This is a genomic window from Streptomyces sp. CBMA29, from assembly GCF_014596445.1.
Taxonomy (GTDB): domain Bacteria; phylum Actinomycetota; class Actinomycetes; order Streptomycetales; family Streptomycetaceae; genus Actinacidiphila.
Map to the genome: position 1 here is coordinate 1 of NZ_MECL01000224.1, position 57,671 is coordinate 57,671.

At 71.9% G+C, this 57,671-nt stretch carries 45 protein-coding genes and 1 pseudogene; 21 read left to right on the forward strand and 25 right to left on the reverse strand.

Annotated elements, in window-relative coordinates:
- Positions 1-1,048, reverse strand: a pseudogene (locus BGM09_RS30705) (lipopolysaccharide biosynthesis protein); the annotation flags it as partial.
- Complete coding sequence (locus BGM09_RS30710; protein WP_317452962.1) at positions 1,045-2,361, reverse strand: glycosyltransferase; 1,317 nt, start codon at positions 2,359-2,361, stop codon at positions 1,045-1,047. The gene BGM09_RS30710 and the pseudogene BGM09_RS30705, both read right to left, overlap by 4 nt.
- A gap of 218 nt (positions 2,362-2,579) precedes the next feature.
- Between BGM09_RS30710 and BGM09_RS30715 the strand changes: the two genes are divergently transcribed.
- Entirely contained in the window at positions 2,580-3,038 is a 459-nt protein-coding gene (locus BGM09_RS30715) for an adenylyltransferase/cytidyltransferase family protein (RefSeq protein ID WP_188284996.1), read from the forward strand.
- Here the strand turns inward: BGM09_RS30715 and BGM09_RS30720 are convergent.
- Complete coding sequence (locus BGM09_RS30720; RefSeq protein ID WP_188285136.1) at positions 3,016-3,699, reverse strand: CDP-alcohol phosphatidyltransferase family protein; 684 nt, start codon at positions 3,697-3,699, stop codon at positions 3,016-3,018. The two genes, BGM09_RS30715 and BGM09_RS30720, sit on opposite strands and share 23 nt — an antisense overlap.
- A 421-nt stretch (positions 3,700-4,120) precedes the next feature.
- Between BGM09_RS30720 and BGM09_RS30725 the strand changes: the two genes are divergently transcribed.
- Both BGM09_RS30725 and BGM09_RS30730 read left to right on the forward strand, forming a co-directional pair.
- On the forward strand, positions 4,121-4,927 hold the full coding sequence (locus BGM09_RS30725) for a polysaccharide deacetylase family protein (protein ID WP_188284997.1): 807 nt from the start codon (positions 4,121-4,123) through the stop codon (positions 4,925-4,927).
- Complete coding sequence (locus tag BGM09_RS30730; RefSeq protein ID WP_188284998.1) at positions 4,927-6,204, forward strand: hypothetical protein; 1,278 nt, start codon at positions 4,927-4,929, stop codon at positions 6,202-6,204. The genes BGM09_RS30725 and BGM09_RS30730 overlap by 1 nt, the downstream gene beginning before the upstream one ends.
- 87 nt (positions 6,205-6,291) lie before the next feature.
- On the opposite strand, the gene BGM09_RS30735 is transcribed toward BGM09_RS30730, so the two are convergent.
- The 3 genes from BGM09_RS30735 to BGM09_RS30745 are packed head-to-tail and all read right to left on the reverse strand — an operon-like array spanning position 6,292 to position 8,975.
- Positions 6,292-7,392, reverse strand: a complete 1,101-nt coding sequence (locus tag BGM09_RS30735; protein WP_188284999.1) for a serine hydrolase domain-containing protein — start codon at positions 7,390-7,392, stop codon at positions 6,292-6,294.
- Positions 7,358-7,627 (reverse strand): hypothetical protein, encoded by a 270-nt coding sequence (locus BGM09_RS30740; RefSeq protein ID WP_188285156.1) that lies wholly within the window; start codon positions 7,625-7,627, stop codon positions 7,358-7,360. Before BGM09_RS30740 ends, BGM09_RS30735 begins: the two co-directional genes overlap by 35 nt.
- Before the next feature lie 43 nt (positions 7,628-7,670).
- Positions 7,671-8,975 carry a multidrug effflux MFS transporter gene (locus tag BGM09_RS30745; protein ID WP_411158383.1) on the reverse strand — a complete coding sequence of 435 codons (1,305 nt, stop codon included), beginning with the start codon at positions 8,973-8,975 and terminating at the stop codon, positions 7,671-7,673.
- 115 nt (positions 8,976-9,090) lie between these two features.
- Between BGM09_RS30745 and BGM09_RS30750 the strand changes: the two genes are divergently transcribed.
- A complete protein-coding gene (locus BGM09_RS30750) occupies positions 9,091-10,107 on the forward strand; it encodes a Gfo/Idh/MocA family protein (RefSeq protein WP_188285000.1) in 1,017 nt (338 codons plus the stop codon).
- A 99-nt stretch (positions 10,108-10,206) separates the two neighbouring features.
- On the opposite strand, the gene BGM09_RS30755 is transcribed toward BGM09_RS30750, so the two are convergent.
- Entirely contained in the window at positions 10,207-10,530 is a 324-nt protein-coding gene (locus BGM09_RS30755; protein WP_188285001.1) for a 4a-hydroxytetrahydrobiopterin dehydratase, read from the reverse strand.
- A gap of 74 nt (positions 10,531-10,604) precedes the next feature.
- Between BGM09_RS30755 and BGM09_RS30760 the strand changes: the two genes are divergently transcribed.
- Together BGM09_RS30760 and BGM09_RS30765 are read left to right on the forward strand one after the other, a co-directional pair.
- The gene (locus BGM09_RS30760; protein ID WP_188285002.1) at positions 10,605-11,360 is read left to right on the forward strand and encodes an SDR family oxidoreductase; all 756 of its coding nucleotides are present in this window, start codon (positions 10,605-10,607) and stop codon (positions 11,358-11,360) included.
- A gap of 82 nt (positions 11,361-11,442) precedes the next feature.
- Positions 11,443-12,303, forward strand: a complete 861-nt coding sequence (locus BGM09_RS30765; protein ID WP_188285003.1) for a PhzF family phenazine biosynthesis isomerase — start codon at positions 11,443-11,445, stop codon at positions 12,301-12,303.
- Positions 12,304-12,321: 18 nt separating this feature from the next.
- On the opposite strand, the gene BGM09_RS30770 is transcribed toward BGM09_RS30765, so the two are convergent.
- A complete protein-coding gene (locus tag BGM09_RS30770; protein ID WP_188285004.1) occupies positions 12,322-13,152 on the reverse strand; it encodes a methyltransferase domain-containing protein in 831 nt (276 codons plus the stop codon).
- Between the two features lie 160 nt (positions 13,153-13,312).
- On the opposite strand from BGM09_RS30770, the gene BGM09_RS30775 reads away from it, so the two are divergent.
- The 7 genes from BGM09_RS30775 to BGM09_RS30805 all read left to right on the forward strand — a co-directional run bounded on the left by BGM09_RS30775 (position 13,313) and on the right by BGM09_RS30805 (position 22,151).
- Complete coding sequence (locus tag BGM09_RS30775) at positions 13,313-14,152, forward strand: polysaccharide deacetylase family protein (protein ID WP_188285005.1); 840 nt, start codon at positions 13,313-13,315, stop codon at positions 14,150-14,152.
- A 53-nt stretch (positions 14,153-14,205) separates the two neighbouring features.
- Positions 14,206-15,201, forward strand: coding sequence for an acetylxylan esterase (locus BGM09_RS30780; protein WP_188285006.1), 996 nt, complete (start codon positions 14,206-14,208; stop codon positions 15,199-15,201).
- 440 nt (positions 15,202-15,641) lie between these two features.
- Positions 15,642-16,565, forward strand: a complete 924-nt coding sequence (locus tag BGM09_RS30785; RefSeq protein WP_188285007.1) for a carbohydrate ABC transporter permease — start codon at positions 15,642-15,644, stop codon at positions 16,563-16,565.
- Positions 16,566-16,567: 2 nt separating this feature from the next.
- Positions 16,568-17,533, forward strand: a complete 966-nt coding sequence (locus BGM09_RS30790) for a carbohydrate ABC transporter permease (RefSeq protein ID WP_223187840.1) — start codon at positions 16,568-16,570, stop codon at positions 17,531-17,533.
- A 43-nt stretch (positions 17,534-17,576) separates the two neighbouring features.
- Entirely contained in the window at positions 17,577-18,941 is a 1,365-nt protein-coding gene (locus BGM09_RS30795; protein WP_188285008.1) for an ABC transporter substrate-binding protein, read from the forward strand.
- Positions 18,942-19,228: 287 nt separating this feature from the next.
- A complete protein-coding gene (locus BGM09_RS30800; RefSeq protein ID WP_188285139.1) occupies positions 19,229-20,221 on the forward strand; it encodes a LacI family DNA-binding transcriptional regulator in 993 nt (330 codons plus the stop codon).
- Between the two features lie 166 nt (positions 20,222-20,387).
- Entirely contained in the window at positions 20,388-22,151 is a 1,764-nt protein-coding gene (locus BGM09_RS30805; RefSeq protein ID WP_188285009.1) for a glycoside hydrolase family 35 protein, read from the forward strand.
- A 91-nt stretch (positions 22,152-22,242) separates the two neighbouring features.
- Here the strand turns inward: BGM09_RS30805 and BGM09_RS30810 are convergent, their stop codons facing one another.
- The 8 genes from BGM09_RS30810 to BGM09_RS30845 all read right to left on the reverse strand — a co-directional run bounded on the left by BGM09_RS30810 (position 22,243) and on the right by BGM09_RS30845 (position 36,525).
- Complete coding sequence (locus tag BGM09_RS30810) at positions 22,243-26,388, reverse strand: beta-galactosidase (protein ID WP_223187841.1); 4,146 nt, start codon at positions 26,386-26,388, stop codon at positions 22,243-22,245.
- Between the two features lie 330 nt (positions 26,389-26,718).
- Positions 26,719-27,735, reverse strand: a complete 1,017-nt coding sequence (locus BGM09_RS30815; protein WP_188285010.1) for an ABC transporter permease — start codon at positions 27,733-27,735, stop codon at positions 26,719-26,721.
- A gap of 61 nt (positions 27,736-27,796) precedes the next feature.
- A complete protein-coding gene (locus BGM09_RS30820; protein WP_188285011.1) occupies positions 27,797-29,524 on the reverse strand; it encodes a sugar ABC transporter ATP-binding protein in 1,728 nt (575 codons plus the stop codon).
- A complete protein-coding gene (locus BGM09_RS30825; protein WP_188285012.1) occupies positions 29,524-30,675 on the reverse strand; it encodes a substrate-binding domain-containing protein in 1,152 nt (383 codons plus the stop codon). Before BGM09_RS30825 ends, BGM09_RS30820 begins: the two co-directional genes overlap by 1 nt.
- Positions 30,676-31,134: 459 nt before the next feature.
- Positions 31,135-32,640 (reverse strand): L-arabinose isomerase, encoded by a 1,506-nt coding sequence (gene araA, locus BGM09_RS30830; protein WP_188285013.1) that lies wholly within the window; start codon positions 32,638-32,640, stop codon positions 31,135-31,137.
- Positions 32,637-33,476, reverse strand: coding sequence for an L-ribulose-5-phosphate 4-epimerase (locus tag BGM09_RS30835; protein WP_188285014.1), 840 nt, complete (start codon positions 33,474-33,476; stop codon positions 32,637-32,639). Before BGM09_RS30835 ends, araA begins: the two co-directional genes overlap by 4 nt.
- Before the next feature lie 76 nt (positions 33,477-33,552).
- Complete coding sequence (gene araB / locus BGM09_RS30840) at positions 33,553-35,229, reverse strand: ribulokinase (RefSeq protein WP_188285015.1); 1,677 nt, start codon at positions 35,227-35,229, stop codon at positions 33,553-33,555.
- Between the two features lie 237 nt (positions 35,230-35,466).
- Positions 35,467-36,525 (reverse strand): LacI family DNA-binding transcriptional regulator, encoded by a 1,059-nt coding sequence (locus tag BGM09_RS30845; protein WP_188285016.1) that lies wholly within the window; start codon positions 36,523-36,525, stop codon positions 35,467-35,469.
- A 677-nt stretch (positions 36,526-37,202) separates the two neighbouring features.
- Between BGM09_RS30845 and BGM09_RS30850 the strand changes: the two genes are divergently transcribed.
- Positions 37,203-38,096 carry an aminoglycoside phosphotransferase family protein gene (locus BGM09_RS30850; protein ID WP_188285141.1) on the forward strand — a complete coding sequence of 298 codons (894 nt, stop codon included), beginning with the start codon at positions 37,203-37,205 and terminating at the stop codon, positions 38,094-38,096.
- 158 nt (positions 38,097-38,254) lie between these two features.
- On the opposite strand, the gene BGM09_RS30855 is transcribed toward BGM09_RS30850, so the two are convergent.
- The 5 genes from BGM09_RS30855 to eno form a co-directional block, all read right to left on the reverse strand.
- Positions 38,255-39,844 carry a hypothetical protein gene (locus BGM09_RS30855; protein ID WP_188285017.1) on the reverse strand — a complete coding sequence of 530 codons (1,590 nt, stop codon included), beginning with the start codon at positions 39,842-39,844 and terminating at the stop codon, positions 38,255-38,257.
- Positions 39,845-40,068: 224 nt separating this feature from the next.
- Positions 40,069-41,283 (reverse strand): GDSL-type esterase/lipase family protein, encoded by a 1,215-nt coding sequence (locus BGM09_RS30860; protein ID WP_188285018.1) that lies wholly within the window; start codon positions 41,281-41,283, stop codon positions 40,069-40,071.
- A gap of 6 nt (positions 41,284-41,289) precedes the next feature.
- Positions 41,290-41,868, reverse strand: coding sequence for a TetR/AcrR family transcriptional regulator (locus tag BGM09_RS30865; protein ID WP_188285019.1), 579 nt, complete (start codon positions 41,866-41,868; stop codon positions 41,290-41,292).
- A 209-nt stretch (positions 41,869-42,077) separates the two neighbouring features.
- Positions 42,078-42,524, reverse strand: coding sequence for a GNAT family N-acetyltransferase (locus BGM09_RS30870; RefSeq protein ID WP_188285020.1), 447 nt, complete (start codon positions 42,522-42,524; stop codon positions 42,078-42,080).
- A 492-nt stretch (positions 42,525-43,016) separates the two neighbouring features.
- Positions 43,017-44,309, reverse strand: a complete 1,293-nt coding sequence (gene eno / locus BGM09_RS30875) for a phosphopyruvate hydratase (RefSeq protein ID WP_188285021.1) — start codon at positions 44,307-44,309, stop codon at positions 43,017-43,019.
- Positions 44,310-44,416: 107 nt separating this feature from the next.
- Between eno and BGM09_RS30880 the strand changes: the two genes are divergently transcribed.
- Entirely contained in the window at positions 44,417-45,313 is an 897-nt protein-coding gene (locus tag BGM09_RS30880; protein ID WP_188285022.1) for a winged helix-turn-helix transcriptional regulator, read from the forward strand.
- Between the two features lie 15 nt (positions 45,314-45,328).
- Here the strand turns inward: BGM09_RS30880 and BGM09_RS30885 are convergent, their stop codons facing one another.
- The gene (locus BGM09_RS30885; RefSeq protein ID WP_188285023.1) at positions 45,329-46,084 is read right to left on the reverse strand and encodes a helix-turn-helix transcriptional regulator; all 756 of its coding nucleotides are present in this window, start codon (positions 46,082-46,084) and stop codon (positions 45,329-45,331) included.
- Positions 46,085-46,138: 54 nt separating this feature from the next.
- Here BGM09_RS30885 and BGM09_RS30890 point away from each other — a divergent pair, with 54 nt between their 5' ends.
- Both BGM09_RS30890 and BGM09_RS30895 read left to right on the forward strand, forming a co-directional pair.
- A complete protein-coding gene (locus BGM09_RS30890; protein WP_317452963.1) occupies positions 46,139-47,506 on the forward strand; it encodes an MFS transporter in 1,368 nt (455 codons plus the stop codon).
- A complete protein-coding gene (locus tag BGM09_RS30895; protein ID WP_188285024.1) occupies positions 47,503-48,669 on the forward strand; it encodes a type III polyketide synthase in 1,167 nt (388 codons plus the stop codon). Before BGM09_RS30890 ends, BGM09_RS30895 begins: the two co-directional genes overlap by 4 nt.
- Before the next feature lie 37 nt (positions 48,670-48,706).
- Here the strand turns inward: BGM09_RS30895 and BGM09_RS30900 are convergent, their stop codons facing one another.
- Complete coding sequence (locus BGM09_RS30900; RefSeq protein WP_188285025.1) at positions 48,707-50,863, reverse strand: ATP-binding SpoIIE family protein phosphatase; 2,157 nt, start codon at positions 50,861-50,863, stop codon at positions 48,707-48,709.
- A 274-nt stretch (positions 50,864-51,137) separates the two neighbouring features.
- On the opposite strand from BGM09_RS30900, the gene BGM09_RS30905 reads away from it, so the two are divergent.
- From BGM09_RS30905 to BGM09_RS30920, 4 genes are all read left to right on the forward strand, one after another.
- Entirely contained in the window at positions 51,138-51,656 is a 519-nt protein-coding gene (locus BGM09_RS30905; protein WP_188285026.1) for a TetR/AcrR family transcriptional regulator, read from the forward strand.
- A gap of 13 nt (positions 51,657-51,669) precedes the next feature.
- Positions 51,670-52,029 carry a hypothetical protein gene (locus tag BGM09_RS30910; protein WP_188285027.1) on the forward strand — a complete coding sequence of 120 codons (360 nt, stop codon included), beginning with the start codon at positions 51,670-51,672 and terminating at the stop codon, positions 52,027-52,029.
- A 4-nt stretch (positions 52,030-52,033) separates the two neighbouring features.
- Positions 52,034-53,086: an alpha/beta hydrolase family protein gene (locus BGM09_RS30915; protein WP_188285028.1), complete on the forward strand. Its 1,053-nt coding sequence runs from the start codon at positions 52,034-52,036 to the stop codon at positions 53,084-53,086.
- A 241-nt stretch (positions 53,087-53,327) separates the two neighbouring features.
- On the forward strand, positions 53,328-55,007 hold the full coding sequence (locus tag BGM09_RS30920; RefSeq protein ID WP_317452964.1) for a hypothetical protein: 1,680 nt from the start codon (positions 53,328-53,330) through the stop codon (positions 55,005-55,007).
- Between the two features lie 15 nt (positions 55,008-55,022).
- Here BGM09_RS30920 and BGM09_RS30925 read toward each other — a convergent pair whose 3' ends face one another.
- Both BGM09_RS30925 and BGM09_RS30930 read right to left on the reverse strand, forming a co-directional pair.
- A complete protein-coding gene (locus BGM09_RS30925) occupies positions 55,023-57,206 on the reverse strand; it encodes a tetratricopeptide repeat protein (protein ID WP_317452965.1) in 2,184 nt (727 codons plus the stop codon).
- Positions 57,203-57,625, reverse strand: a complete 423-nt coding sequence (locus tag BGM09_RS30930) for a hypothetical protein (protein WP_223187843.1) — start codon at positions 57,623-57,625, stop codon at positions 57,203-57,205. The genes BGM09_RS30925 and BGM09_RS30930 overlap by 4 nt, the downstream gene beginning before the upstream one ends.
- Between the last annotated feature and the right edge of the window lie 46 nt (positions 57,626-57,671).

Genomic DNA, 57,671 nt, shown 5'->3' on the forward strand with positions numbered 1-57,671 from the left:
CGCCCGCCGCGGTGTCGCTGCTGCCGCGCGGCGCGACGACCAGCAGCCGCCGCCGGTCGGCGAAGCGCTTGTCGTGGGCGAGCCGGAAGCCGACCGCGCGGTACTCCTCGGCGAGCCGTCCGCCGCTCTGCCCCTCGGCGAGCAGCGACGCGGGGCCGCTGCCGCGCTGGCGGCGGCCACGCGGCAGAGTGCCGAGCACCGGGGCGCCGAGCGTGCGCGTCACCTCGCCCTCGGAACGGACGGTCGGGTCGAAGACCAGCCTGACCCAGGCGCCCAGCAGGCCGAGCGCGATACCGACACCGCCGCCGAGGCCGAGCATCATCGGCAGTCCAGGACCCGCGGGGGCCTTGGGCGCCACACCGGGCCTGATGATCGAGCCGGGCGTGGTGTCCAGGGCGCGCAGGCCGCTGATGTTGCCGTTGAGTTCGAGGATGCGCGAGAGCAGGTTGGTCTGCTGTGTGGTCAGGGCGCTGATCACCTGGGCGTTGACGGTGTTGTCGATCTGCTTGAGCAGGTCGTCGCGCTGCTTGTTCAGCGGGTCGAGCTGGGCCTTGTAGCCATTGACCATCGTGTTGATGGTGGACTTGGTCTGCGCCTGCCGGTTCTCCAGATACGCCTTGGTGAAGGCGTTGACCCACAGCGCGGACTTGGCCGCGTTCCCGGTGCTGCACGTGAAGCGCAGCACGAGGGTGTTGGGCGGGTTGGTGACCTGGAGGCAGTGCTCCATGGCGTCGGACGGCGCCTTGACGATCTTCGCCGCCGCGTCGGAGACGGTGCTGCTGACCGCGGTCTGCCGCTCGGAGCCGATGTCGATGCCCTTGTCGGCGGAGGCGCCGGTGGCGAACGGGTCGACGGTGGCAGCCCTGATCCGTACCTCGCTGGTGGCCGCGTAGGAGTCGGCGCCGGTCAGCGCGAGCCAGGCGCCGCCGAACAGGCCGACCAGCACACCGGCCACGATCAGCGCCCGGTAGCGGATGAGCTGGCGGAACTGGTCGCGGAGCAGATCCGGTTCGTCCTGCGCCTCGGTGGCGCGCGTCGTGTCGCTCACTTGCCCACTGCCCCCTCGATCTCCCCGGTTCCCCCGGCCGTCCCGGGCTCCCGGGCCTCCCCGTCCTCAGGAGGCGTCTCGCGGGGCGCCCCCAGCGCCTCCGCGAGCAGTGCGTCGATCCGCGCGAGACCCGCCTCGCGGCTGAGATGCGCGTCCACGTACTCGGGCCCGCGCGCCCCCAGCGCGTCGGCCCTACCAGGATCATCGGCCAGAGCGCGTACTACGTCCAGCAGTGCACGCGGATCCTCCGGCGGTACGACGATTCCCGCCTCCGAGCGTTCCACTTCCTGGGCGGTGCCGCCCTCGGCCGCGACGGAGGCGACGACCGGCCGCCCGGCGGCGAAGTAAGAGGTGAGCTTGGAGGGGATGCTCATGTCGAGCACGGAGGCGCGCTGGGTGACCGCGAGCGCGTCGGCGGCGGCCAGCACGTCGGGGAAGTCGTCGTCATCGGCGGGCGGCGCGAATTCCAGGTTGGGCAGGCCGCCGGCCAGCGAGCGCAGGTGCTCGCGCTGGTTGCCGTCGCCCATCAGCACCACGCGCAGCGCCGGGTCGAGGCGTGCGGCCTCGACGAGCACTTCGAGGCCCTGCTTGAGGCCCATGTTCCCGGAGTGCAGCAGCACCGTCTGGCCCGGACGCCAGCCCAGCCTGGCGCGCATCTCCTCGCGCGGCCTGCTCGGGCGCTTGACGTGCGACCAGTTGGGCACCAGCCGTATTCGCTCCTCGGGCACGCCCATCGCGGCGACCTTGGCGACGAAGCTCTCGTGGATGACGCCGACCAGCGTGGCGCGCTTGAGCGCGTACGCCTCCACCGCGCCGGCCGCGGAGGCCGCCCTGCCGCCGCCGCGTATGCCGCTCTGCGCCGCCGCCGCGCCCATCAGGTCCTGTACGACGGGGATGTACGGGACGCCGTGCCGCCGGGCGATCCGGGCGCCGACCAGGCCGCCGCCGAGGCTGGGCATCTGGGCGATCACCGCGTCGGGGCGGTCCATCGCGGGCGGTGCGAGCAGGCCGTGGCCGAGCACGGTGGCCTCGAACAGGGCGCGGGTGACGGCGCTCTGGCGCGGCGGCACGAGGTGCTTGCGGCGGTGCACGCTGACCCCGGCGCGCTCTTCCTCGGTGCGCCACACCCGGGCGTACTCCGGGTCGAGCCGCCATGCCGGGTAGTGCGGCATACCGGCCAGGACGTGCACCTCGTCGCCGTTCGCCGCCCAGTGCTCGGCGATCTGTGTCGCGTACGGACCGATCCCGGCGTGCTCGGGCGCGTAATTCGTGGAGACCAGCAGCAGACGGCGGCGCGCGCCGGACTCAGCCACGGAGTGTTCCCTTCCCCCGGCGTCCCCAGACCCCCCAGAGACCGCCAATGACGAACAAGTGCCCACCCTAGCTGTTCACCAGGAGAGCACACGCCCGCTTACCATCGGTTGTACTTTCGCTAATCGCAGCTTGACCGCAACACGGCACGGCTATCGTCTGAGACTCCGCGACGCTGGGGAGCGTCGCACAGTTCACCGTACGACCGGGGGGTCGTTTTATGTCACATCGGGTCGGTTACGCGCCTGGGGTCTACGACCTCTTCCACGTGGGGCATCTCAACATCCTGCGGCACGCCCGCAGCCAGTGCGACTACCTGGTCGCGGGCGTCGTCTCGGACGAGATGGCGCAGCTCGCCAAGGGCCGCAGTCCCGTGGTGCCGCTGGTGGAGCGGCTGGAGATCGTCCGCAGCGTGCGCTTCGTGGACGCGGCCTTCGTCGAGACGGTGCCGGACAAGCTGGAGACCTGGCAGCAGGTCCGTTTCGACGTGCTGTTCAAGGGCGACGACTGGCGCGGTACGGACAAGGGCCGCCGTCTGGAGCGGGACTTCGCCACGGTGGGCGTGGAGATCGTCTACTTCCCGTACACCGTGCACACGTCGAGCACCCAGCTCCGCAAGGCGCTCGACGTGCTGACCGAGCCGGTTCAGCCCTCGGTCAGACCCTCCGAAGCTCTCTGAACCACTTGGTGAGGAAGGCCGCGAGGAAGAGCGCGTGCACGGCGAAGAGGACCAGGTATCCGGTCCTGAAGGCGCTCTGGCTGCCGAGCAGCAGGAAGACCAGGCAGAAGACGCCGTAGTCGACGGGCAGCAGGGCGACCGCGCGCAGCCGTGAGGGCGGCGCGGTCGCCGCCCCCTGACTCTTCGGTTCCTTCGGCTTGAGCTTGTCGGTGAGCAGGCCGCCGAAGAAGATCAGGACGGCGGCGAACTGGAAGCCCAGCGGCAGCAGCAGCCAGCCGTCGCCCGGCAGGTCGAAGTGCCGGTAGAAGGTGATCAGTACGGCCGCGTGCACGGCGGTGATCTTCGCGCAGTCCACGACGTGGTCGAGCCACTCCCCCGCCGGGCTGCCCGCCCCGAGCAGCCGGGCGAGCTGCCCGTCGGCGGAGTCGAAGGCGAAGCCGACCACCAGGCCCGCCCACACGGCGAGGGCCAGCGGCCACGAGGGGCGGCCGAGCGCGAGCGCGGCGACGGCCGCGCCGCTGAACACGGCGCTGACCAGGGTCACCTGATTGGGCGTCAGTCCGATCCGGTACGCCCCGGCGGCCAGCACCCGGCCGACCGGCCGGTTCACGTAACGGGAGTAGAGCGACACGCCCTTGGCGGTCTTCTGCGCGGCGCGCAGCCGCCGTACGGCGGTCAGGAATCCGGCGTCGCGGACGGGCGCGGTAAGCGTGCCGCGCGCTGTCCCGGCGGCCGTAGCGGAACCCGTACCGGGCGCCGTATCCACCGCCGCGCCGTCGTCCGCACCCGGCGTCGTCCCGCCGCCGACACCGCTGCCCGCACCGCTGCCCGCACCGCTGCCCGCACCAATACCGGCACCGTCGTCCGTCCCGGCGGTCGTCCCCGCCGTTGTCTCGGCCACGCAGCCCCCCACGCACCTCTTCGCGGTCACCCGCGGTCCACCCCCCGGTCACCGCGGCGCGGTGCCTTCGTCGGCCCATAATGGCAGGCGGCCCAGCGGACTGACTCATCCGTGCGACTCCGCGCGACGCGGGCCCGGTGACATGAGCCGAATACGGCGTTACGTCATAAAGTAATGCCCGATGTCCATCTCCCGCCGAAATCTGCTGCAAGTGACCGCGTCCGGGGCGCTGCTGGCCGGGTGCTCCGAAGGCCGTCCGTCCGGCGCCGCACCCGCCCCCGCGCCCGGCGCCGCGTCCTCGCCGTCCGCCGCCTACCGCTCTCCCTCTCCCTCTCCCGCCGAGCCGTCCCCGTCGGGCGCCACGTCCGCGCCGCCGCTGCCGTCCGGGCTGCCCGACCAGATCGAGCACGGCCCGCGCGACCGCGAGCGGCTCGCCCTCACCTTCCACGGCCAGGGCGAACCGGCGCTGGCCACCGCGCTGCTGGCCGAGGCGGAGAAGGCCGGGGCGCGGGTCACCGTGCTCGCGGTCGGCGCCTGGCTCGACACGTATCCGCGGCTCGCCCGCCGGATTCTGGACGGCGGCCACGAACTGGGCAACCACACCCAGACGCACGGCGACATCGGCGCGATGGACGCCGCCGCGGCCACGGCGGAGATCGAGGGCTGCGCCCGGCGGCTGACCGAGCTCACGGGCTCGCGGGGCCGCTGGTTCCGTCCGTCCCAGGCGCGGATGGCGACCCCGCTGGTGGTGGGCCTCGCCCGCAAGGCGGGTTACCCGCACGTGCTGTCGTACGACGTCGACCCGCTCGACTACACCGACCCGGGGGCCGACCGGGTGCGCGCAGCGGTGGCCGCCCAGGCCCGCGCGGGCTCGGTGGTCTCCCTGCACTTCGGGCACCCCGGCACGGTCGCCGCGCTGCCCGGGATCCTCGACGACCTGCACCGCCGGGGCCTCCGCGCGGTCACGACCTCGGAGCTGCTGACCTGATGCGCCGCATCCCGTTCCGTTCCCCGCACCCGGCCCCCGGCCACTCCCGCCCGTCCACGGTCTCCGCCCGCACGCTCCTCGTGGCGGGCGCCGCCACCGTCGCCGTACTCGCGGGCAGTGTGCTCACCGCGGGCTGCGGTACGACGACCGCGGGCGGGCACGCGCACGCGACCGCCTCCGCCAGGGCCGCCGAAGCCGCGGCCGGGGCGACACCGCGGTCCGCGCCGCGCGTCCCGGCCGCCGCGCAGGGCCTGCCGGGCATGCCGCCGCTGCTCGACCCGAAGGACGTCTACGCCGCCGACCGGCCGAACGCCCTGTCCCCCGTGGTGCGGAACTTCCCTTCGCGGGTCTATGTGCCGAACAGCGACTCCAACACGGTCTCGGTCATCGACCCGAAGACGTACAAGGTCATCAAGACCATCCCGGTCGGCGAGCAGCCGCAGCACGTGGTGCCGTCGTGGGACCTGAAGACGCTGTGGGTCAACAACGACGTCGGCAACACCCTCACCCCGCTCGACCCGGCCACCGGCAAGGCGGGCCCGACGGTCGACGTGCACGACCCGTACAACCTGTACTTCACGCCGGACGGCAAGTACGCGGTGGTGATGGCGTCGCTCGACCGCGAGCTGGTCTTCCGTGACGCGCACACCATGGCGGTCAAGAAGACCGTGCCGGTGAGCTGTTACGGCGTGAACCACGCGGACTTCTCACCCGATGGCCGGTACTTCATCGTCTCCTGCGAGTTCTCCGGCGAGCTGCTGAAGGTCGACACGGAGCAGATGAAGATCGTCGGCCAGCAGCGGCTGCCGTTCGAGGGCGCGATGCCGCAGGACGTGAAGATCTCGCCGGACGGCAAGACCTGGTACATCGCCGACATGATGGCCGACGGCGTGTGGGTGATGAACGGCGACACCTTCTCCAAGCCGACGCTGCTGCGCACCGGCAAGGGCGCGCACGGCCTGTACGTCTCGCGCGACTCGAAGGTGATGTACATCTCCAACCGCGGCGAGGGCTCGGTCTCGCTGCTCGACTTCGCCACCGGCAAGCTGGTCCGCAAGTGGCACATCGAGGGCGGCGGCAGCCCCGACATGGGCGGGGTGTCCGCGGACGGCAAGGTGCTGTGGCTGTCCGGGCGGTACGACGGCGAGGTGTACGCGATCGACACCGCCGACGGGCGCACCCTGGCGAAGATCCCGGTCGGCTCGGGACCGCACGGCCTGGCCGTCTACCCGCAGCCGGGCCGCTACTCGCTCGGCCACACCGGCATCTTCCGCTGAACGGCCTTACGTGCGTCGTCCGTTGAACACCCGCACGGGCGACCTGCGGTGAACGGCCGGACGGGCGGCCTGCGGTGAACGGGCCCGCTAAACGGGCCCCGCTGCTTCGGCCTTGAGGATCGCCCTGGCCAGTCCGGTCGCGGCGGCGGCGCGCGGCGCGCTGCCGTCGCGCCAGGTCCTGGTCGGGTGCACGGAGTTGGCGAGCAGCACGAGGAAGCTGTCGCTCTCCGGGTCGACCACGAGGCTCGTGCCGGTGAAACCGGTGTGCCCGTACGCGCCGCGCCCGGCCAACTCGCCCATGAACCACGCCTGGTCGGTCTCGAAGCCGCCCCAGGGCCCGCCCCGGTCGAGCAGCGCCCGGCAGAACAGCGCCAGGTCCCAGGCCGTCGAGAACAGCCCGGCGTGCCCGCTGACCCCGCCCATCGCGTACGCGTTCTCGTCGTGCACGCTCCCGCGCACCATGCCGCGGTCGAGCCTGCCCCACGGCCGCCGCTGGTCCTCGGTGGCCGCGATCCGCGACAGCGCGGCGGACGGCGGGTTGAAGCCGGTGTCGAGCATGCCGAGGGGGCCGGTGACCTCCTCGCTGATCAGCACCGCGAGCGGGCGTCCCGTGGCGGCCTCCAGCGCGTACTGGACCGCGACGAGGTTCAGGTCGGAGTAGACCCGCAGGGTGCCCGGCGGGTGCACCGGCTCCTCGTCCCACAGCATCCGCGCCCGGCCCCGCGCCGTCGGCCGGTCGTAGAAGGGCAGTTCGGGGCGGAGGCCCGAGGTGTGGTCGAGGAGCTGCCGTACGGTGATCGCGCCCTTGCCCGCAGCGCCGAACTCCGGCACGTACGCGGCGACCTCGCGGTCCTGGTCGAGGTGGGCAGCGGCGACGGTGGCCGTGAAGAGCTTGGTGAGCGAGGCCAGGTCGAAGACGGTGTCCTCGCGCATCGGCACCCACCGCTCGCGCGGCAGCTCGACGCCGACGTCCGCGCTCTCGTCGTACGCGCCGTAGCGCACCGCCCAGCCGACCGCCTCGTGCAACGCGACGGTCCTGCCCCGGCCGGCCAGCACGACGGCGCCCGCGCACCAGGGGTGCGCGGGCGCCGGGCGCGTGTACGCGGCCAGCGCGGGGACGATACGGCTCAGTTCTGCGGCGTCGAGACCCGCCTCAGGGCAGGTACCTCTCGACAGCGGCGGCGCCATGTTCCTCCAGTGCTCTGCGGGCCTTCTCGATCCGTTCCGGCGTGGGCTCACGGCCGGAGAGCAGTACCAGGTCCTCCGGGCTCACCGAGCCGTCGGCCGCCCCCTCCGCGCCCGTGTGCAGGGAGCTGTCGGCGCTCTTGAACGCCCATGTGCGCGCGTCGTCGCCAGGCTCGGCGAGCCGGTCGGTACGCGCGCCCACGCTCTGGCCGGGGCTCTCGTCCGCGGTATCGGACATCGCATCCTCCTGATGGCCCGCGCCGTGATCCGCCGGACAGGCCCTAGGGTCCCTCCACGGTACGACGCCCGCGCACGCACAGCCCGACGAAGCAGGCGACGGCCACGAGTGCGCAGGTCAACTGCACGAGGGCCATCGGCACCGCGGTGCCGTCACCGGCCACCGCGGCCAGCGGCGACGCGAGGGCGCCGATCAGGAAGGACGAGGTGCCCACCAGTGCGGACGCCGAGCCCACGTCCCGCCTGACGCGCAGCAGCGCCAGCGTGTTCGCGGTGGGCAGGGTCAGGCCCATCGACGCCATCAGCACGAAGAGCGCGGCGGAGACGGCGGGCAGTCCCGCCCGGCCGAAGACGCCGGTGGTCAGCAGCACCAGCGCCACCGAGGCGGCGGTGACCAGCGCGAGCCCGATCGTGAGGATCTTCTCCATCGCGACCCGGCCGACCAGCACCTTGCCGTTGAGCTGGCCCACGCCGACGATGCCGATCGAGTTCAGCCCGAACAGCAGGCTGAAGGTCTGCGGCGAGGCGCCGTAGATGTCCTGGATGACGAAGGCGGACGCGGACACGTAGGTGAACAGCGCCGCGAAGGCGAAGCTGCCCGAGAGCACGTAACCGGTGAAGATCCGGTCGCCGAGCAGCCGCTTGACCGCGCCGAAGGTGCCCAGCAGCCCGCCGGAGTGCCGGCGCTCGGGCGGCAGCGTCTCGTGCAGCCAGCGCCACACCACCAGGGTGAGCAGGACGCCGATCACGGTGAGGACGGCGAAGACGCCGCGCCAGTCCGTGATCCGCAGGATCTGGCCGCCGATCACCGGGGCGACGATCGGGGCGACGCCGGAGATCAGCATCAGGGTGGAGAAGAAACGGGCCATCTCCACGCCGTCGTAGAGGTCGCGGACGACCGCGCGGGCGATGACGATGCCCGCCGCGCCCGCCAGGCCCTGGATCAGCCGGAAGGTGATCAGCAGGCCGGCCGAGGGCGCGAAGGCGCAGACGGCGGTGGCGAGGATGTAGATGACCATGCCGGTCAGCAGGGGACGGCGGCGTCCCCAGCGGTCGCTGAGCGGCCCGACCACGAGCTGGCCGAGCGCCATGCCCGCGAGGCAGGCGGTGAGGGTGAGCTGCGCCGTCGCCGCGGTGCTGTGCAGGGCGTCGGTGACCTGGGGCAGCGCGGGCAGATACATGTCCATCGACAACGGCGGCACCGCGGTGAGGCCGCCGAGAACGAGTGTGACGAGCAGGCCGGTACGGCGCTGCGTGCCGATGGTCGGGGTAGGGGTGGTGGTGTGGGTGGTGGTGACATCGGTGATGTCAGCGGTGTGCGCGGGTATGGGCGGCCCGGCGTCCTGCACGGCACTCTCCGTAGGTGGTAGTTGAACCGTTCTCTATCCTTCCAGTGATCGCGCACGACCGAGACCACGTTCGAGACCACGTTTTGACCCTGACCGACGAGTGGGAGACCGACCGATGAGCGACGACGGCGTACGGACCATCCGCTGGGGCATCCTGGCGACCGGCGGGATCGCCGCCACCTTCACCGAGGCGTTGCTGACGCTGCCGGACGCGGAGGTCGTCGCCGTGGGCTCGCGCACCCTCGAAGGCGCGAAGGCGTTCGCCGAGCGGTACGGGATCGCGCGCGCGTACGGCTCCTGGGCGGAGCTGGCCGCGGACGACGGGGTCGACGTGGTGTACGTCGCCACGCCGCACTCCGCGCACCGCGAGGCGACCGGGATCTGCCTGGAGGCCGGGCGGGCCGTGCTGTGCGAGAAGGCGTTCACCATCAACGCCCGTGAGGCGCACGAGCTGGTGGACCTCGCCCGCGACCGCGGCCTGTTCCTCATGGAGGCCATGTGGATGTACTGCAACCCGCTGATCCGGCACATGCTCGCGCTCATCGCCGAGGGCCTGATCGGTGAGGTGCGGGACGTCTCGGCCGCCTTCGGTTTCTCCGGGGACTTCCCCGCCACCCACCGGCTGCGCGACCCCGACCAGGGCGGCGGCGCCCTGCTCGACCTCGGTGTCTACCCGGTCTCCTTCGCCCAGCTCCTGCTCGGCGAACCCGACGAGATCCAGGCGTGGTCGCACCTCACGCCCGAGCGCGTGGACGACAACACCGGCATCGTCCTGGGCTGGAACGACGGCGCTGTCGCCACGTTGACCTGCTCCATCACCGCCGACACCGGCGCCCGCGCCGTCGTCACCGGCAGCGCCGGGCGGATCGAACTCCCCGAGGGCTTCTTCAACCCCGAGCGTTTCGTCGTCCACCGTCAGGGCGAGGAGCCCCGCACCGTCCTGTTCTCCGACGTCGTCGCCGACGGCCTCACCCGCGGCACGATGGCCTACGAGGCCGCCGAAGTCATGCGCTGCCTGCGCGCCGACGAACTCGAGTCCCCCCTCGTCCCCCTCGCCGGCTCCCTCTCCATCATGCGAACCCTCGACACCATCCGCGAACACACCGGCGTCACCTACCCCGGCGTCGACTAGCCGGGTGTCTCCGGTCGCTCGCCCTGCGCAGGGCCCCTCAAAGGATCGGCGCGGCGCCCTGCGCCAACGCGACGCCTCGGCAGGCCGCCTGAGTGCGACTCAGGCGGCGGAGTGGGCCGGGGCGACGGCCTCGATGCGGGAGGCGAGGTCGAAGTCCTTGGCGGTGAGGCGCCCGCCGGCGGCATGGGTGGTGAGGGCCACCGTCACGGTGTCGTAACCGAGCGTCAGGTCCGAGTGATGGTCCAGCTCCGCTTGGATCCCCGCGATGTGCAGCGCGAAGATCGCGGCGGGAAGGTGCGGCAGCCGGTAGACCCGCCGGAGCGTGGCAGCGGCGCCGTCACCGCCGGGCAGCACCTCCCAGCCGGGAAGCCCGGCGAGCCGCGCGGCCACCTGGTCGGACGAGAGCGGTTCGGCGTAGGGCATCCGGGGTCCTCCTCGGAAAAGGGGCGGGCGGGCGAATTCATGCTCGCACCGCCCAGCGCATAATCTGCGGTGCCATGAGCGAGAACGAGCGAGTCGCGGTCGTCACGGGTGCGGGTTCGGGCATCGGCCGGTCCGTCGCGGTGGAACTGGCGGCGGCGGGCTGGACGGTACTGCTGGCGGGCCGCCGCGAGAAGGCGCTGGCGGAGACCGCGGAGCTGGCGGCAGCAGGACCCGGACGGACACTGACCGTACCGACCGACGTCACCCGCCCGGAGGACGTGGAGCGGCTGTTCGCGCGGGACACCGCCCCCGGCCGCCTGGACCTGCTGTTCAACAACGCCGGAATGTTCGGCCCGCCGGTCCCGGTCGAGGACCTGTCGTACGACGAGTGGCGCGCCGTCGTGGACGTGAATCTGCACGGCGCGTTCCTGTGCGCGCAGGCCGCGTTCCGGCGGATGAAGGACCAGGACCCGTCCGGCGGCCGGATCATCAACAACGGCTCAATCTCGGCCCACGTCCCGCGCCCGCACAGCATCGCGTACACCGCGACCAAGCACGCCATGACGGGGCTGACCAAGTCGCTGTCGCTGGACGGCCGTCCGTACCGCATCGCCTGCGGCCAGATCGACATCGGCAACGCGGCGACCGAGATGACGGCCCGGATGCGGACCGGGATTCTCCAGGCGAACGGCACCACGGCCGTCGAGCCGGTGATGGACGTCGCCGACGTGGCCCGTACGGTGCGGCACATGGCCGAACTGCCGCTGGAGGCGAACGTGCAGTTCGCGACGGTGACGGCGACGACGATGCCGTTCATCGGACGCGGCTGAGGACACGGCTGCGGGCGCGCCGCGCCCGGCGGCGGCGACGGCCACGGGAATAGGCGCGGGACGGCGCCGGGTTGGAGCGGTCATGACGACACCGACGGGGCCCGGCATCCTGCGCTACACGGCCTTCTCCGACGACCCCGCGGGCGGCAACCCCGCCGGGGTCGTACTCGACGCCTCGGCGCTCGACGCCCCCGGCATGCTGGCCGTCGCCGCCAGCGTCGGCTACTCGGAGACCGCCTTCGTCACGGCCACGGACGGCCGCACGCTGACCGTGCGGTACTTCAGCCCGAAGGCCGAGGTCTCCTTCTGCGGCCACGCCACCCTCGCCACCGCCGTGGCGGTGGCGGAACGCGTCGGCGCGGGCGACCTGCTGTTCCGCACCCCGGCGGGCGACGTGCCGGTCACCGTCTCGACCGGCCCTGACGGTACGCCGCTGGCGACGATGACCAGCGTCGAACCGTACGTCGAGGACATCGCGCCCGACGCGCTCGCCGAGGCGCTGGCCGCCCTCGACTGGCCCGCCGCCGACCTCGACCCGGCCTTCCCGCCCCGGGTCGCGTACGCGGGCGCCCGCCACCTGGTGCTGGCCGCCGCCACCCGCGAGCGGCTGGCCGACCTCGACTACGACTTCGACCGGCTCGCCGCCCTGATGACCGCCGTGGACCTGACCACCGTCCAACTCCTTTGGCGCGAGAGCCCGTCGGTCTTCTATGTCCGCGACCCGTTCCCGGTCGGCGGTGTGGTCGAGGACCCGGCGACCGGCGCCGCCGCGCTGGCCCTGGGCGCGTATCTGCGCGACCTCGGCCTGGTCGCCCCGCCGGCCACCCTCACCCTCCACCAGGGCCACGATCTCGGCCGCCCGGCCACCCTCACGGTCACCGTCCCGCCGCCCGCGACCCCGTACATCCAGGTCACGGGCACAGCCGTCCCGATCCCGGCGTAAGGCCCCCGTCCGGGCGGGTCAGGCCGCTTCCTTCTCCCATACCGAGACGTGCCGGGCGCTGTCCTGCGTGAACGGCTCGCGCGACCAGTCCGCCCAGCGCTCCCGCAGCCGCATGCCCGCCAGTCGGGCCATCAGGTCCAGCTCGGCGGGCCAGACGTAGCGGAACGGCGTCGAGGTGACCTGTCCCCTGCCGTCCTCGGTGACCGTCACGTAGTGGCAGGTCGCGTCCTGCGTGACCGTGTCGTAGACGGTGTACGAGCAGCCGTCGGGGCCGGTGTGGAACGGCACGACGTTCTGTCCGTGCGGGATCTTCCGCAGCTCGGGGACCATGACCTCCACGACGAACCGCCCGCCGGGGCGCAGGTGCGCCGCAGCGTTGCGGAAGCAGGCGACCTGTGACTCCTGCGTGGCGAGGTTCATGACGGTGTTGAACACCAGGTAGGCCAGCGCGTATCCGCCGCCGTCACCTTCGCCGTTCGCGTTCCCGTTCCCGTCCGTGTTCCCCTTCGCCGCCGCGTTCGCGTCCGCCGTCGTCGTCGCGATGTCCCCGATCGTGACGGGGATGTCCCGTCCGCCGGGCTTGGCCCGCAGCCGGGCCACCATCGCGCGCGACATGTCGATGCCCGCCACCGGCACACCGCGCTCGGCGAGCGGCACCGCGATCCGCCCGGTCCCGATGGCCAGTTCCAGCGCCCGCCCGCCGCCGGCCTGGTCCGCGAGAAAGTCCACGGTCCGCCGCACCACGCCCGGATCGAACTCGTCACCCTCACTCGCGTCGTACCGCCCGGCCACGTCTTCGCCGAAGTACCCGTCGTCATGTGCGCCGTCATGTCCGTCGTCAGTGCTCACGTGCCGGACGCTAACCCGATCCCCGGGACGGCCGCGCCCGGTTATTCCCGGCCACCCGCGCTGTTCCGGCCGGGGGCCGTGAGGTGGGCGGACACGGCGTGGATAGAGTGCTCGACGGTCCGCGCGAGCGGGCGTCCGTCACGACGAGGGGAACTCGCGCATGCGCGGCACGACCGGGGCACGCAGGGCCGGAACCGGGGCCAGGGCCGGGCGGCGGGTGCGGCTCGGGGCCGCGGTCGTGGTCACGGCGGCGCTGGGGCTCGGGCTGGCCGGGTGTAACGGGTACCAGAGCACGTCGCCGTCAGCCGCGCGCGAGCATACGGCGGCGGACGGCAGGACGGCCGCCTTCGCGCAGGCGGCGGACGGGCCCGTGGACTGCCGGAAGGCGAAGTGCGTGGCGCTGACCTTCGACGCGGGGCCGAGCGTGCGCGCGCCGCAGATCATGAGCATCCTGCGGAAGTACCACGTGCACGCGACCTTCTTCACGCTCGGCAAAAACCACGTGATGAAGCACCCGCAGATGGTGCGGGACATGGTGGCGCAGGGCGACGAGGTGGAGACGCTGACCTGGTCCCACCAGATCCTCACCAAGATCAGCTCGTCCGAGATCCGCAAGGAGATCACCGAGGGGCGGGACGCGGTGCAGAAGGTCACCGGTGTCCGGCCGATGCTGCTGCGCCCGCCGCAGGGCCGTACGAGCAGCAAGGTGACGGCCATCGCGCGGGACCTGGGCATGGCGGAGGTGGAGTGGAGCGCCAACGGCCAGGACTACCGGACCACCGACTCCGCGCTGATCGCCAAGCGCATCCTCAAGCAGACCAAGCCGGACGGCATCATCCTGCTGCACGATCTGGTCGACCCGACGGACAAGGGCTACAACGGCACGGTCGCCTCGGTCGCGCCGATCATCTCCACGCTCCAGGCCCGCGGCTACACCTTCGTCACCGTCTCCCAACTCCTCGCGCCGGGCACACCGCAGCCCGGCAAGGTCTACAAGTAGCCACGCCCCGAACGACGTTCACAGCAAAGCCCTGACTGCCGAAGGCGGACCCGATGGCCCTGTTCGACCTGCCCCTCGACGAACTCCGCGCGTACCGCAGCCGGTCCGCGGAGCCCGCCGACTTCGACGCCTTCTGGTCGCAGACCCTGGAGGAGGCCCGCGCGCACCCGCTCGACGCGCGGTTCGAGCCGGTACGGACCGGGCTCTCGACGGTCGACGTGTACGACGTCACCTTCGCGGGCTTCGGCGGCCAGCCGGTCAAGGGCTGGTTCGTGGCGCCCGCCCACGCGGCCGAACCCCTGCCGCTGCTGGTCGAGTTCGTCGGCTACGGCGGTGGCCGCGGCCTGCCGCACACCCATCTGCTGTGGGCCTCGGCCGGTTTCGCGCACCTGGTGATGGACACCCGTGGCCAGGGCAGCGGTTGGTCGACCGGTGACACCCCGGACGAGGCGGGCAGCGGGCCCGCCGTCCCCGGTTTCATGACCCGTGGCATCGAGGACCCGCGATCCTTCTACTACCGCCGGGTGTTCACCGACGCGGTACGCGCCGTCGAGGCGGGCCGCGCGCACCCGCTGACCGACGCCGCGCGTACGGTCGCGCTCGGCACCAGCCAGGGCGGCGGGATCACGCTGGCCGTCGCGGGACTCGTACCGGACCTGGCGGCCGTCGCCCCCGACGTCCCCTTCCTGTGCGACTTCCCGCGCGCCATCCGGCTCACCGACCGCGACCCGTACCGCGAGGTGGGCCGCTACCTCAACACCCACCGCGCGAGCGTCGACCGGGTCACCCGGACCCTGTCCTACTTCGACGGCGTCCACTTCGCGGCTCGCGCCAACGCCCCCGCCCTCTTCTCCACCGCGCTCGAAGACCAGACGTGCCCGCCGTCCACCGTCTTCGCCGCCTTCAACGCGTACGCGCACGCCGACAAGCAGATCGAGATCTACGACTTCAACGGTCACGAGGGCGGCGGCCCCCACCAAGAGGCCACCCGCCTCGACTGGCTCCCCAACCACCTCACCCCGCGCCACCCGACCCCCTCCGAGGACTAGACCCTCACCTCCGCGCATGAGGACGCGCCCGTCAGAGGGCGGGCCCCGCCTCAGCCTTGCGCACGAGGACGCGCCCCGTCAGGGGCGCGGGGAACTGCGCGGCCCGCCCCCACCGGCCCGGTGGTCGGGACACGACGCGTCTGCCCCCTTGGAGCCGGTTCTCAAGCCGCGCCGCCGCGACGGCTGATCGCGCAGTTCCTCGCGCCCCTGACGGGGCACCCTCGTGCGCAAGACCCGCGCAAGAGCCGCGCAAGGCCCGCGCAAGGCCCGCGAGGGCCACGCGAAGGCGCACCACCCCACACGCAACCCCAACCCGGAGGGTTGACGGCAGAGACCTCCGATGTCAGCATCGCGTCCATCAATGTTTGCGCAAACGTGGAGAGCGATCGACCCCCCGATGTTTGCGCAACCTTCTCGCTGGACGACGTGAAGGACAGGTCATGGCTGTGTTGTCACCCCCCTCGGCCGGGGGGCGGGCCCGGCGGCGCGGGCGGAGTCCCCGGAGCCGCCGCTGGGTCGGGTGGGGCTTCGTCGGACCGTTCCTGATCGTGTTCGCGCTGGTCTTCCTCGCGCCGATCGCGTACTCGATCTACCTGAGCCTGTTCCGGGACCGGCTGATCGGCGGCAACTCCTTCGTCGGCCTCGACAACTACCAACAGGCCCTGCACGACCACGAGTTCTGGTCGGGTCTCGGCCGGGTCGCGCTCTTCCTCGCGGTCCAGGTGCCGATCATGCTCGGCATCGCGCTGCTGGTCGCCCTCGCGCTGGACAGCGGGCGCCTCTACGGGCGGGACTTCTTCCGGATCTCGATCTTCCTGCCGTACGCGGTCCCCACCGTCGTCGCCACCTTGATGTGGGGCTTCATGTACGGCAACCGCTTCGGCCTCGTCGCCAGCCTCAACAAGCACCTGCACCTGGGGCTGCCCGACCCGCTCTCGCCCGGCTGGGTGCTCGCCAGCATCGGCAACATCAACACCTGGGAGTTCACCGGCTACAACATGCTGATCTTCTACTCCGCGCTGCACGTGATCCCCCGCGCCCTCTACGAGGCCGCCGAGATCGACGGCGCGGGGCAGCTCCGGGTGATCACCTCGATCAAACTCCCGGCGATCCGGGGCGCGTTGGTGATCGCGACGATCTTCTCGGTGATCGGCAGCTTCCAGCTCTTCAACGAGCCCAGCATCCTCAAGAACCTGGCGCCGAACGCGATCACGACGTACTTCACGCCGAATCTCTACACGTACTCGCTGTCCTTCTCCGGCCAGCAGCACAACTACGCCGCGACCATCGCCATCGTCATGGGTCTCGTCACGATGGCCGTCGCCTACGCCGTGCAGTTGCGCGGTATGCGGAAGGAGGCGTGACGATGGCCTCCCGCACCAGCACCGCGCCGCGTATGCGCACCCGGCCCGACCCCGCCCGCGCCCGCCTCCGCGCGGACCGCGCCGGCCGTACGGAGCGCCCCGCGCGCCGCCGCCACTCCCCCGACAAGCCGCGCCGCAGCGTGCTGTTGACGGTGCTGACGTCGCTGATGGTGATCTACACCCTGGTCCCGCTGGCCTGGCTGTTCATCAACTCCACCAAGACACAGCCCAAGTTGCTCGACTCCTTCGGCCTGTGGTTCAGCGGGCGCTTCGCGCTCTGGGACAACGTCCGCGACACGTTCACGTACCACGACCACATCTTCGTGCGGTGGCTGCTCAACACCCTGCTGTACGTGGTGCTGGGCGCGGGCGGCGCCACCGCGCTGGCGGTGGTGGGCGGTTACGGCCTGGCGAAGTTCCGCTTCCCCGGCAAGCGCGGGGTGTTCGCCGTGGTGATCGGCGCGGTCGCCGTGCCCGGTGCGGCGCTCGCGGTGCCGACCTTCCTGATGTTCAGCAAGATGGGCCTGACCAACACCCCCTGGGCGGTGATCATTCCGTCCCTGGTCTCGCCGTTCGGCCTCTATCTGATGTGGGTGTTCGCCTCCGAGGCCATCCCGGACGAACTGCTGGAGGCGGCCCGCGTCGACGGCTCGGGCGAGATCCGCACGTTCTTCAGGATCAGCCTGCCGCTGCTGGCCCCCGGCATCGTCACCGTGCTGCTCTTCACCGTGGTCGCGACCTGGAACAACTACTTCCTGCCGCTGATCATGATCAAGGACCCGAACTGGTACCCGCTCACCATCGGCCTCAACTCGTGGAACGCGCAGGCCGCCACCGTCGGCGGACAGCCCGTCTTCAACCTGGTCATCACCGGATCGCTGATCACCATCGTGCCGCTCATCGCGGCCTTCCTGCTCCTCCAGCGCTACTGGCAGTCGGGACTGGCCGCCGGAAGCGTCAAGGAATGACCACCGCGGATCGACCACCACCCTCACAACGGAGTGACCTGTCATGAAGAGAACCGCACGACACCACTGGGCGCCGGGCATCGCGCTGCTCGCCGTCACCGCGCTGGCGCTGACCGCCTGCGGCTCGTCCGACTCCGGGTCCGGGTCCGACACCGGATCGGGCTCCGGCTCGGGCAAGACCTCGGCCTCCGACGTGCAGGCCGCGCTCGACAAGGGCGGGTCGATCACCGTCTGGGCGTGGGAGCCGACGCTGAAGCAGGTGGTCACCGACTTCGAGGCCAAGTACCCCAAGGTGAAGGTGAAGCTGGTCAACGCCGGTACCGGCAACGACCAGTACACCGCGCTCCAGAACGCCGTGCAGGCGGGCAAGGGCGGCCCGGACGTCGCGCAGATCGAGTACTTCGCGCTGAGCCAGTTCGCCCTCGGCAAGTCCGTCGCCGACCTGACGCCGTTCGGCGCGAAGGACCTGGAGAAGACGTACTCGCCGGGACCGTGGAACTCGGTGAGCGTGGACGGCGGGATCTACGGGCTGCCGATGGACTCGGGGCCGATGGCGCTGTTCTACAACAAGAAGGTCTTCGACCAGTACAAGATCGCGGTGCCGACGACCTGGGACGAGTATCTGGACGCCGCGCGCAAGCTGCACCAGGCCGACCCCAAGGCGTACATCACGAGCGACACCGGCGACGCGGGCATGACCACGAGCCTGATCTGGCAGGCCGGCGGCCACCCGTACAAGGTGGACGGCACCAAGGTGACGGTGAACTTCGCCAGTGACCCGGGCACCGCCGAATTCACCGCCGTGTGGCAGAAGTTGATCTCCGAGCACCTGCTGTCCCCGGTCACTCCGTGGAGCGACCAGTGGTACAAGGGCCTGTCGGACGGGACGATCGCGACGCTGGCCACCGGCGCCTGGATGCCCGCCAACTTCACCTCCGGTGTCCCCGCCGCCTCGGGCAACTGGCGCGCCGCGCCGCTGCCGCAGTGGCAGAAGGGCCAGAACACCAGCGCGGAGAACGGCGGCAGTTCGCTGGCCGTCATGAAGGACGGCTCCCACAAGGAACTCGCCTACGCCTTCCTCCAGTACGCCGACCAGGGCGCCGGCGTGCAGACCCGGATCAAGGGCGGCGCCTTCCCCGCGACGACCGCGGACCTCGACTCCTCGGCCTTCCTGGACACCGCCTTCCCGTACTTCGGCGGCCAGCAGGCCAACAAGATCTTCTCCGCCTCCGCGAAGGCCGTGGTGCCCGGCTGGTCCTACCTGCCCTACCAGGTCTACGCCAACTCCGTCTTCAACGACACCGTCGGCAAGGCGTACGTCTCCGGCACCCCGCTGGCAGGCGCCCTGAAGACCTGGCAGGACTCCTCCGTCAAGTACGGCGAGGACCAGGGCTTCAGCGTCGGCTGACCCGCGTCCCGGAAGGATCGTCATGACCCCGCTCAGCCCCGCCCACGCCGGGAAACCGCCGGTCGGCGGGGCGACGCGGCCGGACCTAGACTTCGGGTGTCCGACCGCCGTGAACGATGCGATGAGGTACAACACTCACAGTGGAAGACATCAACGAGACCGGGCGGCCGGGCGGCGAGAGCGCGTTCGGCGCGCGGACCACGGGCGGCACGAGCGGCACGGGCGGCACGCGGGCCGCGGGCACCGGACGGGCCGCGGGCGGGGCGCGGCGTCGGCGCGGGGCCTCGATGGCGGATGTCGCCAAGTTGGCGGGCGTCTCCGCGCAGACCGTCTCACGGGTGTCGAACGGCTTCCCCGGCGTCGTGGAGTCGACGCGGGATCACGTCCTCGCGGCGATGAAGGAGTTGGGCTACCGGCCCAACAGCGCCGCCCGCGCGCTCAAGCGCGGCGAGTTCCGTACCCTCGGCGTGATCATGTTCAACCTCTCCACCACCGGCAACATGCGGACGCTGGAGGCGGTCGCGGTCTCGGCCGCGCACGAGGGGTACGCGACGACGCTGCTGCCGGTGACCGTGCCGACTCAGGACGGGGTGCGCGGCGCCTTCACCCGCCTCGGCGAACTGGCTGTGGACGGCATCGTGATCGTCATGGAGGTCCATCTGCTGGATTCCGCGACGGTGTCGCTGCCGCCGCACGCGCAGGTGGTGGTGGTCGACTCCAACGCCGGGGACCGCTACTGCGTGGTCGACACCGACCAGGCGGGCGGCGCGCGGGCGGCCGTACAGCACCTGCTCGGCCTGGGGCACGAGACGGTCTGGCACCTGGCAGGGCCCGAGGAGTCCTTCGCGGCGGAGCGGCGGGTGGACTCCTGGCGCGCGGTGCTCGGCGAGGCCGGGCGGCCGGTGCCGCCGCTGCTGCGCGGCGACTGGTCGGCGGAGTCCGGCTACCGTGCCGGGCTGCGGATCGCGGCCGACCCGTCGTGCACGGCGGTCTTCGTCGCCAACGACCAGATGGTGCTTGGCCTGCTCCGGGCCCTGCGGGAGCGGGGCCGGGACGTGCCGGGCGACATCAGTGTGGTCGGCTTCGACGACATCCCGGACGCGGCGTCCTTCGTCCCTCCGCTGACCACCGTTCACCAGGACTTCGGCGAGGTCGGGCGGCGCTGTGTGGACAGCGTGCTGCGCCAGATCCGCAACAACGAGCCGGAGCGCGGCACCACCCTGGTGCCCACCCGCCTCATCGTCCGGCAGAGCACCGCGCCACCGCCCGCCCGTTCCTGAGGCCGGGTCCGCGCCTCCTTTCCTTCCTGTTTCCTCACTGCCCCTACGACGCCGGGCCCGCTCCCGGCCCCCTGTCGGCGATGGCAACGCAACCATTCCCCGCGTGGGCTCACGCCCCCTCAACTCCCTCTGCACCGAACCAACTCCATTGGAGGAGCCGGAACTCATGCCCGAACTCCGTGTCGACCGGGAGGGGTTCCGCCTGGACGGCGAGCCGTTCCGCATCATCTCCGGCGGCCTGCACTACTTCCGGGTCCACCCCGGACAGTGGCGGGACCGGCTGCGCAAGGCCCGGCTGCTGGGCCTGAACACCGTGGACACGTACGTGCCGTGGAATCTGCACCAGCCGACGCGGGACCGCTTCGTGATGGACGGCGGCCTCGACCTGCCCGCGTTCCTCGAACTCGCCGCCGAGGAAGGGCTGCACGTCCTGCTGCGGCCGGGCCCGTACATCTGCGCCGAGTGGGAGGGCGGCGGCCTGCCGTCCTGGCTGCTCGCGGAGCCCGACATCCGCATGCGCACGGGTGACCCCCGTTATCTGGCGGCGGTCGACGCCTTCTTCGGCCACCTGCTGCCGCGCATGGTCCCGTTCCTGGCCACGCGCGGCGGCCCGGTGATCGCCGTCCAGGTCGAGAACGAGTACGGCGCGTACGGCGCGGACGGAGCGGACCCCTCGCACCTGGGCCACCTCGTCGACGCCCTGCGCCACCACGGCGTGGACGTACCGCTGTTCACCTGTGACCAGCCCGGCGACCTGGCCCGCGGCAGCGTCCCCGGCATCCTCAGCACCGTCAACTTCGGCAGCCGGGCCGCCGAGGGCCTGGCCGCGCTGCGCGCGCACCAGCCCGAAGGCCCTTTGATGTGCACGGAGTTCTGGAACGGCTGGTTCGACCGCTGGGGCGGCCTCCATGTCGTCCGCGACGCCGCCACGGCCGCCGCCGAACTCGACACCCTGCTGACGGCGGGCGCCAGCGTCAACCTCTACATGTTCCACGGCGGCACCAACTTCGGCTTCACCAACGGCGCCAACGACAAGCACACCTACCGGCCGACCGTCACCTCCTACGACTACGACGCGCCGCTGGACGAGGCGGGCGACCCCACGCCGAAGTACGCGGCCTTCCGCGAGGTGATCGCCCGTCATGCCCCGGTGCCCGACGAGCCGGTCCCCGCGCCGTCGAAGAAGCTCAATCTGCTGGGCGTCCCTCTCCCCTCCAGCGCGCCGCTGCTGACGTCCCGGTCCGGCGCTTCGTCCGGCGGTCCGGTGCGGGCCGAACGGCCGCTGACCATGGAGGAGTTGGGCCAGGACTTCGGCTTCGTCCTGTACCAGACGCCGCTGGCGAAGGCGGGCCCGGTGCTGCTGCACACCGAGTCGGTACGCGACCGCGCGCAGGTCTTCCTCGACGGGCGGCCGGTCGGCGTGCTGGAGCGGGAGAGCCATGAGCGGGCGCTGGCCTTCACCGTCCCCGAGGGCGGCGCGACGCTGTCCCTGCTGGTCGAGAACCAGGGCCGGGTCAACTACGGCCAGGGCATCCACGACCGCAAGGGCCTCACCGGTCCTGTCACCCTCGACGGCGCGGAACCGGCCGTCTGGATCCACCACCGGCTCCCGCTGGACGACCTCGGCGGCCTGCTGTTCGCGCCCACCACCGAGCCCGCCGTCGGCCCGGCCTTCCACCGCGGGACCTTCGACGTCGAGGAGCCCGCCGACACCTATCTCGACCTGACCGGCTGGACCAAGGGCAACGCCTGGATCAACGGCTTCGCGCTCGGCCGGTACTGGTCGCGCGGCCCGCAGAAGCGCCTGTACGTGCCGGGGCCGGTCCTGCGCGCGGGCTCCAACGAGATCGTGGTCCTGGAACTCCACGCCACCGCCCGGCCCGTCGTGGATCTGCGCGACACCCCGGACCTCGGCCCGCTGGAGGAGTAGCCGGTCGGCCGGAAGCTCCCCAACGACGAGCCCGCGCACCGCGGTTCACGGTGGCGCGGGCTCGCCGTATCTCAGGTGGCGGTCAGCGGGTTCAGCCCGCCGTACAGGTCAGGGTCGGATTGGCCCAGTCCCCGTGGTCGTTGCCGTTGCCGTCGCCTCCGTCGCCGACGCCCAGGTCGATGACCTGGCCGCCGGTGACCGGCACGTCGATCGTGACCGGGGCCGAACTGCCCCTGAGGACCGGTGTGGTGGTGAGCACCTTGCCGTCGAGGGTCACGGAGAAGGTGACCGAGCCCGGATCGCCGTTGTCGACACCGACCAGGGCGGTGAACCTGGTGCACCGGCCGTCGAGGTAGATCTGCACGTCGCTGGGCGAGTTGGTGCCCAGGCCCTTGGCGTAGGTGACGCCGCCCAGCTTCAGCGGGGTGCCGTCGTTCGGCGCGGTGCCACCGACGCTCTGGTCGCGTTCCACCGGTCCCCAGCCGTTGGTCGCGGACAGGAACTCCAGATCGCTGACCTGGTTGTCCCCGGCCGGCGGCGGCGCGGGCACCGACCCGACGATCCGCACGTCACGCGCGGTCGTGATGGACCAGCCCTGCGTCAGACGGGCCTTGACCGTCAGGGAGTTGACCTTGGCGGGGCTCTGCGGCGCGGTGACCTTCCAGGTGAAGGCGGCCGAGGAGCCCCCGCGTATCCGGTCGACGGCGGCGGGCGCCGACCGCGGGCTCACGGTCCACCCCGACGGTACGTCGAGTGCCGCCGTGACCTTGGTGGCGGTCGGCCTGCCCTTGGGCACACTGACCGTCGCGGTCGCGGTGAACGTCGCGCCGCCGCCCACCGAGCCGGGGACCTGGAGGGAGACCGCGGAGGCGGGGGCGGCGGGCATGGCGTAACGCGCCTTGTTGTAGCGGAAGCTCTGGTTCTGGGCGACGGTCAGCGAGGAGGCGTAGCTGCCGTAGTTCGTCAGCGCGACCTTGCCGAGTCCGCCGGTCGTGCCGTCGAGATTCCACACGGCGAGGCTGACGGTGTTCCTGCCGTGCGGGTCGATGACGCCGTTGGGTATCGGGAAACTGTGCTGCGGGCCCACGTAGTTGACGTAGTTGCCCATGTTCCAGCCGTTGACGTAGATCTCGACGCGGTACTTGCGGGACGGGTCGTCGGTGAAGGTGAGGCCGAGCGAGGTGTCTTGGCCCTTGGGGAGGTTGAGGTTGACGTCGGTGCTGTACCAGGAGACGCCCGGCGTGGTGTCGGTGGTCGGCAGGGTGACCGGCGTCCAGCCGTCGGTGCTGTGGCCGGGCAGCGGGTATCCGGCGCGCTCGCCGTACAGGCCACCGGAGTTGAGCGGGCCGCGCACGGTGTCGACGGGGGTCTCGCCGCCGCGTACGCCCTGGAGCCGCCAGGTGATCGTGTCCAGCGGCGCGCCGGCCAGTGAGGCGCCGGTCAGGCCGCGGGCGGCCTTGCTGCCGTTGGGCGGGTTGTAGTCCTCCTCGTGGCCCATGTTGACGGTGAGCACCGAGACGACGTTGTCGCCGGTCGTCTTGAGCAGTCCGGCCGGGAAGGCGTACGTCTTCTGGCCGTCGGCGGTCGCGCTGCCGAGGAAGGTGCCGTTGAGCCAGACCGAGGAGGCCGCCGCGCCGCCGCCGCTCTGCGCGGACAGCGTGATGCCGGTCTCCTTGCCCGTGGCGGTGAACCGGCCCCGGTACCAGGTGCTTCCGGTGTGGAAGCCGTAGTCGTCGGCGAACAGCACCGGCAGGGTGCCGGGCGTGGTGCGGCTGTTCGAGGTGGTCTTGTCGGCCACCTTCCAGGTCGAGTCGTCGAAGCCGGGGGCCGACTCGGGCGACTCCTGGACGTGCTTCCAGCCGGTCAGCGCGGGCAGGCTGACGGCCGCCGCGGTCGGTACGGTGCCGGTGCGGCTGCCGGTGGCCGTGGTGGCGGTACGGACGCTCTTGCCGTTCCACGTCACGGAGTTGGCGGTGCTGAAGACCTCGATCGCGCCGTCGGTGGCGACGTCGCCGGTCAGGGCGAGCGTCGAGCCGTTCGAGACCGCGCCGCGCAGCAGGTGGGTGCCGCGCACCAGCACGGGTCCTGCGGCGGTGTCCTGCCGCCAGAAGGTCTTGGCGGTGTCGGTGTCGGCGAGGAGCAGGAGCAGCGGGTGCGCGCCGCCGGTGATCTGCACGCGGGTCAGGCCGGTGTGGGCGTAGTTGAGCCGCAGGTCGCCGGTGGCCGGGTCCCAGGTGGAGGTGACGGCGCCGCCGGTGGCGGTGACCTTGGGCTGCGTCGCGTAGTGCAGGACGGTCTCGCCGTCGGAGCCGTGGTCGCCGTAGAGCACCGCGACATCACGGCCGCCGATGGTGGCGTTCGTCATGATCTCCGAAGTGCTGTACTGGAGTTGGTTCCCGCCGAGGCTGTAGTCCGCGACGATGATCTTGCTCTGGCGGCCGTTGAGGGTGAGCGCCGTGCCGGGCTGCTGCGGGACGGTGTAGACGGGGGCGGTGGAGCCCTGGCCGTTGTCGACGTCGATCGCGTCGATGGTGACGAACTGCCCCGTAGAGGCGGTGTTCTTGGTGCCGGTGGTCACGATCTTCAGGGTGTGCGCCCCGGCGGCGAGCCCGGTCGCCCGGTAGGCCACGTACTGGTTCTGCTTGGTCGCGGCGTAGAGGTCGACGGTCTTGACCTTGGCGCCGTCGAGGTAGACGTCCGCGATGCCGTGGTTGCCGTCGAGGTTGCTGATCCACTTCACGCCGGTGCCGGTGAAACCGACCGAGACGCTGTCGCCCGCGGTGTCGGAGAACGACTCGGTGTGCTGGTAGTCGCCGCCGGTGTAGTTCTGTTCCGCGCCGACGTGCGACCAGGCGCCGGTGTACTTCAGCGCCGGGTCGACGTCGTCGTACGTGTAGCCGGGGTGCGCGCCGAGGTCGATCGTCACGTGTCCGCTGTCGGTGGTCGTCGCGGTGGAGTCGGAGTGCCGCAGCACATGGAACTGGGTGCCGGTGTCGGGGTTGCGGCGCGCGGTGTCGACGATCTTCGCGTTGTCGGTGGGCACGGCGGGCAGCGCGTCGGTCTTGGTGAGCGGCGCGAGGGCCTGGGTGAAGTAGCCGATCAGCTTGTCCTGGTCGTACTTCGGGTCGAGCTGCCGGTTCTCGCGGATCGCGGCGCCGTAGTCGTACGACGTGTAGTTCTGCGGCTCGCCCAGCCAGCCCCAGTTGGTGCCGCCGTAGAGCATGTAGAAGCTCTGCGAGGTGGCGCCGACGGCGATGTTCTGCTTGTAGAACACGTCCGCGAACTGGTCGTTGATGAGCTGCGCGCACTTGTCGTAGCCGGGGCCGCCCCACGGGTCGAAGGCGCCGCCCTGGAACTCGGCGGTGGCCAGCGGCTTGCCCGGGACGTGGTCGTAGCTGATGTCGGGGACGCCGTTCCACCGGGTGGGGTTGGAGCAGTTGAAGCCCTGCGGGTAGGAGTCGGCCGCGTCGACGGCGAGTTCGGCGTCACCGGAGTTGAAGGTGCCGTTGTTGTTGCCGACCAGCGGCACCTTGATGCCGTCCGCGGTGGCCTTGTCCTCCAGGTGCTTCATGTAGGTGCGGCCCGCCGCGCTGCCGTTGTAGTACTCGTTCTCGACCTGGTACTCGATCACCGAGCCCTTGCCGTCGGTGAGTTGGTGCCGGGCGATGATCCGGTCGATCTGCGTCTGCCACTCGTCGCTGTACTTCAGATACGCCGGGTCGCTGGTGCGGGTGTCCCCCGCCTTGGCGGAGAGCCAGCCGGGGAAACCGCCGCCGTCCACCTCGGCGTTGATGTACGGGCCGGGGCGGGCGATCACGTAGATGCCGAGGTCGTCGGCCATGTCGAGGAGCTTGTCCACGTCGCGGACGCCGGTGAAGTCGTAGACGCCGGGCGCGGGCGAGTGGTAGCCCCAGTCGAAGTAGAGGGAGACGGCGTTGAATCCGGCCGCCTTCATCTTCTGGAGCACGTCCAGCCACAGGTCCTGGCTCGGCAGCCGGTAGTAGTGGAACTCGCCGCCCCACAGGTAGGTGCGCTTTCCGTCGATCATGAACGAATAGCCGTCGTAGGTGACCGAGTGGGTGGCGTGCGGGGCGCCCGCGGGCGCCGTGTCCGGCGCCCGCCCCGGCGGTTCGGCCGCGGCCCCCACGCCGACGCCGAGACCGACCATGAGCGCGGCGGTGACCCCCAGGGCCAGACAGCGCCGCAGCACCCATCGGTACGTGCGATGAACAGCCATTCCTACCTCCACGTCACGTGCGGGAGTGGTCGCGAGCTTCAGCGGTCGCTCATGAACAGCCAGGAAAGAGCAAATTCCCTGTTGATATATGTGCGAACGAGTCGCATAGCGACGGGAAGTGTCGCAGTCTCCGGTGGGTAACGCAACCATTCGAGCCGAAACGATTCAGCCGGATCCGAAGGAGACCGGGCGCCACGCGGCGCGGCCCCCGGACGGGCGCGCGTCCGGGGGCGGAACAGTCCTTGATCGGCGGGGCTGACAGCGGCCGGTCAACCGGTCGGTCAGCGGTCGGTCGGTCAGCAGTCGTTCAGCGGCCGGGCGACCGCAGGGTCAGCCGCGGCGGGCCACGCTTCTCGCGCGCAGCCGGTCGGCGGTGATGGCCAGCCCGAGCACACAACCCAGCACGATATTGGTGTAGTTGGAGTTGATCTGAAGCGTCGTCAGGCCGTTGTTGATCAGTTCGAGCAGGATCGTGCCCGCCACGATGCCGACGATCCGGCCCTGTCCGCCGACCAGGCTCACCCCGCCGATGACGGCCGCGGCGATCGCCGACAGCTCCCACCCGACCCCGACGCCGCTGGCCGAGCCCACGCCCATCCGGCCGAGCACGAAGATCCCGGCGAAGCCGGACAGCAGCGAACTGGTCACGTACATCGACACGATCCGCCGGCTGCCGCGGATGCCCGCCAGCCGGGCCGCCTCGGGATTGCCGCCGACCGCGTACACCTGGCGGCCGGTGTAGGTGCGTTCCAGGAAGAACCACGCCGCCACGGCCACGACCGCGAAGACGATCAGCGGGAGGGGGATCTGCGCCACGTACGTCTGTCCCAGGTCGCCGAAGGCGCCGTCGATGCCGGTGATGGAGGTGCCGGAGGTGATGGCCAGCGTGACGCCCTGCGCGACCGTGTAGGTGACCAGGGTGACGACGAAGGGCGGCATCTTCAGCCGGGTGACGGCGAGTCCGTGGACGAGGCCGACCGTGCCGGTGATCGCCAGCGTGAGCAGGATCGCGAGCGGCGCGGGCAGTCCCGCGCGGACGTTGAACCAGGACATCAGGATGACGCTGGTGCCCAGCAGCGCGCCCACCGACAGGTCGATGCCGCCGGTCAGGATGACCAGGGACTCACCGATCGCGATCAGCCCGTACTGGGACAGGTCGAAGCCCATGCCCTGGAGGTTGACGGCGCTGGCGAACGTCGACTTGTCCAGCGCGAGCGCGACGAAGACCACGACGCAGGCCGCGATCACGCCGACCTCGGGCGTCTCGGCCAGGCGGCGGACCAGCGACGGACGGCTGCCGCTCGCGGCGTCCCCGGTGGCCTCGATCGGTGCGGTGCTGGTGGTCATGGCCTCGCCTTCCCGTGAGTGCCGACGCCGACGGCGGTCATCGGCAGGGGCCTGTTGTCGTTCATGCGCGTGCCTTCCCCTGGCGGTCGGCGACGGCGCCGGGCCGCGGCCCGAGCGTCCCGGACTGCTTTCCGGCCTCGCCCCGCGTACCGGGCGCCCCGTCACGCGTACCGGGCGCCCCGTCACGCGTACCGGGCGCCCCGTCACGCGCGCCGGGCGCGCCGTTCCGCGTACCGGCCGCGGCGGTCATGATCGCCTCCTTGCCGAACCGGTCGCGGGGGAGGTCGGCGACCACCCGGCCGTGCGCCATCACCACGATCCGGTGGCAGATCCACAGCAGTTCCTCCAGCTCGGAGGAGGCCACCAGCACCGCGAGGCCGTCCTGCGCCGCGGTGTCGATGAGGTTGTAGATCTCGGCCTTGGCCCCGACGTCCACGCCGCGGGTCGGCTCGTCCAGGAGCAGCAGCCGGGGCTCGGTCGCCAGCCACCGCCCGAACACCGCCTTCTGCTGGTTGCCGCCCGACAGGTCCGAGATGAGCTGTTCCTGGCTGCGCAGCCGTACCCCGAGATCCTTGACGATCCGGGCCGCGTGCGCCTTGTCCGCCTTCGGCCGCAGGACACCGCGCGCGCTGATCCGGCGCAGCGTGGCCAGCGTGACGTTCCAGCGCACCGAGTGCGTCGGGAGCAGCGACTGGACCTTGCGGTCCTCGGGCACCAGCCCGATCCCCGCCTCCACCGCGTCGGCGGGGTGGCGGGGACGGAAGTCGGCGCCGTCGAAGACGACCGTGCCGCCGGTACGCGGCTGCGCGCCCATCAGCGTGTGCAGCAGGCGGCTGCGCCCCGAGCCCATGAGCCCGGCCACGCCGACGATCTCCCCCGCCTTCACGTCCAGGTCGACGGGTCCGAGGCCGTCCGCGGTCAGCCCGCGTACCGACAGGGTCGTCGTGCGCTCGACGGAGGACGGCGGGGCCAGGTCGGCGCGGGCCAGCTCACTGCCGACCATCTCCCGGATCATCCGCTCCTCGCTCGCCTCCGCCGGGGCCAGATCGGCCACCATCCGGCCGCTGCGCAGCACGATCACCCGGTCCGCGACGGCCTGGACCTCGTCCAGGCGGTGGCCGATGAACAGCACCGCCCCGCCGGCCGCCGCGTGCGTACGGGCCAGGCCGAGGACGCGCTCGGCCTCGACCGGGCCGAGCGAGGAGGTGGGTTCGTCCAGGATCAGCACCAGCGGATGGTGGCCCCACGCCTTCGCGATCTCGATCATCTGCCGTACGGGGACCGGGAATCGCTCCACCGGCCGGTCCACGTCCACACCGCTGACGCCGACTTCGGCGAGCAGTGCGCGCGCCTCCGCCCTCGTACCGGCGCGGTCGTAGACGACCCGGCCCAGCGGGCGGGACGCCGCCCGCGCGGGACGGCGGCCCAGCAGCAGATTCTCCGCCACGCTCAACTGCCCGACGAGCGGGAACTCCTGGGCCACCAGGGCGACGCCCAACTCCCTGGAGTGGTCGGGCCGTCCGGCGTGGAGCGGCGTACCGGCGATCTCGATGCTGCCGGTGGTGGGGGTGACGGTGCCGGACAGCACGCCCATCAAGGTGGACTTGCCGGCGCCGTTCTCCCCCACCACCGCGACGATCTGTCCACGGGCCAGGTCCAGGCTCGGGATGTCGAGCACCTTCACCGGCCCGTACGACTTGCTCACCGACCGCAGCCGGACGGCGACATCGGGGGCCGGGGCCGGGGCCGAGGACCGCGAAGCCTCGTACGGGGCCGGACCCGAAGCCATCAGCCGATGCCCAGGTCGGTCAGCTTGGTCTGGTACGCGGCCAGGTTCGCCTGGGTGACCAGGCCGACGCCCGAACTGAGCGTGGTGCCGTCCGACTCCAGATACGGCTTGACGATCTGGAGGGTGGCGTCCTTGCCGAGCACCTTGAACGCGGCCAGCAGATAGGCGCCGGTGTAGCCCTGCTGGTAGGGCTGTTGGAGGACGGTGGCCTGGATGACACCGGACTTGATGAACTTCAGCGTCTGCGGGTCGCTGTCGTCCGAGATGATCTTGACCCGGCCCGACTTCCCAGCGGCCTGCACCGCCTGCCCTGCTGACGGCCCGTCATAGGAGTAGACGCCGTACAGACCGTTGATGTTGGGGTTGGTCTGGATCGCGGTCTGCGCGTTGGTGAGCGCCTTCGCCGCGTCCATGCCGTCGCTGAGCTTCTGCGCGACCTTGATGTCGGAGCCCTTGAGCGCGTCCTCGAAGCCCTGGATCCGCTCCACCGCGTTCGACGTCGTCAGCGAGCCGACGAGGACGACGACCTGGCCCTTGCCGCCGAGCGCCTGCTTCATGGCCTCACCGGCCTTCTGGCCCGCCTGGTAGTTGGGCGTGCCCAGATACAGGTCGGCGCCGTCCTCCGGCGGCAGCGGGGAGTCGATCGCCAGCACCGGAATCCCGGCGCTCTTCGCGGACGCGATCGGCGCCTTGATCGCCGTCGGGTCGATCGCCGACACGCTCAAGCCGGTGATGCCCTGGCCGCGCAGGGTCTGGATGAGGGAGAGCTGCTGGTCCAGACGGCCGTTGGCGGGCGCCTGGTAGACGCCCTTCACACCGAGGTCGGCCAGGCCCTTGGTGAAGCCCGACTTGCCCGCGTTCCAGTAGTCGACCGCCACGTTGACCACCATGGCCTCGTGCAGTTTCGACAGGTCCTTCCCGGCCAGCGCGGCCTTCAGCGCCGCGTCCAGCTTCGCGAGATTCGCGTCGTTGAACGCGATGTCGCCCTTGATCGTCACCGCCGCGGGGCTCCCACTGCTCGACGCGTCCGCCGCGGACGAGTCACCGGCACCGCTCTTACTGCACGCCGTCGCGGACAGGGCCACCACCAGCGTCACCGCTGCGGCTCCCCATCGTCCGTGCCGGGCAAGGGCCTTTCGGGCGTCGCGCATGGCTGCATCCTGTTCGGGCAGTGGCCTCTCAGCCAGTTTTTGTGAGCGCTAACAGACGATGAGGAACAGAATCACGCAGAGCGGGACATCTGCTCTCTCCTCGCGGTAACTCGCCAATCTCCAACGGCGCCAACGGGTGTTCCGGCTGCTGAACGAGCCGCTGAACAGGCCGGACCCACTGACCCGATCGCCAGACGCGCCGTCAGCTGTCGCCTATGAGTGTTAGCGCTCACTGATCAGTCGTCAAGACGTTGCACAGAGAAAAACCCGCCTCCGGCGCGGTGGTCGTCGCGGTGGTCGTCGCGGTTGCCGTCGCGGTGCGGCTCCCACCGCGCCGGGGCGCGCGGACAGGGCCGCACCCGCGTACACGGTCGGCCGTACGGCGCGGGGCGGGTGCGTTGCGGGTGCGGGTGCGGTTGCGGTTGCGGCTCGCTGTCGCGGGCAGGGCCCGACGGTGCGTCAGAGGCCGCCCGCCAGGCGGTAGTACGCCTGGTTCCAGCGGATCTCCTGGGTGAAGCGGCGCAGTTGGGTGTCGTGGTCGATGAGAAGGAGTTCGGTACGGAGCATGTCGGCCAGGTCGGCCAGCTCCTCGCCGCCGACGGCGCTGGAGAGCACGGTGTGGTGCGGGCCGCCCGCGGTCAGCCAGGCTTCGGTGGAGGTCCGCAGATCGGGCGCGGGCCGCCACACCGCGCGGGCCACCGGCAGTCTGGGCAGCGGTTCCATGGGCGCGACGACCTCGATCTCGTTGGCGACCAGCCGGAAGCGGTCGCCCATGTCGGCCAGGCCCACGACGACCGCGGGCCCCGGCCGGGCGTCGAAGACGAGCCGTACCGGGTCCTCCCGGCCGCCGATCCCCAGCGGGTGGATCTCGCACGAGGGCCGGTCCGCCGCGATCGTCGGGCAGACCTCCAGCATGTGGGCGCCCAGGATCAGTTCACTGCCCGGCGTCAGGTTGTAGGTGTAGTCCTCCATGAAGGAGGTGCCGCCCGGCAGGCCGGCCCCCATGACCTTCACCGTGTGCAGCAGCATCGACGTCTTCCAGTCGCCCTCGCCGCCGAAGCCGTACCCGTCGCCCATCAGCCGCTGCACCGCGAGACCCGGCAGCTGCCGAAGGCCGCCCAGATCCTCGAAGTTGGTCGTGAAGGCGGAGAAGCCGCCGTCGGTGAGGAAGGCGCGCAAGCCCAGTTCGATCCGGGCGGCGTACCGCAGCGCGTCGTGGCGCTCGCCGCCCACCGCCAGCTCGCCCGCCAGCCGGTAGGCGCTCGCGTACTCCTTGACCAACTCCGAGACGGCCGCGTCGTCCACCTCGTCCACGACGGCCACCAGGTCGTTGACGCCGTAGGTGTTCACCGAGACGCCGAACCGCAACTGCGCCTCCACCTTGTCGCCCTCGGTGACGGCGACATCGCGCATGTTGTCGCCGAAGCGGGCCACCTTCAGGTGGCGCAGCGCGTCGTGTCCGAGGGCCGCGCGCATCCAGGTGTGGACGCGGGCCGCGACGGCGGGATCGGAGACATGGCCGGCGACCGTCTTGCGGGCGATGCCGACCCGGGCCTGGAGATAGCCGAACTCCCGGTCGCCGTGGGCGGCCTGGTTGAGGTTCATGAAGTCCATGTCGATGGTGGACCACGGCAGTTCGACATTGGCCTGGGTGTGCAGATGCAGCAGCGGTTTGCGCAGCAGATCGAGGCCCGCTATCCACATTTTCGCGGGCGAGAAGGTGTGCATCCACGCGATCAGACCCACGCACGCCCGGCTGGAGTTGGCGTCGATGACCGTGCCGGTGATGCCGGAGGCGTCGGTGAGCACCGGCTTCCACACGATCCGCACCGGGCCGCCGGGGTCGGCGGCGAGCCGGTCGCAGATGGCGCGCGACTGCTCGGCGACCTGCCGCAGCGTCTCCTCGCCGTACAGGCCCTGGCTGCCGGTGAGGAACCAGACCTCACGCTCGTCGGACGGTGTCATGCCAGGGCTCCTCGGTCAGCGGGGGCGGCGGGATCGGCGGAATCGGTCGGCTCGACGGGATCGGCCGGCTCGACGGGATCGGCCGGCTCGACGGGATCGGCCGGCTCGGCGGAATCGGTCGGCTCGGCGGAATCGGCGGGATCGGCCGCCGCCTGCTGCCCGTAGACGTTCTGGTAGCGGTCGTAGAGCCGGTCGATGTCGGCGCGGGTGAGGGGCAGCGGATCGCCCAACTGCCGGGAGATGTGCACGGTACGGGCCACGTCCTCGCACATCACCGCCGCTTTCACGGCCGCGCGGGCGTCCTTGCCGATGGTGAACACCCCGTGGCTCTTCATCAGCACCGCCGGCGAGCGGTGCCCGGCCAGTGTCTCCACGATGCCCCTGCCGATCGAGTCGTCACCGATCAGCGCGAACGGCCCGACCGGGATCTCGGCCCCGAACTCGTCGGCCATCGCGGTCAGTACGCACGGCACCGGCTCGCCGCGCGCCGCCCACGCGCACGCGTACGTCGAGTGGGTGTGCACCACCCCGCCGACCTCCGGCAGGTGCCGGTAGACGTAGGCGTGCGCGGCGGTGTCCGAGGACGGCGACAAGTCGCCCTCCACCACCCGCCCTTCGAGATCGCACACGATCATCGCGTCCGGTGTCAGCCGGTCGTAGTCCACACCGCTCGGCTTGATCACGAACAGGTCGTGCCCCGGCACGCGCGCCGAGACATTGCCCGCCGTCCAGACGACCAGCCGGTAGCGGACCAGCTCCTGATGCAGGTCGCTGACCTGCTGCCGCAGGCGTATGACGGCGTCTGCGGCAGGGGGCGGAAAGGGGTGACTGCTCATACGGGACCTCGGCAGGGAGTGAGCGTTAACATACGGGGTGAGCGCTAACAAAGAAGTGGTGCCACCAGACGCCGCCCTACGGCTGAGCCGGGGTGTCCGCCTGCGCCCGCCCTCGGAGCGCCCGCAGACGGTGCATGACATCGCTGCCGCCCCGGCCGAAGTGGTCGTGCAGAGCGCGGTATTCGGCGTAGAGGTCGTCGTAGGCGGCGGCGCGTGCGGGGTCGGGCAGATAGGCGTTGCGGTGCAGGCGGCCCATCGCGGCCGAGGCGGTGCGGATGTCGGGGTGGGCGCCGGCGGCGACGGCCGCGTGGATCGCGGCGCCCAGCGCCGGGCCCTGCTCCGAGGACAGCACGTTGACCGGCCGGTTCAGCACATCGCTGTAGGTCTGCATGAGGAAGGTGTTCTTCAGCAGGCCGCCCGCCGCCGTGAAGTCGGTGACCGGCACCCCCGCGCCCTCGAACGCCTCCACGATGGTCCGCGTACCAAAGGCCGTCGCCTCGACCAGCGCCCGGTAGACGTCCTCGGGACGGGTGTCCAGCGTCAGCCCCACCAGCAGCCCCGACAGGTGGTGGTCCACCAGCACGGAGCGGTTGCCGCTGTGCCAGTCCAGCGCCAACAGCCCGTGCCCGCCCACCGGTTGGGCGGCGGCCTTCTCCGTCAGCAGCTCGTGCGGGCTGATGCCGCGCTGCCGGGCCTCCAGCGCGTACGGCTGCGGAGTCGCGGTCCGTACCGCCCAGGCGAAGATGTCCCCCACCCCGCTCTGGCCCGCCTCGTAGCCCCACAGGCCGGGGACCACGCCGTCACGGACCACCCCGCACATGCCCGGCACCTCGGCGAGCACGTCGGAGTTCATGATGTGACAGGTCGAGGTCCCCATGATCGCCAACAGATGGCCGGGGTCCAGGGCCCGCGCGGCGGCGCTGGTGACATGCGCGTCAACGTTTCCGACCGCCACGACCGTGCCCTCGCGCAGCCCGGTCAACGCGGCGGCCGACGCACTCAAACCCCCGGCGGCGGTGCCCAGTTGGGACAGCGGGTGGTCCAGCTTCGCCGTGAAGCCGGCGAAGTCCGGGTGCAGCGAGGCCAGGAACGCAGCGTCCGGATAACCGCCGTCCTGGTGGATGCCCTTGTAACCGGCCGTGCACAGATTACGGTTCTCGGTCCCGGTCATCTGCCAGACGATCCAGTCGGCCGCCTCGATCCACCGGTCGGCCGCCGCGTAGACCTCCGGGTCCTCGCGCAGCACCTGCAACGCCTTGGCGTACTGCCACTCGCTGGAGATCCGACCGCCGTAGCGGCCGAGCCACGGCTGCCCGGACTCCTCGGCGCGGCGCACGATCAGCTCCGCCTCCGGCTGGGCCGCGTGGTGCCGCCACAACTTCGGGTAGGCGTGCGGGCGTTCGGCCATGCCCGGCAGCTCGCACAGCGGCGTGCCGTCCGCCGTCGCGGGCAGCACCGTACAGGCGGTGAAGTCCGTCGCCACCCCCACGACCTGCTCCGCCCGCACCCCGGCGGCCTCCAGCGCGCGCGGCACCGCGAAGCGCAGCACGTCCCGCCAGTCCTGCGGAATCTGCAACGCCCAATCGGGCGGCAGCTCACGGCCGTTCGGCAGTGCGGCGTCCACCACCCCATGGGTGTACTCGTGGACGGCGCTGCCCAGCTCCTTGCCGTCGTCGACCGCCACGACCAGGGCGCGCCCGGACAGCGTGCCGAAATCGATGCCGACGGTGACGGCGGGAGGATCGGTCATCATGCGTGTCTCCCCATACGCCGGGGGCCCCGGCAGCCGGTCGCGTACCGATGCCCTGCGGTGTGAACTCTCTGGCGGTGCGGTCCACTTCTGTACTGCGGGACGTACTCCGGGACTTCCAGCGGGACTTCCCACCGGACTCGTTGCCGGAGCTGTTGCCGGACCTGTTGCGATGTGTGCTGCGATGTGTGCTGCGATACGTGCCGCGGTGCCGTGTGCTGCCCGTACGGACCGCCGCCCTCAGGACGGGTTGCTGCTGCTGCGGACGATCAGGCGCGGTTCGATGACGACGCGTTCGCCGCCGCGGGTGGTGCCGGACTCCAACTGGTCGACCAGCAGGCGGATGCTGGCCTGGCCGACCGCGGTGAAGTCCTGCCGGACGGTGGTCAGCGGCGGGGCGAAGAACTCGGCCTCGGGGATGTCGTCGAAGCCGGCGATGGCGACCTGGCCCGGCACCGAGAGACCGGCCTCGCGGAAGGCCCGCAACACCCCCAGCGCCATCTGGTCGTTGGCGACGAAGACGGCCGACACCTCGGGTGAGCCGCGGCGCCCGGAGCCCGCCGAGACCCGGCCCGCCAGCTCCTGCCCCGCACGGTAGCCCGACAGCGGCGTCCAGTCCCCCACCAGCGGCGGCGGCACCTCGACACCCGCCTCCTCCAGCGTGGCGCGCCAGCCCTGCACGCGGGCCTCGGCCTCCAGCCAGTTCTGCGGGCCCGCGACATGCCAGACCGTGCGGTGGCCGCCGGCCAGCAGATGGCCCGTGACCAGCCGCGCGCCCAGCTCCTGGTCCACCGAGACGCCGGGGATGGGCAGGCCGTGCCCGCCCTCCACCGTGACGACGGGGAACGGCAGCTTCAGCTCGGCGAGGGCGGCGACGGCCTCCCGCTCCGGCACTATCACCACGATGCCCTCCACCCCCCAGTCGCTGAGGTGGTCGATCGCGTCCGCGAGCGCTTTCGGAGTGTGCCGCCGCAGGGTCACCGCGGACACCATGTAGCCCTCGTCGCGCGCCGCTTCCTCCAGCCCGAACAGCGTGCTCGCCGGGCCGAACAGCGTCGGATTGCACGCCACCACCCCCAGCGTCAGCGTCCGCCGCGTCACCAGCGCCCGAGCCGAGGAGTTGCGCCGGTACCCCAGCGCCTCGATCGCCCGCAGCACCTCCGCGCGCGTGGTGTCCCGCACATTGGGGTGGTCGCTCAGCACCCGCGACACCGTCTGATGCGAGACGCCCGCCATCTGGGCGACATCCGCCATGGTGGGGGCCCTGCGGGGCGCTGCCGGGTCCGCGGTGCGAGACATGGTTCTCCGTTCCGTGATGCTGCTAAGTGTTAGCGCTCACAGTCCCATCCGTCAAGGCCGTACGCTCGCGCTCGGCGGAGGAGGACGGGCCCCTGCCGGGCCCCTGCGGCGGACGCGACCACGCTCAGCCGAAACGCCCCCGCACCTCACCACCCGGCTCGGCAGGGGCAGGCCGCGCCCACGCGGCGGCAGCGACCATCCCCAGAGGGCGCGCCCCGAAGGGGCGCGGGGAACTGCGCGCTCAGCCGAAACGCTCCCGCACCTCACCGCCCGCCCCAGCGGGGCAGACCGGTTGCCCCCGGACCACCCGACCCGGCAGGAGCAGGCCGCGCCCACGCGGCGGCAGGCGCGCATCGAACACAGCCCCGCGCCCCTCACGGGGCACACCCCCTTTCGTCAGGGCGGCGAGCCGATCTTTTTAGGGGCGCGGGGAACTGCGCGCTCAGCCGAAACGCTCCCGCACCTCACCGCCCGCCCCAGCGGGGCAGACCGGTTGCCCCCGGACCCCCGACCCGGCAGGGCAGGCCGCGCCCACGCGGCGGCAGGCGGGGGAACGGCGGGCGCGGACGGCGCGTCTTGGGGGATACGGTCGAAGAGCAACCGTCACGGCGAGTGGCCGAAGGCGGCGAAAGGCGGGACTTGGCGTGGTGGACGGGGCTGTGGACGTGGACGGGCACATGACGGCCGACGCGGACGTCGTACGGTCGCTGGTGCGGGAGCAGCACCCGGACCTGGCGGAGCTGGAACTGCGCCCGGTGGACGGCGGTTGGGACAACCAACTGTGGCGGCTGGGCGAGGAGTTGGCCGTACGGCTGCCACGTACGCCGCGCGCGCCCGCACTGCTGGCGAAGGAGCGGCGGTGGCTCCCGCTGCTGGCGCCGCGCCTGCCGCTGCCGGTTCCGACGCCGGTACGCGGCGGTGAGCCGTCCGCCCGCTTCCCGCGGCCGTGGGCCGTCGCGACGTGGGTGCCGGGGAGCCCGGCGGACCTCACGCCGGTCAGCCGGGGCGAGCACGCGGCCGACGCGCTCGCGGGGTTCCTCACGGCGCTGCACCGGGAGGCACCCGCTGACGCGCCGGCCAACCCGGACCGAGGTGTCCCGCTGAAGTCCCTCGCCGACGGGTTCGACCGCGGCGTGGCCGCCGCCGAAGAGGGCGGTCTCGACGCGCACCTGGCCGAAGGCGCCCGGCGGGTCTGGGCGGACGCCGTCACCGCCGCCGAGAGCACCGCCGCGCCGACGTGGCTGCACGGGGACCTCCACCCCGCGAACGTCGTCGTCACGGACGGCACCCTCGCGGGCGTGATCGACTTCGGCGAGCTGTGTGCGGGCGACGCGGCGAACGACCTCGCCGCCGCCTGGCTGCTCCTGCCCTCCGGCGCCGCGTCCCGCTTCTTCGCCGCCTACGGCCGCACGGACCCGGCCACGATCCGGCGCGCACGCGGCTACGCGGTCCGGGCCACGCTCGGTCTCATCAGCGTCGGCCAGCGGGGCGAGAAGGGCCTGCCCGGCGGCAAGCTCACATGGGGAGTCGCGGGGCGCGCCGCCCTGGAGCGCGTACTGGCCGACGTCTAGGCCCGGTTGACCAGGACAGGTTGACCAGGACCGGTTGACCAGGACGGGTGAGCCTGCGTCCGGTCGGCCGGTCCGTCGCCGGGTCGCGACGGACAACTCCCGCACGTCGAGCGTGCGTTCGCCGACACCAAGTCCGAGCCCCGGCCCGGTACCGGTCCTCACCGGACGATCAGCGGTCTGAACGCGGACCGGATGTCGGACGTGGACGGCGTGACGTACACCTCGGACGGCGGCCCGGTGTCGATCGTGCCGTAGGTGGTGTACGACAGGGAGGCGGGGCAACTCCCGCCGCTGATCTGCACGGTACGGCTCGACACGAGCTTGCCGGTGCGCAGTTCGAACACTTTGACCGGGATCGCGATCCTGCGGAATTTCACCTCGCGGGGGAACTCGGGCAGCAGCTTGTTCTCGTACGGGCAGGTCGTGACCGTCGTGCCGTAGTCCTTGTCGCCGACGCAGACCACGAGTACCGCCTTGGTGACGTCGTCGGCCGACCAGGAGCCGGGCAGTTTGCGGGTGTACTCGTCGTCGCCGTAGAACAGCGCGTGGTTGGTGCCCTTGCGGTAGGGGGCGGCGGCGCTGTACTTCGCCGGTTTCGTGCAGTAGGCGGGCTCGGTGTCGGTCGAAGTTCCCAGCAGCGTACGGACGTTGTCCAGCTCGATGGTCAAGGTGGCCTCTTTGACGCCGCTGCGGGCCCTGGCAGCGAGCCGGTCGCCGGGGTACTGGTCGAGCTGCTGCTGATAGCGGGCGCGGGCCTTCGCCCATTCCCTGGCCTCCATGAGGTCGTCACCGCAGCCGACGAGCGCGGCGGGCGCGGTCCGCGGGACGACGGCCGCCGCCCGGTCCAAGTCCCCCTGGCCGGGTCTGTGTTGGCGGAGCCAGTCGGTGACCGTGACGGTGTCGCAGGGCACCTTGGTGGGCAATCGGCCGAGGAAGCCGTTCAGTACGGTGTCGACCATCTTCGCGTGGCCCGGCAGATCCGCGAGTACGGCGGCCAGGCCGTCGAAGCCCGCCGTCAACGCGTGGGTGTCACCGCCCAGTCCGGTGGTCAGTTCGTGTTCCGCCGCGCCGAGCCGGTGGCAGGCCCGTACCGTACGGTCGCCGCTCGCGGTCAGCGGCGCGTCGGCGACGCGGGGGCCGAACCAGAGACCGTCCTGGGCGCTCAACGCCTCGGCGCAGTCGCCGCTTCGGCGCGCGTCGGCCACCTTTCGCTCGGTCCGCGAGGCGTCGAGCCGCAACAGCCCCGCGACCAGCAGCATCGGCAGGAGGACGGCGAGCGCGATCGCCCGCTGCCCGCGGACCGGGCCCGTATCCGGCCCCCAGCCGCGCGCCAGGAACCACCCGTGCGCGACCATCGCCGCCCACCACGCCAGCACGACCAGTTCGAACCGCCCCGACCTGAAGGACGAGCCGAGCAGGACGAGCAGGACGCAGGTGATCGCCGCGGTGGCGGCGGCCAGGCCCCGGCGGCCGAGCAGCAGGTAACCGGCGCTGAGGAGTGAGGCGTTGGCGAGGGCGGCGGCCAGCGGGTCGTGCGAGCGCCCGCCGTCACCCGCGCCCCTGACGGCTCCGGTGATGGCCCGGCCCGCGCCGTCGTCCTCGTTCCCGTGAAAGGGGCCCGGACGCTGCCCCGGCAGATAACCGAGCGGGGGTCCCGGCGTTGGTCCCGGCGGCGGTTTCGGTACGCGGTCCTGTTCGGATACGTGCCGGGGCGCGGGGTCCGGTGCGGCCTGGGGCGGGTGGTCCATCTCGGTCCCCTTCGTCGGGCGGTGGGCGGCGGCCGTCGCCCATTGTCACCACCTGCGCCGGGAGGGGTCCCGGACGTACGTCCGCCCTGCTCAGGGGCCCCGCAAGCCTGCCCAGGCCGACCTGCCGCCGGCGGGACCGGCGGCGGGACGGCGGCGGCGCAGCGGGACCCGGCCCGTACCGTCGGACGCTCCTGGCGGGGGCCGCGCCGCGGACGGGGGTACCGCTACCGGCCTTCGGCGAAGGCGCCGCTCTGCGCGAAGGCCCGCTCGGCGAAGCGTTCGCCGATACGGCGGTGGGTGGCGGCGTCCGGGTGCAGCTCGTCGGGAAGCGGCAGTTCGGCGTAGTCCGCCTCGCCGTAGAGCTCGCGGCCGTCGAGGTAGTACAGGTGCGGGTCGGTGGCCGCGCGCTCGGCGACGATCCGCTCCAGTTCGGCGCGGATGACGGTCAGGGTCAGCTTGCCCGCCGCCAGCTCCGCCGGGTCGCCGGTGGCGCGGAACCGCAGCTTTCCGGTGCTGAGCGCTTCGAGGTCGAAGGCGGCGGGGCCGGGGGTGTTCTCGTGGATCGGGCTCAGGATCGGCGAGACGACCAGCAGCGGGGTGTCCGGGTGGCCCTCGCGGATGGTGTCGAGGAAGCCGTGCACCGCGGGGCCGAAGGCGCGCAGCCGCATCAGGTCGGCGTTGACGATGTTGATGCCGATCTTCACGCTGACCAGGTCGGCGGGCGTGTCGCGCAGAGCGCGGGCCGTGAACGGGTCGAGCAGCGCGCTGCCGCCCAGGCCCAGATTGATCAGCTCCACACCGCCGAGGGAGGCCGCGAGGGCGGGCCATGTGGTGGTGGGGCTCGCCGCGTCGGAGCCGTGGCTGATCGAACTGCCGTGGTGCAGCCAGACCTTACGGCCCCGGTCGGGGACCGGCCCGACGGGCGCGTCGGTACGCAGCGCGACGATCTCGGTCGTCTCGTTGTGCGGCAGCCAGATCTCGATGTCCTTGTCCGCGTCGGGCAGTTCGGCGAAGCGGAGGGTGCCGGGGTCGCCGGGCTCGTGCTCGGCGGTTCCGGTGCTCATGTCGATGGTCAGGGTGTGGCCGCCGGCCACGCTGCCCTGGCCCGCGGGGCGGCCGTCGACCAGCAGGTCGTAGAGCCCGTCGGGACGCGGCGGCGCGCCCACGTACACGCGCTTGGTGGGCAGCGTGTCCAGCTCCACGGTGGTGGCGCGGGTGCGGAACACCAGCCGTACGCCGGAGGGTTGGGCCTCGGCCATGGTGAGCTGTGCGTCGGCGCACTGGGCGCGGGCCCGCGCGGGCAGCCGGTGCGGCAGCACGCCGTGTTCGGTGTGCTCCAACTCCAGCGCGCCGCGCACCAGTTCCGCGCCCCCGGGCGTGGTGAAGAGGGTCGTGGTCCAGTCGCCGTGTTCGGTCCGTGCGTCGTACTCGGTAGGCATCGCTCTTCAACTTCCGTCTTTTTCTGGCCAGTTCTTCAACAGGGCGTCGAGGGCGTCGATGACGCGTTCCCAGGTCTCCTGGGTGTCGGGCGCGCTGTGGCTGAACCCGCCGCCCATCTCCAGGCTCACGTAGCCGTTGAACACGCTCCCGAGCAGCCGCACCGCGTGCGTCTGGTCCGGCTCGTCGAGGTCGTAGCCGCGCAGGATCGCCCGCGTCATCTCCGCGTGCCGCCCGCCCGCGCTCGCGGCGGCGGCCTGCGGATCGAGCCGGAACCGGGCCGCCGCGTACCGTCCGGGGTGCTCCCGGGCGTAGTCGCGGTACACGTTCGCCAGTCCCGCGAGCGCGTCCTTCCCGGCCCGGCCCGCGAGGGCGGCGGCCCCGCGATCGGCCATCTCCGCGAGTGCGAGCTGCGCGATCCCGGTCTGGAGATCGTGCGAATTCCGCACGTGCGAATACAGGCTCGCGACCTTCACGTCGAACCGCCTGGCCAGCTCGGAGACGGTCACCGCGTCGAACCCGGCCTCGTCGGCCAGCTCCGCCCCCGCCCGCACCAGCCGCTCCCGTGTCAGTCCTACGCGCACCACAGCCGTCCTCCTCGTTACCTAAGTCCATCATGCACTTACCTAAAGACTTTAGGCAAATGGCCGCAGCTTTGTGTCTCGGCGGGACGCTGCTCATCGTGGGACCGCCGCAGTGAGGCCCGCTCGCCGCGGAGTCGCTCGCCGCGGGGTCGCTCGCCGTGGAGTCGCTCGCCGTGGGGCGGAAGGGCCGTTCGTGATCCGCCGGACAGGCCCTAGTCGATCGGGAAGCGGTAGACCGTCGACTCGCGAGCGCGGAAGCCGAGCCGCTCGTAGAGCCGGTTCGCGGCGGCGCGGTCGGGGCGGGACGTCAGATCCACCGTCCGGGCGCCCGCCTCGCGGGCGAGCCGCAGGGCCTCCTCCGTGAGGAGCCCCGCGATGCCCTGACCGCGCGCCGCGCTGTCGACCACGACGTCCTCGACCCGCGCCCGCAGTCCCGACGCCAGGGGCAGCAGCACAAGCGTCAAGGTGCCGACGATGCCCTCGGCCGTCCGGGCGACGAGCAGCGTGTGGGCGTCGCACGCCACCAGCCGGTCGATCGCCGCGGCGTCGAGGGGCCGCGCCGTCGCGGACAGCTGCGGCAGCAGCCGGGCGAAGGCGTCGACGAGTTCCTGACCGGTCTCCGGGCTGATCTCCCGGATGATCTCTACGCGGGCGTCCATGCGGGGAGCCTATCCATCCGTTCCGGCCGCACGGACGTGCCGGAGCCGGGGCGGGCTTGGCCGTAAAAGCGGTTGGGCGGGCGACGCGCCGTTGGTAGCGTCCGCAGGACCGTCACACCCGGCGAGGAGGTGGAATCCGTGAAGGCCGGTTCTGATGGGGTGCTCCCCGTTCTCCTCACGGCTTGGACGGCCCATGTGGACGTCACCGGAGGCGCCGGGATCGCCCGGACGCTTCCCAAGGGCGGCACCGCGTGCATTCTGTGCGGTGCACCACGCAGGCGACGCCACAAGGCCGCCGCGAACGAGACGTCGCCGTGGGTGAGGTCAATGGCCCGCTCCGGCCGCCGCTTTCAAGCCCAGAACACCCAGCGCTCGTGCTGCTGGGCCACCTCGGCCGCCCGCACGAGAAGGCGCCGCGGACGCTGGGGCGCGCGCAACGCCCTGTGAAACCGCTCCCCGGTCCTGCCCGTCCCCCCCGGCCCCCGCGTACGGCTAGCGGCGCAGCCCGAGCGCCTCGCGGCCCGCGTACCGCGCCTGCGTCCCCAATTCCTCCTCAATCCGGATGAGCTGGTTGTACTTGGCGGTGCGGTCGGAGCGCGACAGCGAACCCGTCTTGATCTGGCCGCAGCCGGTCGCGACGGCCAGGTCGGCGATAGTGGTGTCCTCGGTCTCGCCGGAGCGGTGCGACATCACGACCGTGTAGCCCGCGCGGCGCGCGGTGCCGACGGTCGCCAACGTCTCGGTGAGCGTGCCGATCTGATTGACCTTCACCAGAACGGAGTTGGCGACGCCGTCGCGGATTCCCTCGCGCAGCAGCGTCTCGTTGGTGCAGAACACGTCGTCACCGGTGAGCTGGCAGCGGTCGCCGAGCCGCGCCATGAGCAGCCGCCATCCGTCGCGGTCGTCCTCGGCCATCGGGTCCTCAATGGACGCCACCGGGTAGTTCGCCACCAACTGGGCCAGATACTCGGCGTGTTGCTCGACGCTGCGGCGTACGCCCTCGCCGGTGTAGTCGTAGACCCCGTCGCGGAAGAACTCCGACGCGGCGGGGTCCATGACGACGGTGATGTCGGTGCCGGCCTTGTACCCGCTGCGCTCGACGGCGCGTACGACGAAGTCCAGCGCCTCTTCGGCGGTCCGCAGGTCGGGGGCGAAGCCGCCCTCGTCGCCGACCGCGGTGCTGTGCCCCGCGGCCAGCAGGTCGCCGCGCAGGGTGTGGAAGACCTCGGAGCCGATGCGTACGGCCTCGGCGAAGGTGGCCGCGCCGATCGGCGCGATCATGAACTCCTGGAAGTCCAGCGGATTGTCGGCGTGCGCGCCGCCGTTGACGATGTTCATCATCGGCACCGGCAGCAGCCGGGCGTCCACGCCGCCGACGTAGCGGTAGAGCGGCAGCCGGTGCGCGTGCGCGGCGGCCTTGGCGGTGGCCAGGGAGACGCCCAGGATCGCGTTCGCGCCGAGCCGGGACTTGTCGGGCGTGCCGTCCAGCTCGATCAGCGCCGCGTCCACGGCGGCCTGGTCCTCCGCCGCCAGGCCGACGACGACGTCCACGATCGACTCGTTGACGGCGTCGACGGCCCGCCGTACTCCCTTGCCGTGGAAGCGGGCCGGGTCCTCGTCGCGCAGTTCCACGGCCTCGCGGGCGCCGGTCGAGGCTCCGGAGGGTACGGCCGCGCGGCCGGTCGAGCCGTCGGCCAGTTCGACGTCGACCTCGACGGTCGGATGACCCCGGCTGTCGATGATCTCGCGGGCGACGACGCGGGTGATGGTGTTCCTGGCGGCCATGGCGGTGGTGCTCCTCACGTTCGGTGCGGACGACGACGACGCGGACGAAACGATTAAGTTCCGAGCAAGAACAAAGTGAGTTCAGAAAGTGAATGTACTCTGTGCGGATGAGGATGCACAACGCCGACGAGGACTGCGGGATCGCACAGGCCGCCGTGGTGATGGCCGACTGGTGGAACGTGCTCGTGCTGCGCGAAATCGCGCGCGGCCACGTACGGTTCGACGCCCTGGCCTCCGAACTCGGCCTCTCCCGCAAGGTGCTCACCGAACGGCTCGGCGCGCTCGTCGCCCGCGGCGTCCTGCGGCGCAGCCTCTACCAACGCCGCCCGGTCCGCTACGAATACCTGCTCACCGACTCAGGACTCGCCCTGCTCCCGCTGCTGGTGGCGATGCAGGACTGGGGCGACCGCTGGGTCCTCGGCGACGGGACGACCACGGCGACCGCGCCGCCGGACGGGGCGGAGCACGCACGCGTGCACGCGCTGGCGGGCGCCGGTACCGATACGGGTACGGGTACGAGCACGGGCACGCGTCTGCCCGCGGATCTCCAACTCTCCGCGAGCGACGGCTCCGAGCGCCCCGTCGTCGCGCCGGACGCCGCCGCCACCGTCCTGTTCACCTACCCCGGCACCGGCGTCGACTGGGGCGAGGACCCGATCCCCGGCGCGCCCGGCTGCACGCTGGAGAACCGCCTCTTCCGCGACGCCTACACCGACTTCCGCCGCGCCGACGTCGCCGTCCACGGCGTCAGCACCCAACTCCCTTACGAACAGGCGGCCTTCGCCCGCGCCGAAGCCGTCCCGTATCCGCTGCTCTCCGACGCCCAGCAGCATCTGGCTGCCGCTCTGCGGCTGCCGACCTTCCGGGGGGCCGGGCGGCTCCGCCTCAAACGGCTCGTCCTCGTCCTCGCCCCTGACCGGACCGTGCGGCACGTCCTCTTCCCCGTCGAGGACATTCCGGCGGCCGTCGAGGAGACGCTGCGCCTGGCGACGGCCGGTCTCTGACCGGCCACGGAGGAGCTATCCGGCCTGGTCCCGCGACTGGTGGGCGCCCGGCGTATGGCCGAAGGTGCGGCGGAAGACGTCGATGAAGGCGCTGGCGGACGACCAGCCGCACCGGTGGGCCACGGCGGTGACCGGGGTGTCGTCGGCGAGGAGCACCAAGGCTCGATGGAGGCGGAGTTGGGTGCGCCACTGCGGGAAGGTCATGCCGAGGTCGCGCTTGAAGAGCCGGGACAGGGTGCGGTCGCTGACGCCGACCCGACGGCCGAGGGCGGTCAGATTGCGGTCGTCGGCGGGGTTTGCGCGCAGGATCGCGCACAGGGTCAGGAGTTGGGGGGCGGTCGGCCAGGGCAGGTGCAGCGCCTGCTGCGGCGAGGCGCGCAGTTCGTCGAGCAATACGGCGCGCAGGCGGGCGCGTCGGGGGCTGCCGTCGTCGGGCGTACGGGTGTGGGCGAGGAGCAGTTCGCGCAGCAGGGAGCCGACTGCCAGGACGGTCGGGGCGTCGAGTCCGAGCGGGTTCTCGTCCTCGGGGAGCCCCACCAGATGGAGATCGAGCTCGCCGTGGGCCTGGTGGGCGTGGACCGTACCGGCGGGGACCCAGATGGCGCGGGTGGCCGGGGCGACCCAGGAGCCCGCGCTGGTGGTGATGGACAGCACTCCGCGACCGGCGTAGACGATCTGATGGTCGTCGTGCACGTGCGCGTCGATCTCGGCGCCGGGGGCCAGCCGCTCGGTGCGGGTAGGTGCGATCGGCTCGTGGCGGATGTCCGTCATTGATTGGCACTTTATCGGAAGCCCGACACATCGCATAGTGCCGACCATGGTGACGTGCCGAAAAACACCTCGATCACGCTGCTGTCCTTCGGGCATGCCTGCGTCGACATCTACCAGGGCGCCGTCGCGGCCCTCGTCCCCTACTTCGTCGCCGAACGCGCCTACAGCTACGCCGCCGCCTCGGGCATCGTGCTCGCCGCGTCCGTCCTGTCCTCCGTCGCCCAGCCGCTGTTCGGCCTGCTCACCGACCGGTGGGCGATGCCGTGGCTGCTGCCGGTGAGCACCGTCCTCGGCGGTGCGGGCATCGCACTCAGCGGCGTCAGCGGCTCGTACGCGCTCACGCTCGTCTTCGTCGCGGTCTCCGGCGTCGGCGTGGCCGCGTACCACCCCGAGTCCGCGCGCGTCGCCCGCCTCGCGAGCGGCGGCAGCCACAGCGCGATGGGGTGGTTCTCGGTGGGCGGCAACGTCGGCTTCGCGCTGGCCCCGCTCATGGTCGCCGCCGTCGTCGCGACGGGCGGTCTGCGCCTCACCCCGCTGCTGGTGCTGCCCGCGCTCGTCGGCAGCGTCTTGTGCCTGCCGGTGCTGCGCGAACTGGAACGGCGGCGCTCCACCGGGACCTCGGCCGCCGTCGCCGTCGGGCGCGACGACAGGGCGTCCTTCGTGAAGCTCTCCGTGGCCGTGGTCTTCCGCTCGATCGTCTTCATCGGCCTGAGCACCTTCATCTCGCTGTACGCCAAGCAGCGCATGGGCGGCAGTGAAGTGGCGGGCACCGCCGCGCTGTTCGTCCTCTACCTCGGCGGCGCGATCGGCTCCGTCCTCGGCGGCTCGCTGGCCGGCCGCTACGACCGCGTCACCGTCACCCGCTGGTCGTACCTGGTCTCGATCCCCTCGGTCGCGGGTGTCGTCTTGGTCCCGGGACCGGCCCTCTACCTCTTCGTCGCCCTCACCTCGATCGGGCTCTACGTCCCCTTCTCCCTCCAGGTCACCCTCGGCCAGGACTACCTCCCCACCCGCGTCGGCACCGCCAGCGGCATCACGCTCGGGCTCACCGTCAGCATCGGCGGCCTCGCCACCCCCGTGATCGGCGCGGTCGCCGACGCCACCTCGCTGCGTACCGCCCTCGCCCCGCTCATCGTCATGCCCGCCCTGAGCTGGCTCCTGTTCCGTTCCCTCCCCGAGCCCACGGCTCCCTGCACCCCCGGGCCACGGCCCAACTCCCCCTTTTCCGGACATATCACCACCCTCACCGGAACGGCCGGTCCGCACGGGCCGCTGGATCCGGCCGAGTTGGCCGGTCAGATCGGTGAGATCCTGGACACAGAAGTCGAAACGATCGAAGCGGAATCCAGGCTTCCGTTTCGAGGAGAAGGACAATACGGTGATACGGCGCCGTCCGGGCGCCGGGAAGGGGGTGCGGGATGAGCGTGTACATGTGGCCTCCCGCCGTGGTGCCGGGGCCGTACACCATCACTACCGAGGAGATCCTCGCCGAGGTCAACGGCCGTCACCCGGGGGCGGGTTGGCTGAAGCGCGCGGACGGGATGGCCAAGAACACCGGGATCGGGGAGCGGCGGTGGATGCAGCCCCTGGAGGCGATCACGGCGCCGAGCCGCAGCGGCTTCCCGGGGCCCGCGGCCTCAGCGGCGGGCGAGACGGGTGAGACTGGCGAGGCGGCCGAGGCAGGCCCGCCAGTGCCGCAGACCGTCGAGGAGCGCACCGCGTCGGTGTGGGGGACGGTCCAGGACTGCGCGGAGCGGGCGGCCCGCCAGGCGCTGGAGACCGCGGGAGTCACCCCGGACCAGGTGGACTACGTGGTCACCAGCAACTCGACCACACCCGCCCTGCCGGGCCTGGACATCGCCCTGTTCAACCGGCTCGGGCTGCGCGAGGACGTGCTGCTGCTGCCGTTCTCGCAGTGGGCCTGCATCGCCGGTACCCGGTCGCTGGCCACGGCTTCGAAACTGCTGGCCGCCGACCCCGGCGGGACGGTGCTGATCGTCATCGCGGAGGCGCTGAGCACCACCTACCAGCCCGACGACACCGGCATCGACTCGCTGCTGATGCGGCTGCTGTTCGCCGACACCGCGGTCGCCGCCGTCGTCCGCGGCCGGCCGGACCAGGGCGCGTTCCTGCGGCTGGACGCCGCGTGGCACCGCACGGTGCCCGGCACCGCCGACATCCACCGGCTGCACACCCGCGCCGACGGGGTGCACTACGAGATGGACCGCACGGGGCCCAAGTGGGTGCAGTCGACGCTCCCTCCGATGTGGGAGTGGGTGCGCGGCCGTCACACCGACCCGGACTGGCACCCGGACCTGCTGGTGGCCCACCCGGGCGGCACCCGCGTCCTGGAACTCATCCAGGAGAGCGTCCCGAGCTCCTGGCCCGACATCCCGGGGTCCTGGCCCGACCATCTGCTGGACCACTCCTGGAGCAGCATCGTCACCGGCAACCGTGGCGGCGCCGCCGTGTTCGACGTCCTCGACCGCGCCCGCCGCACGGGCGTACCCGCCGGGGCCAGGACCGTGCTGTACGGCGCGGCGCCGGGTCTGACGGCCACCGCGATGGACGGGGTGTGGCTCTAGGGCGCCGTACGAGACGCGGGAGCAGGGTCAGCGCGGGTCACAACTGCCCGCTCGCGACGGTCAGTTGCGCCCACACCGTACGCTCCCCCGCGGTCTCCCCGAGCCGCGTCCCCCACGCGGCGCTCGTGTGCTGGACGACGAGGAGCCCGCGTCCGCCGGTCTCGGACACCGCGGGGCGGCGGGCCCGCGGTCTGCCGTGCGAGAGGCCGGTGACCTCGCAGATCAGACGGTCGGACAGGTGCAGCAGCCGGAGGGTCACCGGGCCGCCGGTCCCGAACCGCAGGGCGTTGGTGACGAGTTCGGACACCACCAGGGCGCCGCGGCCGTGGGGGTCGGCGAGACCCCACTCGGCGACGCGCGCCCTGGTCCACGCCCGTGCGCGAGCGACGGCCGTGAGGTCGCCCGCGGGCAGGCAGAGCGCGGGCATGTCGGCCGCGGGCAGGCCGTCCATACGGGCCAGGAGCAGCGTGAGGTCGTCGTGCTGCGGCGGCGGCCCGGTGACGTGGTCGACGACCGGGCCGACGACGGTGCCCAGGTCGCCGGTCGCGTAGTGCCAGGACAGCGCCTCCAGCAGGGCGGTCATCCCGTCGTCGAGGTCGCGGCCCGGGTGCTCCACGAGGCCGTCGGTGTACAGACCGATCAGGGTGCCCGGCTCGGCGGTGACCTCCAGGGCCTCGTACGGTTCCTCGCGGGCCGTGCCCAGCGGCGGGTGCAGCGGCGGGGCGAGCAGTTCCGCGGCTCCGTCCGGGTGGACCAGCACCGGCGGCAGGTGCCCGGCGCTGACCACGGTGAGCCGCCGGACGGCCGGGTCGTACACGGCGTAGCAGCAGGTCGTGCCCAGCGCCGCCGCGGCGGCGCCCAGCTCGCCGTCGGTCTCGGCGGTCGCGTGCAGGCTCCCCACGAGGGTGTCCAGGTGGGCCATCACCTCGACCGGCGGGTGGTCGGCGGCGGCCAGGGTCTGCGCGGCCTGGCGCAGCGTGCCCATGACGGCGGCGGCTGCCAGGCCGTGCCCGACGGCGTCGCCGATCACCAGCGCGATCCGGCCGCCCGACAGGCCGATGACGTCCATCCAGTCGCCGCCGAGGCCGGCGCTGTCGGGTGCGGCGGGCCGGTAGGCGCCCGCGGTGTGCATCGCCCGGCTCGGGGAGTGCGGCGGCCGCAGCCTGCGCTGGAGCGCCAGGACCTGTCGGTGCTCACGCTGATGACGGCGCCCGTGCTCCAGGTTCATCGCGGCGCGGAAGGCCAGTTCCTGGACGGCGAGCTGGTCGTCGCCGTCGAAGGCCCCGCGGGGATTGTCCGCACGCCGCCAGACGGCGACCGTGCCGAGTACGCGCTGCCGCCGGTCGGCGTCGGGGACGGTCAGCGGCGCGAAGGCCACCGCCAGCGGGCCGTGGTCCGGCACCAGGGCCCGTATCAGGTCCGGGTCGTCGCCCAGGGCCCGCTCAATGGCGGCGCGGTCGGGCAGCACGGTGACCCCGGGGTGACCGGTGGTGTCGGGGGTTGGGTGGGCGGGCAGATCCGGCAGGCGCTCGCCCAGCCGGAGGAAGCCGCGCGGCCACGGCCGCTTCCCCGCTCGGGCGTACGCGGCGCGGCACTGCGGCTCGGTCCGATCGGGCAGGTCCCCGCTCCACAGGCACTGCGCCAGCGACACCGTGACGGCGTCGCCCCAGGGCAGCAGCCCTTCGGCGAGCTGGCGCGCCGTCGTTTCGATCTCCAGGGAGGTGCCCAGGGTCGAGGAGGCCGCGAAGACGTCGAGCTGGGCGCTGACGTCGATCAGGCTGATCACCACCCGGCCCGGGGCCGCCGGGAGGACCGACAGCGACACCACCGCGGGCGTTCCGTCCGGCCGGATCATGCGCTGGACCCGCGCCAGCAGCGGGCGGCCGGTGGCCAGCACCCGCTCCACCCGGGCGGCGATCGCCGCCGCGTCGTCGGGCGGGAAGAGGTCGGTCGCCCGCGTGCCAGAGCCGTCGACCACCCCGTCGAGCCACGTCCCGGCCAGATCGGCCTCCAGTACGGTCAGCCGCTCGTCGACGACGATGATGCCGAGCGTGTCGTCCGACCCCGCCCCCGACGGCGCGCTCAGCGCGCTGGGCGGCTGCTGCGGAATCATCTCCGTCAGCACGGCACCGACCCGGCCGCCCGCACCGGACGCGCCTTCGGAAGAAGCGGGGCTGGGGTTGGGGCTGGTCATCACGGCAAAGTCCGATCATCCGCCAACGGTTGATTTCAGACATTACGGACAATTAGTCAATATAAACATAAAGAGCAGGTAAAGCGACTCTTTGTTCACCGCGACTCACACCGCGTACCGGCCGCACGACCAGCCCCTCCCGGCGGACGCGTGCGCCCCCACCTGCGCTCCAGGAGCCGGGCGACCCACGGCAAGAGCCCTCGCGACACTCGGCGGCATATTAAGGAACGATCGTTCTTGACTGATCGTTCCTTAACTGCCTACTGTGGTGGTCATGGGCAGGCCAAGAGCATTCGACGAGGACGAAGCGGTACGTGCCGCCGTGCGTCTGTTCAGCCGACGCGCGTATGACGGCGTGTCGGTCGACGACCTCGTCAGCCACCTCGGCGTGCACCGCAACAGCCTGTACAAGACGTTCGGCAGCAAGCGCGGCCTCTACCTGATCGCCCTGCGCCGCCACCTGACCGACGACGTCCGCCCGCTGCTCGACGCCCTCGCCGGGGCGTCGGACACCGCCGCGGCGCTGCGGCTCGTGACCTCGGCCGACCTCGGCCTGCTTCTGCTCGCGGCGGTCGAACGGGCGCCGGTCGACGAGGAGGTCGCCGCCGAGGTGACGGCCGCGCTGGCCGCCGTCGACAGGGCGATCGCCGACGCGCTCGGCGTTCCCGTCGAGACGGCCGTCGCCCTCACCGCCGCCGGGCTGGGCCTGCTCCTGCGCGGCAGCCCCGACGACGCCACCGCCGCGCTGGCCCGACGTCTCGACCCTCTGGACCGCACTCGACCTCTCGGCTGAAAAGGAAACCGGCATGGCAGTGATACGCATCAAGGGCGACGACCTCGTCGTCGTGATCAAGGGTCTCGACAAGCTCTGGGCCTTCAAGGGCAGCCTGACCGTCCCGCTGGCCAACGTCCGTGGCGTGACCGCCGACCCCGGTGTCACCGCCGACCCCAAGGGAATCCGCGCGCCGGGCTCCCACGTACCCGGGGTGATCATCGCGGGCACCTTCCGTCAGGACGGCGAAAGGGTCTTCTGGGACGTGAAGGATCCGTCGAAGGCCGTCGTGGTCGAACTCACCGACGAGAAGTACACCCGTCTGATTCTCCAGGTCGACGACCCCCGCGCGACGGTCGCCCTGGTCGAGAACGCCCTGCCGGGAAGGAGGTAAGCCGATGCTTCGCCACTTGGCAGCGGCCGTGATGGCACTGTCCGTCGTCACCACCGCGCCGGCCGCCGCGGCGCCCGCTCACGTGCACTCTCACGTGCCCGCTCACGTGCCCGCCGCCGACCGCGAGGTCGCCTTCACAGCCGACGGCACGACCGCGTACGGCACCCTGCACATTCCCGAGCACCGCGCGGGGCAACGGCTGCGGGCGGCGCTGCTGCTGCCCGGCAGCGGACCCACCGACCGTGACGGCAACCAGCCGCCGGGGTCCTCACCCGACACCCTGGCCCAGGTGGCCGACGCGCTCGGCGGGGACGGAGTCGCCACGCTGCGGTTCGACAAGTACGGCACCGGCCGCACCGGACTCGGCGCCTACCGCGACCACCCGGAGAACCTCGACTACCCGGTGTTCGTCCGCCAGGCACGGGCCGCCTACCAGGCGTTGCGCGATCAGCCGGAGACCGACCCGCGCACACTGCTGATCGTCGGGCACAGCGAGGGCGCGATGACCGCGCTGCTGCTGGGCGGCACCGTCCGCCCGCGCCCGGCAGGACTGGCGCTTTTGCAACCACAGGCGATCCGCATGCTGGACCTGGTCGCGCTCCAGCTCAAGGACCAGGTCGCCGAAGCGACCAGGCAGGGTCAGCTCACACCGGAGCAGCAACGCACCATCGACGCGGCCATCGACGCCGCCGTCAAGTCCCTGCGCGAACACCGGCCCGTCGAGACCACGGAGCTGCCCGCCGCGATCGCCCGGCTCTTCGAGGCGTTCCAGGGCCCGAACGCCCGCTTCGTCGCGAGCGACGACGCCGTCTACCCACCGGCCACCGCCGCCGCCCTCCGGCCGGGAACCCCCGTGCTCGTGACCTGCGGCACGAACGACGCCCAAGTCCCCTGCGCCACGACGAACGCCCTGGTGACCGCCCTGCGCCACGCGCACACCGCAGGACCGGGCCGAATCGCACTGCCGGGAGTGGACCACCTGATGCACGACGCCGCCCACCCAAACACGCTCGCACCGCCCGTACTCGACGCCCTGCGCCGATTCGCCCGGCCCTGACGCCGACCCCGCCGCCCTGCCGCGCAGGGTACGGTGTCAGGTGCCCACCAACTTGCCCGGAAAGGTTGAGCCGCGGCTTGAGATGCGCTAACAGAATCACCACCGCGAGCCGCGAGCGGTTCTGGCGTTACCGACGGGTGTCGCCCGGTAGGGGCGCAGGGTAGTCGTGGACGCTAGCGCCGGCATGCCGCTCCGGGTTCCCGTGGGACGGGAAGCCTTGCGCTGGCGCACCTTTGGCGGCGTGCGAACCGTCGTTGCCGCGGCCCGGACCGTCACGTCGACCGCGCGGCTGCTGGAGACGCTGCCGCCGCTCGTACGCGGTGACGCCCGGGTCAGCACGGTGTTCGCGTACGACCCGACGTCCGCGTTCAGCGACGGTGTCCTGGATCTGCTGAAGGACGCCGGATGCAGGACGGCGCCGTGGGCTCAACTGGCGGACATCTCCCCCGACCTCCTGATCTCGGCCAGCGAGAACATCGAGGTACCGGAGGGCGACTGGCCGGTGCTGGTGCTGCCGCACGGCGTCGGCTTCCAGAAGACGGTGCCGGACTCCCGCGCCGACCGTTCCCGGCTGTCCGGCCTGGTGCCCGACTCACTGCTGGAGTCGGGCCGTGCGTGGCTGGCGGTCTCGCATCCCGCCCAGGAGGAGCAACTCCTCGGCGTCCAGCCGAAAGCCGCAGGGCGCACCCTGGTGATCGGCGACCCCGTCCTGGACGAACTCCGGGCGACGACGCCCAGGTCCGCGGAATTCCGGGCGGCCCTGGGCGTCCCGCGCGACCACCGGCTGATCGTCCTCAGCTCCACATGGGGTCCGACCTCACTGCTCGGCACACACCACGACCTGCCCGTGCGACTGCTCTCGGCCCTGCCGTACGACGCGTACCGTGTCGCCGCGATCATCCATCCCAACGTGTGGGCGAGCCACGGCGCATGGCAGATCCGTACGCTCCTGGCCGACGCCCTGGACGCCGGGCTGCTGCTGATCCCGCCCGTCCACGCCTGGCGCCCCGCGCTCCTGGCCGCCGACGCCCTGGTCGGCGACCACGGCTCAGTGACCCTGTACGGCGCGGCCCTCGGCAAACCCCTGCTCCTCGGCGCCTTCGGCTCCGACGCCGTACCCGGAACCGCCATGCACCGCCTGGGCCGGACAGCGGCGTTCCTTGACCCGCGAGGCGACCTGCACGCTCAGATCGAGTCGGCTGTCGCCGGGCGTCCCTCCGCATCGATGTCCGGCATCGCGGCCGGCGCCTTCACCCACCCCGGCCAGGCCCTCGTACGCCTGCGCACCGCTGTGTACGACCTGCTGCGGCTGCCCGAGCCGGACGACACGCCACCGCCGCTGTTGACCCTCCCCCGCCCGGACGCCCATGGCGGGACCGTGACGTCCTGGTCGGTGACCACCACCGTCTCCGCCGGGAACGGACGTCCCACGGTCACCGTCCTCCGCTTTCCTGCCGTCGCCGCCGTCGCCGCCGGCGCTGCCGTCGCGGCCGGAGCCGACGACATGTCCGCCCACGGCCCGGCCGGATTCACGCACCTCGCCTGCGACGAGGAAGAGCGGGACACCCGGATCAGCGAGAGCGCCGCCGCGCTCTTCCGGCACCGGCCCTCGACCACGCCGACGGCCGGACTGCGCTGGACAACCGACACGCTGCGCCGGTTCCCCGGCAGCTACCTCGCCGCCACCGCGCTCACCGCGGGCGGATACCTCGTCGGGCTGCGCGAGGGAGACCTGGTCGAGGTGTCGATCACCGGACCGACGACGGATGCGGGTCTTCCGGCCGCACTGGTCTACACCTGCCTGCGCGCCGGCATCCCTCTCGACGGCACGTCCCTGACGCTACGGGTCGGAACCGTCGAAGCGGATGTCGTCCTCCGCTTCCGGCCTGCGGCTCCCGGTGCACCGGCACGTTCCGGTTAACCGCCCGAACCGGCATCAGCGCGACCCGGCACCGGTGTCCGGGTCGCGCAGGCGTTCCAGCCTCGACCGGAGCGCGTCCCCCGCGGGGTTGCCTTCGGCGTCATAGACAGCGATGGCTTCGGTCAGGTGGTTCCGTACGGTCTCGGATGAACCGCCGGTCCGCTCGGTGATGTCGGCGATGGTGATACGGGCTTCCGCCTCATAGTGGGTCGCTCGCTGTTCCCGGAGTTGCCGGGCGGCCTCTTCGAGAACGTTCAGGGCCGTATGAGGGTCGCCGAGACGGTCGTGCGCGGCGCCGATCGCGGCGAGGGCTCGGGCGGCCATCCGTGGGTCGTCCAGGCGGGTGAGGTCGTCGTGGGCGCGTCGCAGGGTGCGCAGGGCCGATGCGTGGTCGCCCCGGGCGCCCTGCGCGCGGCCGAGGAAGAGAAGAGCGATGGCCGTGCCGCGCGGCAGTCCGGCGGCGGTGCTGAGGTCGGCCGCCCGCTGGTACGCCTGTACGGCGCGGGCCGGATCGAAGCGGTCCCAGTAGCGTCCGTCGAACTCCTGGACGGAGGCCAGCACGTCCGGCCGCCCGCCGACTTCTGCGCAGGCGACGGCCTTGTCCAGCTCCGCACGGGCCAGGTCGAACTCGTCGAGATCCATCAGGGGACGCGAGCGCAGGCTGCGCAGCCGGGCCTCGGCGGCCGGTTCAACGGCCGCCGAGGCGGCCGCCGCTCCCAGTCCGAGTGCTTCCTTCCAGTCCGCGAGATGCCTGGAGTGCAGGAAGTACACGGTGAACGCCTCTGCCAACTGCCATACGGGTGTCCGCAGTCCGCCTCGCGCGGCCTCGCGCAGAACGGCGAGGATGTTGGTCCGCTCAGCCGCCAGCCACTCCAACGGACGCGGACCGGCCGCCGCCCCGAAGGGGTCCGAGAACTCCCGCAGCAGCACGGACACGTCGGCGACGCGCAGCCGGTCCTCCCGTACCGCACGGTCGGCGAACGAGGTCAGTACGAGGTAGTGGGTGATGACCCGCTCCACCACTGCCCGTTGTTCGTCCGGTGCTTCTTCGGCGACGGCGCGCTCACGGGCGTGGAGGCGCACCAGATCGTGCAGCCGGAAGCGGCCGTCCGACAGCTCTTCCACCAAGCTCGCGGCCTCCAGGGCGGAGACGGTCGAATGCGCCGCTTCGAGGTCGGTCACGCCCACGGCCGCCGCGGTAGCGGTGTCGAAGGTCCGGCCGGGCAGCCATCCCAGCAACCGGTAGAGCCTGGCGGCGTCCGGTGGCAGGTCGGCGTAGGCGAGGCTGAGTACGGCTGACACGGAGTGCTCCCCTCGTAAGGACATCCCCGTGAGCCGACGTGTCTCGTCGGCCAGTTCACCCGCGAGATCGGCGACGGTCAAACGCCGGTTGGTGATCAGGCGCGCGGCCACGATGTGCACCGCGACAGGCAGTCCGCCGCACAGGTCCACGAGCGCGCGGGCAGCCGTCGGATCGGCGTCGGCCTTCTCCTCGCAGCGGTCCGCGAGAATCCTGAGACCGCCCTCGGTGTCCAGCGGTCCCAGGGGCACCTGCTCGGCGTGATGGCGAAAGACCAGATCGTCCAGCTGCTTGTGGCTGGTCACCAGTACCACGCTGCCCGCGCCGCCCGGCAGCAGCGGCGCCACCTGGCCGGGTTCGCTCACGCCGTCCAGCACCACCAGCAGTCGCCGTCCGGTGGTCTTCGTACGGAACAGCTCGGCCCGGTTCTCCACCGACGCGGGCACATGCTCGGCACCCACGCCCAGCCCTCGCAGGCAGATTCCCAGCGCTTCCGAGACGTCACCGCCGACCCGGTCCCGCAGCGGGGCGAAGTCGACGTACAACTGCCCGTCAGGGAACTGGTCGCGCGCATCGTGTGCCCAGCGGGTCACGGTGGCGGTCTTCCCCACGCCCGGGAGCCCGCTGAGCGCTCCGAGGCGGACGATCCCGGACCCGTCCGTCCCTGCCCCGAACGAGCGGTGCAACCGTGCGAGATCCGCTGTGCGGTTGATGAACCGTACCGTCAGGGGAGGCACTTGATCCGGCCGTACGTCGGGGCCGGGCGCGGGCGGGGCCGCGACCTGGAAGGTGATGTGGCCGATCTGGGCGGCCTGGACACTCGGGCCGTGGACCGTCCCCGACATGTCGTTGTGCACGTGGTGCGGCGCCTGACCGTCCTCGGACCCGGCGTCGGTCACGTCGGATCCCCGGCGGCGTCCGGACCCGCGGCGCCGGATGAGTTGCCGGAGGAGGTGCCGGAGGAGTTGAACGTCAGGTCAGTGAAATTCTGGCCTTGGACGACGGGGCCGTACTGGACGCCGCCACTCACCGAGTTGTGGACCACGACGGTCTGTGCGCCGGCCGCCGGGGCCAACTCGTCGAGCAGACGCCGCAGTTCGTCCGCCGCGGTCGGATCGGTCCGGAGCACCCGGCGCAGCCGCGCCCGCCAGACCGCCGCGATGTCCTCGGCGACGGCCTCCTCGTCGCCCTCGGTGCGGGCGGCCAGCAGGTCCTCCTGCGAAAGCCGTAGTTCCTCGGCGGCGACGTCGGTGCTGCCCGCCCGCCCGAAGAACGCGGCTACCCGGTCCCTCACCTGCGTCCAGGCGTCCGAGGCCATCAATCCCACGAGGGTCGTCGCCCCCGATGACACCAGGGCTGCCAAC

What these genes read in the sequence shown, in the direction of transcription:
- BGM09_RS30820 (WP_188285011.1), bottom strand. Translation starts at nt 29,524, where the DNA reads ATGGCTTCGGGTCCGGCCCCGTACGAGGCTTCGCGGTCCTCGGCCCCG.
- BGM09_RS30795 (WP_188285008.1), top strand. Translation starts at nt 17,577, where the DNA reads ATGAAGAGAACCGCACGACACCACTGGGCGCCGGGCATCGCGCTGCTC.
- BGM09_RS30845 (WP_188285016.1), bottom strand. Translation starts at nt 36,525, where the DNA reads ATGTCTCGCACCGCGGACCCGGCAGCGCCCCGCAGGGCCCCCACCATG.
- BGM09_RS30735 (WP_188284999.1), bottom strand. Translation starts at nt 7,392, where the DNA reads ATGGCGCCGCCGCTGTCGAGAGGTACCTGCCCTGAGGCGGGTCTCGAC.
- BGM09_RS30915 (WP_188285028.1), top strand. Translation starts at nt 52,034, where the DNA reads ATGCTTCGCCACTTGGCAGCGGCCGTGATGGCACTGTCCGTCGTCACC.
- BGM09_RS30835 (WP_188285014.1), bottom strand. Translation starts at nt 33,476, where the DNA reads ATGAGCAGTCACCCCTTTCCGCCCCCTGCCGCAGACGCCGTCATACGC.
- BGM09_RS30860 (WP_188285018.1), bottom strand. Translation starts at nt 41,283, where the DNA reads ATGCCTACCGAGTACGACGCACGGACCGAACACGGCGACTGGACCACG.
- araB (WP_188285015.1), bottom strand. Translation starts at nt 35,229, where the DNA reads ATGATGACCGATCCTCCCGCCGTCACCGTCGGCATCGATTTCGGCACG.
- BGM09_RS30855 (WP_188285017.1), bottom strand. Translation starts at nt 39,844, where the DNA reads ATGGACCACCCGCCCCAGGCCGCACCGGACCCCGCGCCCCGGCACGTA.
- BGM09_RS30895 (WP_188285024.1), top strand. Translation starts at nt 47,503, where the DNA reads ATGAGCGTGTACATGTGGCCTCCCGCCGTGGTGCCGGGGCCGTACACC.
- BGM09_RS30760 (WP_188285002.1), top strand. Translation starts at nt 10,605, where the DNA reads ATGAGCGAGAACGAGCGAGTCGCGGTCGTCACGGGTGCGGGTTCGGGC.
- BGM09_RS30765 (WP_188285003.1), top strand. Translation starts at nt 11,443, where the DNA reads ATGACGACACCGACGGGGCCCGGCATCCTGCGCTACACGGCCTTCTCC.
- BGM09_RS30780 (WP_188285006.1), top strand. Translation starts at nt 14,206, where the DNA reads ATGGCCCTGTTCGACCTGCCCCTCGACGAACTCCGCGCGTACCGCAGC.
- BGM09_RS30825 (WP_188285012.1), bottom strand. Translation starts at nt 30,675, where the DNA reads ATGCGCGACGCCCGAAAGGCCCTTGCCCGGCACGGACGATGGGGAGCC.
- BGM09_RS30750 (WP_188285000.1), top strand. Translation starts at nt 9,091, where the DNA reads ATGAGCGACGACGGCGTACGGACCATCCGCTGGGGCATCCTGGCGACC.
- BGM09_RS30885 (WP_188285023.1), bottom strand. Translation starts at nt 46,084, where the DNA reads ATGACGGACATCCGCCACGAGCCGATCGCACCTACCCGCACCGAGCGG.
- BGM09_RS30805 (WP_188285009.1), top strand. Translation starts at nt 20,388, where the DNA reads ATGCCCGAACTCCGTGTCGACCGGGAGGGGTTCCGCCTGGACGGCGAG.
- BGM09_RS30740 (WP_188285156.1), bottom strand. Translation starts at nt 7,627, where the DNA reads ATGTCCGATACCGCGGACGAGAGCCCCGGCCAGAGCGTGGGCGCGCGT.
- BGM09_RS30905 (WP_188285026.1), top strand. Translation starts at nt 51,138, where the DNA reads ATGGGCAGGCCAAGAGCATTCGACGAGGACGAAGCGGTACGTGCCGCC.
- BGM09_RS30870 (WP_188285020.1), bottom strand. Translation starts at nt 42,524, where the DNA reads ATGGACGCCCGCGTAGAGATCATCCGGGAGATCAGCCCGGAGACCGGT.
- BGM09_RS30850 (WP_188285141.1), top strand. Translation starts at nt 37,203, where the DNA reads ATGACGGCCGACGCGGACGTCGTACGGTCGCTGGTGCGGGAGCAGCAC.
- eno (WP_188285021.1), bottom strand. Translation starts at nt 44,309, where the DNA reads ATGGCCGCCAGGAACACCATCACCCGCGTCGTCGCCCGCGAGATCATC.
- BGM09_RS30910 (WP_188285027.1), top strand. Translation starts at nt 51,670, where the DNA reads ATGGCAGTGATACGCATCAAGGGCGACGACCTCGTCGTCGTGATCAAG.
- BGM09_RS30785 (WP_188285007.1), top strand. Translation starts at nt 15,642, where the DNA reads ATGGCTGTGTTGTCACCCCCCTCGGCCGGGGGGCGGGCCCGGCGGCGC.
- BGM09_RS30800 (WP_188285139.1), top strand. Translation starts at nt 19,229, where the DNA reads ATGGCGGATGTCGCCAAGTTGGCGGGCGTCTCCGCGCAGACCGTCTCA.
- BGM09_RS30730 (WP_188284998.1), top strand. Translation starts at nt 4,927, where the DNA reads ATGCGCCGCATCCCGTTCCGTTCCCCGCACCCGGCCCCCGGCCACTCC.
- BGM09_RS30810 (WP_223187841.1), bottom strand. Translation starts at nt 26,388, where the DNA reads ATGGCTGTTCATCGCACGTACCGATGGGTGCTGCGGCGCTGTCTGGCC.
- BGM09_RS30725 (WP_188284997.1), top strand. Translation starts at nt 4,121, where the DNA reads ATGTCCATCTCCCGCCGAAATCTGCTGCAAGTGACCGCGTCCGGGGCG.
- BGM09_RS30900 (WP_188285025.1), bottom strand. Translation starts at nt 50,863, where the DNA reads ATGACCAGCCCCAACCCCAGCCCCGCTTCTTCCGAAGGCGCGTCCGGT.
- araA (WP_188285013.1), bottom strand. Translation starts at nt 32,640, where the DNA reads ATGACACCGTCCGACGAGCGTGAGGTCTGGTTCCTCACCGGCAGCCAG.
- BGM09_RS30715 (WP_188284996.1), top strand. Translation starts at nt 2,580, where the DNA reads ATGTCACATCGGGTCGGTTACGCGCCTGGGGTCTACGACCTCTTCCAC.
- BGM09_RS30815 (WP_188285010.1), bottom strand. Translation starts at nt 27,735, where the DNA reads ATGACCACCAGCACCGCACCGATCGAGGCCACCGGGGACGCCGCGAGC.
- BGM09_RS30775 (WP_188285005.1), top strand. Translation starts at nt 13,313, where the DNA reads ATGCGCGGCACGACCGGGGCACGCAGGGCCGGAACCGGGGCCAGGGCC.
- BGM09_RS30930 (WP_223187843.1), bottom strand. Translation starts at nt 57,625, where the DNA reads ATGGCCTCGGACGCCTGGACGCAGGTGAGGGACCGGGTAGCCGCGTTC.
- BGM09_RS30880 (WP_188285022.1), top strand. Translation starts at nt 44,417, where the DNA reads ATGAGGATGCACAACGCCGACGAGGACTGCGGGATCGCACAGGCCGCC.
- BGM09_RS30790 (WP_223187840.1), top strand. Translation starts at nt 16,568, where the DNA reads ATGGCCTCCCGCACCAGCACCGCGCCGCGTATGCGCACCCGGCCCGAC.
- BGM09_RS30755 (WP_188285001.1), bottom strand. Translation starts at nt 10,530, where the DNA reads ATGCCCTACGCCGAACCGCTCTCGTCCGACCAGGTGGCCGCGCGGCTC.